This window comes from Streptomyces sp. NC-S4 (assembly GCF_054353315.1).
Map to the genome: position 1 here is coordinate 1 of NZ_JBTHJD010000002.1, position 46,557 is coordinate 46,557.

A 46,557-nucleotide genomic window follows, 5' to 3' on the forward strand; every position below is an offset into this window, starting at 1 on the left:
GGGCGGGTGGTGGGCTCCTGACTGGCTGTCAGGGGCTTGAATTCCGCTGGTGGGAGAGTTTCTGACAGTGTGTCCGGTACGGGATCCGGGTGGCTGGTCCCTGCGGGACCTCCGGACTGCCGGTCGCGCTGCGCGCTCCCTCTCGCAACAGTATGCACACATCCCGAGGACGTGTCCACCCTCACCACACCCCCCGAGAGACCACTACACAACGTGGTGAAGGCCACCGCACCGCTGCCCCTAGTGGTCTAAACCAAAAACGCCAGCAGGAGGAGGGGGTACCCATGCCGGAATGCAGCAGAAAACCCGGCAGGCCAAATACCAAAAACGAAAAACACCCAACCGGTACCAAAACACAAACACCCCCACACAGTCCTTAGCGCCGGGCACCAGAACCAGAACCAGAGGAACCCCGGCGATGCCTCACGCGCTTGCGCCCCCGGGTCCAATTCAGGGCCGGGGGCGCTCTGTGGCAGGAAAGGGTTTAGGCCCCGATACCGATCCCGGAAACGTATGCGTAGGCCGCATAGTCGGAGTCGAGATCGTTGATGACGTCTTCCCAGATTTCGTCTACGAGGGCTTCGTCGCGGTCGGCCCAGGCCTTGACCAGATCGCCCCAGATATAGCGGACGTTGATGGAGCGGTCGCTCAGGGGGCGGGCGTATTTCTCATCGACCCGGCTCTGGTCGACGGGATAGATCTCCATGCGGCGGCCCTGGCCGTGGTTGTCGAGGTGCCGGGCGAGCCATCCGGAGCGGATGAGGTTCTCCCGCCGGCGCCACCAGTACGCCGCGTCGATCCGCTCCCGGTTCGCCGCGGAGGGGCTGGCCTTCCCCCGGATCCAGGAGCGCAGCGTCCGAAGCGTGACGCCCTGTTCGGCCAGGGCCTGGCGCCCGGCTGCGCTGTCGAGGTAGCGCAGCCGGGCGGCGAGGCCGCGGCGGGAGGTGACGGGCGAGGTGATCCCGGAGGAGTGGACGATCCGGTTGAGCTCCTGGATCAGGGCCTGGCCGCCCTTCATGCCGCGGGCGTCGTGCTTCTGCCAGACGCCCCACCGGCCCCACAGGTCTTCTGATCCGGACATCAGCGGCTACCCCCCAGCGTGTAGGTCTTCTTTTCCTTCACCTGATTCAGGTCCCGGCCCTCGGCAAACACCTGCCGCCAGTCGCCGATCACGTGCAATTCGTCCGTGCCGGAAATTTCCACGATTTGCAGTCCGGCCTTGTGGACCTTGTTGGCTTTCATCCACAGATTCGCGAATGCTTTCGCGCGCATGATGTGCATCCAGTCCGGCCGTGTCATATCACGGTTCGCCGTGGATTCACCCAGCGTGGATACGAACTTAGAATACATGGACTTCACGTAGTTCACGGTCAGTTCGTCGCCCTCGGCAATAGCGGCTTTCCGGATTTCTGCCAGGGCGCGGCGCAGTTTTTCGAGCAGGACTTCTGTTCCGCCGGAAACGAGCGAGCGGTGGATTACCGGTGCGTCGGCGAGGCCGTCGCGGGCGCAGTCGAGGAGAAGGCGGAGCGTGGATTAAGAAATCCAGAGCTGCCCCGGCTCCATCCGGTTGCCCAGCGGGTTGGGCAGGTCGGCGTGTTCCCACTCGGCCGGAGTGACCAGATGGACCCCGGATTTCTTCCGGTCGTGGACGCCGCTGGTGTCCTCGCGGAGCCGTCCAATCGGAAGCCACGCCTTAAACGCCGACAAGTAGGCGGCGTTCATGTCCAGGGCGGTCACGTCGAACTGCTCGTCGCCCTTCTTTGCCGCCCGGAAGATGCCGGGGTTGCGCCACTTCGGGCGGCCTTCCCAGATGTCGTCCGCCCCCCTCTGCTGCCGCTTCTTGAGGATGGCGTCGGTCGGCGGGAACTCGGAGTGTTCGTACCGGCCGCCGACCCGCGAGGCCTTGAAGTAGGCCATCACGTCCGGGATCGCGGACTTCAGGAGCACGGCCTGGGCGGCCTCCAGGTCACCGGCGCACTCCTGCAGCACCTCGTCCACCCGGCCCGTGATCTGGTCGACCAGCGACCCGGACGCGTACGCCCGCGCCGCCCGCACCACGGCCGGCCCCGCCTGCGGCGCAGGCACGGACTCCGCCTCCGCCTCGGGCTCGGGCGCGGGTTCGGGTTCAGGTGCCGGGGGCCCGGCGGGGAGCTGCTGCGGGACGGGCGCAGGTGCGGGTGGCGGCGGGGCCGGCGCGGGGGCCGGGGCTGCGGCGGCGACGGCGGCCGCGCACTCCTCGGCGGTCAGGTGCTGCGGAAACCCGTCGACCTCCTCGCCGCACGGCTGTCCGCACAGCACACACGGCAGCGCGGGCGCGGCCAGCGGAACAGGCACTGGTGGGGGCTGGGCGGGGAGCTGGACGGGGAGCTGCGCGGCCGGTGCGGGGCTGGCGAGGTCGGCGGGGCGCAGGGCGGAGATCGAGCCGTGCAGCACGCCGACCGCGTGCGTGGGACCGGCCAGGAGGTCCAGGACGTGCAGGCCGAAATGCGCGGCGAGGCCGTCGACGTCTTCGAGCGACCAGTGCTGACGGCCCCCCTGCTTCCGGGAAATCTGGGCCTGCGAGAGACCGAGACCGTCGGCCAGAACGTGCTGACGCTCACCGGAGCGCGTCATCAGCGCCGCGACCGTGAGTCTGAGGAGTTCTTCCGTACCCATCGTCATGATGCAATTCTAGCAATTCTGATACTGAAAGCGCATTGAGAATGCCGAAAATGACCCTAGGTGTGAATCGTTCTTCTGTTCGGGTCGTGCGGGCGCGCTGGGTGCGGACGTACGTCACCGCGTCCGGGTCCGCCGCGGGCCGGGCGGCGGCCGGCAGGCCGACCGGTCGGTGGTCGGCGGGGATGGGGCGGCCCGGGGGTACTGCTGCCCCCAGAGCGCTCTGGGCCCCGGGCCTCACCCGCACACGCCCTATCGGCACGGGCTGGACAGGACCCTAGCCTGACCGGCAGCCCCGCCGACGAGGGGCTGCTGGTCTCTTCGCCCTGACCGCCTGCCGCCGCCACGCGCGCGGCCGCGTCCGGCCCCGGGTCAGCCCGGCGAGGGGACCGGGACGTGTGGAGCAGTGTGCGTCCCGTCCCGTCCAATGCCCTCTGGCAGATGATCTTGACCGTTTGTCGGGTGATCTTGACCGGTGTGGCTGAACGTCTGTCGGTATCGCCCCAGCAGCCCGGCTTGGAGTGGTCCGGCACGGCCGCGACCAGTGAGACCGGTAGCCTGCCCGGCGGAGACTGCCAGGGGGTGTAGCTGCAGTCCCATGTCGGGCACCGGCAGGCGTCGTGGAGCCGGTGCCTCCAGCACCCAGGAACAGGACGACGGTGGACGACTACCCGCTTGCGGTAACCGAGGAGCACGGCGCCCGAAGCGGCCTTGCTGACCATCTCCCCGTGATCCACGCTGCGCTGGCCTCAGCTGCCGCAGACGTATGGGAGGCTCCTCCCTTCGAGCTGACGATCGTGCTCTCCGGTGATCTTGCCGCCTCGATCGCGGACCGCGAGGTCGGCTTCACCCCAGAGCGGCTCGGCGGTGGAACGGTCGGTGGCAAGACGATTCCCGTGCAGCGTGACTACAGCGTTGTCGAGATGTTCGTCGGCGCCCCGACCGGTGACGACTTCGACCAGCTGGAGTGGATCCACACCGTCCTCCACGAGTACGGCCACGTCATCCTGGGCCGCCTGCGCGCCGCAGCCGGCACCCGGCCGTCCTACCCCACCCGAGACCAGACGCTGCCGGAGATGGCCGCTATCTGGGCCTTCGAGGCCGCCGACGAGTACCGATGCGAACTGCTCTCCGACCACCTGATGAAGGGGCTGCAGCAGGCGGGCGTCCTCAGCAGCCCCGATCCCTCGGCCACCATCAGCCTCGAACTCCTGGTGCAGGACCGGTACTGCAGCACACTCACGCACCTGCTGGACTCAGTCGTTCATCCTGGCTGGCCGGACCTGGCCGACTCCTGCCTCGACGGCAACATCGACATCGTCACGATGTTCAACCAACTGGTCGCCGAGACCGGCCACCTCTTGAAAATGCTGGGCTACGCTGACGCGCTGGAGTGCACGGCCGGCCGAGGCCGGATCCTCGACCACTTCCTTGAGCATCTGGGCGCCTCGCTCTACCTGGCTCCCGCCTGGGACCCCATCGTCGAGTTGTTGGAGAGCACACCCTTCATCCCCACGCTGTCCGAGTTTGCGGATGTGGACACTCGGCTCCAGTCCCTGGGGCAGGGGATCGTCCGCATGTGGGAGACGCTCGGAATCACTGGCTACCTCACGGCCGGGAACCGCTTGGCGGTGGAGGTCGAGCCACCGCTTCGTTAGGAGTTTGGCCGCGAGCGGAGCTTCTACGCAGAGGCCCGCCGGTTCCCGCCCGCTGATCGCAGAGTAGCGACGGACGTTCAGTCACGCCGGTCAAGGTCAGCTGGCAATCGATCAAGATCACCTGTCAGAGGACATCCAACGGGTGAGGGGGCGGCGTGGGCACTCGCCGATATATTCGAACACGTGCTCTATTGGGTGTGTGAGTGAGCAGACCCCCGCCCGGCCCCGACCGCAGGTCGTGACCTGGGCTCCCAGCCAGACCGGCCCCTGTGCCCGGTGCGGCTCCCCTTGCGCGCGGTACGGCGCTCCGGCGTCACCGCTGTGTGTGCCCTGTCGGCAGGCCCGGCATGAGCAGTTCGCCCGCCCCTGACCGTGTCCGATGCTTCTCCGTCGGCCCCGATCACCCTGGTTCTCCCCGACGGGCAGGCCATCGAGCGGGTACGGCTCTACGAGCGCCAGCAGCTGGATTCCGGCCTGTGGATGTTCCGCATAGGCATTCCCCTGTGGCAGACGGCCGCCGGGGGCGGCGTGGAGCCCGCCGAGTACAGCACCTGGGTCACCGCCGCACAGCTGCGCCCGCTGCCCGGCGTCGACCTGGACGGCATCCCGGCCCACCCGCGCACCCGTACCCCGGCGCCGGCCCGGTGGGCGTGGCTCCTCGACGGCCGCACCCACGGCCGGCCCGCCACCGTCCACGCCGAGGGCTGCTCCAGCGCCACCGACCGCTCACACCCACTTGGCACCACGCAGGCACTCGACGCGCTCACACGCCCCGGCACCACCGCCTGCACCGCCTGCGACGCCGCCGAGACGCTCCTGCCGATCCTCGCCCACGGCCGGAACAGCGACAGCTGAGACAGCAGGACACAGCGGCACCGGACACGCGGGCCGCGTGACCGGAGCAGCCGGGCCCGCCCGGGGGCTACTCGGGCATGCGGATGCCCTGGTATCCGTGTCCCAGTCCCCGACGCCGCGGCGCCCGACGGGCCGGTGGAGGCACCGGCGGGGCCGGGATGTCCGGCTGCTCCTCCGGTTCGCCGCCGAGGTGGCGCAGCGCCGCGGCGGTGGCGGCGGGCACTCCCGCGAGCGCCCGGGCGACGTCCGGATCGATCTGGGAGAGGGCGGCCACCAGGGTGTCGATCGCCTCGACGGCGTCCTCGACCGCGGACAGGTTCCAATGGCCGGCCGCGTCCGCGAGCCGGCACGCGCTGTCCGCCACAGCCTCGGCCAGGTCCTGGACGCCCGGCGCGCTCCGATCGGGCAGCACGGGCATGCCCGGTATAACGGCCGCGGCGGCGGGAGGTACGCGGGGACGTGTCACCTCACTATGATCCGGGGCCGGGCCACCTCCCGCAGGCACCTCCCGAAGCCGCGAACGCATGGCTCCTCGACGGCCGTGCCCGTGGCCGGCCCGCCGCGATGCACGCCGGGGTCTGCCCAGAACGCCCGGGCCTTCGACGCCCTCACCCGGCCCGGCACGGTCTAGCGGTGGATCACTGCGCAGGGCTCTCCCGCCACGATGTTGAACTCAACGCACAGTTTCGTGCCGTGCTCGAACGCGCGGCCCTTGCCTCCCCACTTCCAGCTGACCATGGACATCTTGGTGAGGGCAGCGCTCACAGGGGTGGCGTCCTTCCAGCCGGTCAGCTCCGACCGGTATCCCTTCGGTGTGTACGTGATGAGGCGTGCGCGGACGCCCGTGCCGTGGCCGTCCATATGTGCGCCGACGCTGGTCACGCGCAGGCCCTTGCCCCGGACCGACAGGCCCACGCGGCCGTCGCTGGCCTTCGCATCGGCATGGGCGGGCGCTGCGGCGAACAAGAGAGCCGCCGCGGTAAGTACATAGATCGTCTTTCGCATACTGCTTCAACCGGTGGCTGTCGAAAGCGTCACTGCCCGTTCGGTCCCTGCCCCGTCCGATAAGTGCGGCAGGGGTCAGCAGCCGCTGCCTGGACGCGGGCACCCGCATGGATGGGTGGACATGATGTCCGCCGCTCTCGCTACAGTTGGACTGGGTTATGGCGTACGCCTCAACCCAGCGGACCGCTCCCCGCGCACGCGGGGATGGCCTGCAGAGCACCATCAGCACCTGCTCGGTGGTTCGTTTCCCCGCGTGCACGGGGAGCGGTCCGAGAACCAGTGCAGGGCTACGAGAGGGACGGTGCGTACGCCACAGCGGAGGCGGCCTCTCCTGGGAACAGGTGGGTCGTCGCCACAACAGAGAGCGGCCTCTGCCCGGCGTGGGTAACGACAGGGCAGAGACCGCTGGGTGACACGCGCACCACCACCCGACAGTGCGGGAACACTGCCGGGACCGCGCCTCCTGATGCTGTCGCATCAGGGGGCGCGCCGCGTTTCTACAGGCGGCTGACGAGGAACTCGTACAGCCACACCACGAACTGGATGAACCAGTGCGCGGCCTCGTCCGCGAGGCCGGCCAGGAAGGCCGAGACCACGCCGACGAGCAGCAGACGCGTGGTGGTGCTGCTCTCACCCCCGGGCTTCGGTTCCACGTCCTCCGACTCGTCGGACGGCGTTTCGTCTTTACCGGGCATGGGAGCCCCCTCCATTCGGATCGGTGTGCAACAGGTGAAACGCCGGCCAACGGACCGCCGTGGCCCGGCGTTTCAGAAGCTGCACACACACCCGAACGAGTGGAAACAGAGTACTGACCCGGTGCGGGCCAACCCCAAATCGAGAGAACCGGCGGGGTGTTCCTTCGTTGGCGATCCGCGGGCACGTCACGAGGAAACTGCATGTCAGGCTGCCTTTGTGCTCTGGCTGCAAGGGCGATTGGTGTACTGCGTTTGGGGGATGTCCGCCGTAGCTCGTTCATCGGGCCCGGACCCACTGCGGGGCGATTCCGAAGGTTGCCGCCAGGCCGACCCTCTCGAAGCCGACCGCGTCCGCAGTGCTGTCGCACAACCGGGCCGACAGGCCATGTAGCCGGCGAAACAGGCCCCGGCGATGCGGTCCAGCGCCGCCCCGGACCATCGCTCCTCCGGGCCTGTCCCGGTCGGGTGACCGCCCAGGGTGGTTCTTGCCCCGGTGAAGGCTCCTGCGGCCATGGCCCTTTACCCTCATGCATGGGCGCCCGCAGCCAACTCCAATGGCTGCGGGCGCCCGTCATTTCTCTTGCTACTCGTGGCTCAGGGCAGGGTCAGGACAGAACAAGGGCCATAACCAGGGCCAGGAACAGGGCGCCGAGGGCGCCCGCCGTGATGTCGATCGCGTGGCGGAGCAGCTTGTACTTGCGGCGGACCATCCGGGACAGCAGAGCGATGTGGGCGGCGCTGCGGTCGTCGGTCAGGCCGGTGGTGATTTCGTGGGCGGTGGTGCAGGTCGCCCAGTGCAGATAGAAGCCGTGTGTCGCTCCGCCGAGGCGCGGGCGGATGACGGCCAGGGCGAGGCTCATCGCGACGGCGAGGCCTGCTGTCCCCGCCGCGACCATGCCGAGCACGGCAGCGGGCAGGCTCCGGCCGGGCACTGCGGCGATCAGGATCGCCAGGGGAAGGCCGAGGACGGTCAGCAGGGCGCCGGCCTTGGCGTCGGCGCGCGCCATCTCCGCGAGGACCTCGGTCCGGGCCTGGCCCAACCGGTGGTCGCCTGCGGGTGCAGGGGTGCGCACCTCGTGCGGCGTGGGGGTCCCGGTCACCGTCGGTCCCCCGGGTGGCCGTTGTAGTCGACCAGGGCGCCGGGGCCGGTGGAGTCGGCGAGCAGGCGGGCGCGGGCGGTCTGCTGTGTCTGGACGGTCGGTAACACGGGGGTCTCCTTCGGGTGCAGGGTGGTGGGCGGGGTCAGCGGCTGACGGACTGGGCGCAGCGGAGGGTCTCGGAGGCCAGCTCCAGGCGGTGTACGTGGGCCTGATCGAGGTCGGCGTGCAGCCGGGCGGCGGTCTGGTCGGGCACCTGGTCGAGGTGGCCGATCGCCTGCTCCAGCGCCGGGTATCCGGCCTCCTGGATCTGCCGGTACGCGGCCTCCTCGCCCGGGGTGGAGCAGAAGAACGGCCGCTGCAGGGCCGCCGCGGCCCGCTCGTGCCACATGTCGATGGCGGTGCGCGCCTCATCGACCGCCACCACGTAGGCGTGGTGGGCCGCCAGCCACGCAGCCGCCGTACCCAGCGCTTCCCAGCGCAGTTCCACCTGGTGCAGCAGTCGGTCCCGCTCGGCACGGGCGACCTGCTCATGAGCCAGCCGATCACGGACATCGGAGTAGCGGTTGGTGGTGTCCATCAGGCCGACCAGCCTCATTCCCTCGGTCTGGGCCTCCTCGCGGACCGCGTCGGGATGTTCGTTCTTCCAGCGCAGCAGTGCGGCGTCGAACTCCGCGTCAAGCCGGTCGGCTACACCGGTGAAGCCCTCGATGTCGAGCGGTGCCAGGTTCGTGATCACGCTCTTGCCTTTCGGTCGGTGGTCGGGGTCGATGCCCCGGGAACACAGAGCCCCTGGCTGCGGCCAGGGGCTTTCGGTCTGCTGCGGGTTCAGGTGGCACGGCGGGGCTGGAGGCCCGCGTGGAGGTCAGCGAGGTGTTCCAGGCCGCGTTCTGCGCGGGCCAGCAGGGCTGGAGTGGGGACTCCGTGGGGTTGTTGGAGGCCGCGTTCGCCGTTGCGTGCCGGTGGGGGCCAGGCGGTGTGGAGGCGGACGGTTCCGCGGGTGGTGAGGTGGGCGGGGCCGGTCAGGGTCATGGTGCCGTCGGTGGCGACGTCGACCAGGAGGCGGCCGCCGGGTGCGTCGACCGTGTACTTGACCGGGCCGGCGGGCTGGGGCGTCCGATGGAGTGCGGCCGCGACCGCGGCGCAGGCGCCCGTGCCGCAGGAGGGTGTTTCGCCGACGCCGCGTTCGTGCACGCGCAGGACCAGGTGGCGGGAGCCGAGGTCGCGGACGAACTCCACCGTCACACCGTGCGGGTACGCGGAGGCCGGGGTGACGTCGGGGGCGGTGGCGAGGGTGCCTGCGTGGTCCAGGTCGTCCACGAAGACCACGGCGTGGGGGTTGCCGACGTCGACGTGGAGGGCGTGCCAGTGCCGTACCCCGACGGCGACGGTGATGCGCTCCGGGCCGGGCAGGAGCGGGACTCCCATCGTGACGCTGACGTCGCCCTGGCCGGGGGCGGCGTCGGGGTCGTTGGGGATGTGGAGCTCGCGCACACCGGCACGGGTGGCGAGGGTGAGTGCGCCGCCCCGGTGCCGTCCGGTGGCGGTGAGGTAGCGGGCCAGGACGCGGGCGCCGTTGCCGCACATCGCGCCGAGCGAGCCGTCCGCGTTGCGGTAGTCCATGAACCACTCCGCCCGGTCGGCCATCGCGAAGGCCTCCGGGGAGGCGGTGCAGCGGACCAGGCGCAGCAGGCCGTCGGCTCCTATGCCCTTGCGGCGGTCGCACAGGCGGGTGGTGTGGGCGGAGGTGAGGTCGAGGAGTCCGTCGGGGTCTTCGAGGATCAGGAAGTCGTTGCCGGTGCCGTGGCCTTTGGCGAAGGGGATGCCGATCGGGGTGTTCATGGGCGGGGTGTCTCTCCCAGCTCGATGCGGAGCCAGACCGTGCGGGTGCCGGCTGCGGTGGTGGTCATGCCGTAGGAGGTGCCGGTTTCCAGGACTGCGACGAGGCGCGGCCACTGCTGGGCGGGGATGGTCGCGGTGTCGGCCCGGATGGTCAGGGCGCTGGCGGTTGCCTCGGTGACGGGCGGGGTGCCGGTGAGATCAGCGAGGGCGGCTATGGCCGCTGCTGCGGCGGGGGTTAAGAGTTCGTTGTCCATGGCCCGTCTCTCGTCGGCCAGTTGATGGACTACACAAAGTACAGCTAGTCACTAGCTCTGAGCTAGTGAACTAGGTTGTCAAAATGTGAGCGCTTCCCGGGCTTCGGGTTCGGTGGCGCCCGCCGGGATGCGCTGACGCTCGGTCAGTACCGCGACAGGCAAGGGAGACGCATGGCCGCCGACAGGACCGGACCCCCCTACCTGCGCGTCGCCGCCGTGTTCCGCCGGCTCATCGCCGACGGCGAATGGCCGGCCGACTTCCGGCTCCCCTCCCGCAACGTCCTGGGCGCGAAGTACGGCGTCGGCGAGAACGTCGTCCGCCGCGCCCAGGAGCTGCTCATCACCGAGGGGCTGCTGGAGGGCCGTGCCGGCTCCGGCACCTACGTCCGCGCCCGGGAGGAGCAGGTGCCCATGAACCGCTGCCCCGCCCCCGGCTACCCCAGCGCCCCGCTCGCCCCGGAAGGTGTCGCCTCCTGGGAGGCGCAAAGCACTGCCAAATTCCCCGCCCCCGCGCCCGTCGCCGAGCGCCTGGACATCGCGGCGGGCGAGCACTGCGTGCGCACCGCGTACGAGTTCCTCGATGCCGCCCGCCGCCCCGTCATGCTCTCCACCAGCTGGGAGCCCATGGCCATCACCGGCAAGAGCGCCGTCGTCCTGCCCGACGGCGGCCCCTTCGCCGGGCGCAGCGTCGTGGACCGCATGGCACACCTCGGCATCCGCGTGGTGCGCGCGGTGGAGCGGCCCCGGCCCGTCCAGGTCGACCGCGAGCAGGCACAGCAGCTCGGCGTCCCGGCCGGCACGCTCGCCACGCTGATCGAGCGGACCTACTACGACAGCACCGGCCGCCCGGTGGAAACCGCGGACCTCCTGATCCCCGCCCACCGGTGGGCCGTCGCCTACGACATCGCCCTGCAGCCGGCGGACGAGCAGGCCTGACCTCCCGGCCGGGAGCCCCGATCCAGCCACCCGGGAACGTGTGTCCCGGCCAACGGGCCCGGGAGTTGCCGGTTTTCTTGAGGCGGGCCACCTGGTCGGGAATCATGAAACCCTCCGGCCCCCACCAGGCCGGATCCGGGGGAGGAACCGATGTCAGACGTACGCCGCGATCCGCTCAGCCGTGCCACTGCGGCGCTGGGCTCCCCCGCGCTCGGAACCGCCATCGGCATCGTCGGCCTGGTCGTGCCCGTCGTCGGCTGGGCCGTCGACCGCGTCAACCTCAAGGCCCTGCTGCTCGTCCAGGCCGCGCTCATCCTGGTCCTGGCCGCCGGCCACCTGTGGGTGCGCAAGAACTACATCCCGCTGCGCCGGGCCAATAACCTCAAGGCCATGGATGACGCCGCGTACTACGACCGTGTCCGCGCCCGCCTCGAGGCGGAGCTGATCTCCGACTACGGCGAGATCGCCGATGGCCACCTGCGGGTCTACGCCGCCGAGGTTCCCCGCCTGTCGACCCTCCTGGTCAACACCGTCACCGAGGCCCAGGCGCAGCCGCAGCGGATCCTCGCCGCCGACCTGACCACCGACCCCACTCTGCTGACCGGACGGCGCGAGTACATCGCCGCCAACCGCCGGTTCACCGAGGCCGGCGGCCGCATCGACCGCCTGTTCATCGTCCACGCCGCCGACCTGGCCAAGGAAGAGTTCGCCTCCTCCCTGCTCGCGCTCGTCGGCCAGCACCGCGACCTCGGCGTCACCTGCGGCCTCGCTGTCCGCGACCGGCTCCGCGCCGACCAGGCCGTGGACGTCGTGATCTTCGCCAACGCCGCCGCCCTGGTGGAGGAGGAGCAGGGCGACGCCGACTACAACCGCGGCCGCTCCTCCGTCTACTTCAAGGGCATCGGCCGCTGGGCCGGCCGCTTCGAATCCGTCTGGGGCCACGGCGCCGACTCCGCCCCCCGCGTCCTGCAGACCTACGAAGCGACCGCCCGCCCCATGCTCGACGCCGGTGCCTGGGACGCGTCCCGTATCAACGCCACCGTCGCCGGCTTGTAGAACCGGCGACTCGCACCTGCACGCTGACGGCGTTGCGAACCGAGGACGTGCAGGAGGCCCCCACCCTCGTCGGGGTGGGGGCCTTCCGCATACCCGTGGCGGGTCAGGTTCCTGTCGTCAGGCCAGGCGGATGGCGATGGCCAGGGCGCCCAGTGCTTCCTTCTCCGGACCGTAGATCGCGCGGATGTTCTCCAGCTGCTGGTCCCTGCTGGAGCTGGGGTTGACGTTCGCCGGTCCCTCTCCGTCCAGGAGGTCCTCGAAGGAGGCGTACTCCGTGACCCGAAGGACATCGACCACGCAGCGCTCCTCGGATCCCTTGACGGAGAACACGATCTGGTCCCCGGCCGCCATGCCCTCCAGGCGGGGGTACTTCACCCGCACCTCGATGGACTTCGTCCCGGCGGCCACCAGGTCGAAGTACCGGCGGTACAGGTTGAGCTGGTGCGTCTTGCGGGTGGTGGTGCTCATTGCGGTGCGAGGCTCCCTGTCGTCATCATGCGGGTGATCTCCGGGGCCGAGTAGGACCGGAAGAAGTGCCGGGGGTCGGAGAACAGAACGTCGGCCAGGTTCAGGAGGCTGGCCGCGTACTCCTCCGGCGTCCCGTCCCACAGGCGGGTATCCAGCACCCAGGGTGCCGCACCCTCGGGGATGTCCGCCCGGCCTTCGCGGATAAGCGACTTCGACAGCTTGGCCCCGGTGTCGGTGACGACCTGCGGGCAGAACAGCCTGACCGGGAGCCGCGGGGGCCGGCCAATAGCGTCCAGGGCTCCGTCCACCAGGTGGGAGCCGAACACCCAGTCACCGCCCTTGACCATCACGTGGAGGGTCTCCCGGCCGTCGGCCAGTGCCAGCTCCTTGACCAGGTTCCGGTAGAGGGTGGCCAGGTCCAGGTAGCCGCCGGGGCCGGTATCGAGGACCACCTGGTAAGGGCCGTGGTGCAGGCACACGGCGTTGACGGTCGCGGAACCCCCGTTCCACTGGACGGCGGTCCGCTCCGCGTACTTCTCCGCCCACCCGCACTCCGGGGCAGGGCAGGGGACGCGAACGTGGGGCACCCCGGTGGACGGGGCAAGCCACCAGCGGGCGGCCGCCACACGCGGCAGGACGCGGAGCCAGGCCCGCCGGAACACCTCCGTCCGCTGCTGACCCGAGTAGGTGTGGACCTGGTGGGGGACACCGGTGCGCTCCGACAAGGCCGCGAACAGCGGCCCGTACGCGTCTTCGACCTGGGCCCGTACAGCGTCTTCGCCCAGGGCCTGGGCATGCGCGCGCTGGTAGTGGTGACCGGTGTCCGCGTCGGTGGCCAGTTCGGCAGGGGCGTTGTCCAGGGCGCCGAAGGAGACGTCGGCTGCGACGTCGAACCGGTCGCGGATCCGGGCCGCGGTGGCGAACGCCAGAGAGTGGACCAGGCTGGTGCCGATGTGCGGTACGCCGTTGATCTGAGTCCCCACGGTGAACACGATCCGGTCCGGCTTCTGGGCCTTGATCCGGGGCAACAGGACGTCTTCGGCGTGCGTCAGAGCGTTGGCGAGCACGGTGTTCGGGGATACGGGGTGGACGTTCACCGGCTGGTCTCCATCTGCTGGTCGGTTCTGGGCCGTTGTCCTGGGGCGGCACTCGGGCCGGGGCGGACGCAGGAGGGCCCGCCCCGTGCGCAGTGCCGGCCTCCAGCCACCAGTTCAGCGGCCCGGAACCGTTCGAGGTATGTCCGGACACAGCCCTGCACAGGGTGTGCGGGAATCGGCACAATCTGTGCATGGACACGGACTGGGGCGAGGTCCTGCGCCGGGCGCGGGTGCTCAAGGGGTGGAGCCAGGAGCGGGTGGGGACCGAGGTCGGGTACTCCGCCTCCTGGGTGTCGCGAGCCGAATCCGGGAAGATCCCTTTGGACCAGGTCACGCTGGTCCGCTGGTGTGGTGTTCTGGGGGTACCTGTTCAGGACCTGGCCGAAGGGGCGGAAGTGCACCGACGCGAAGCGCTGACACTGGGATTGGGGCTGGGAGCCGCACTGGCCTTCCCCGCAACGGCCGCCGCCAACGAGCCGCAAGCAGCCGTGGAGCAGGCTCTGTTCGCCCTCCCCGACGCCCCGCCAACCAGCCGTCCGAAGCTGGCCGCCGCGCTGACACAGGCCCGCGCCCTGTTCCACGAAGCGAAGTACACCCAGCTGAGCGGGCATCTGCCCGGGCTGATCTCCAGCTCCCTGGCCTCCCGCGCCCATGACGTGGCCGCCCGCTCCTACGTGCTGCTGGCCCAGCTGGCCATCAAGGGCTACGAGGGGTACGCATGGGTGGCCGCCGACCGCGCCCGCGCCGAGGCCGAACACACCAGCAACCCGGTGGTGATGGCCGAGGCCGCCCACTCCATGGCCATCACGATGCGCCGGGACGGCAGGTACCGGGCCGCGCTGGAACACCTCCAGGCGGCCGCCGCCCGCCTCGGGAACCAGCCGGACCAGCTGGCCATGAAGGGATCCCTTCTGCTCACCGCGTCGTACACCGCGGCGCAGGCCGGATGGAAAAGCCAGGCGCTGGAACTGATCGGAGAGGCGGAGGAACTGGCCGGGCGCCGGCACACGGAGGAACAGCGGCTCTACATCCCCGGCGTCTTCGGTGTCGACCAGGCCCGCGGCTTCCGGATCTCCGTCCACCACGCGCTGGGTGAGGACGACCAGGCTCTGCTCCACGCCGGGAAAATCGACCTGGGCGCCCTCCCGAACGCGGAGCGGCGGGGCCGCGTCTGCATGGACGTCGCACGGATCTGGCGGGACCTCGGGGAGCCCTCGAAGGCGTTCCACGCCCTTCGGGCCCTGGAACGCCACGCCCCCCAGGAGGCCCGCCGGCCGAAGGTACGGGCGATCGCGGCAGAGCTGGCCACCGCGCACGGAGAAGTACCTGGACTGAGGCCCTTCGCCCAGCGCATCGGCGCCACCGTCTGATCCGCCACCCGTCAGCGCGACGGTTCGGTCCGCACCCGAGAACCGGAGATGTGGCGAAGCTTCCGCCCGCCGGGGAACTGGCAGAAGACAGCAGAAGCACTCACTGGCCCGGCCCACGCACGCGGGCCGGGCCCTTGCGCACTCCCCCACACAACAGAGCTAGTCACTAGATGTACGGTGGGTAGCGGATGGCGGGAGTGTGCCCGCCCTATGCCCACGGGATGGCTGCATGCTGCTCGCCTTATGCCTGATCGCCGCCGGAATCCTGGTGCGCCAGGCCGACCGGGTCCGCTTCGCGTCCAGGCGGCCGCACGCCGCTGACGCCGCCACGCTCATAGCCCTGCAGCGCGACCACGCCAACGACTGGACCCCCGCTCTGCTGATGGCCGGGCAGTGGACTCAGATCGTCGGCTGCTGGCTGCTCGCCGAACATGGCGCCCTGGGCGCAGCGGGTTCTGCGGCCTGTATCGCCGTGCAGTTCCGCCACCTCCAGGAGATCAGCCACCACGCCGTCCACGGGGTCCTCGCCCGTACCCGCCGCGCCAACCTGTTCCTGGCCGAGACGGGCGCGCATCTGCCGCTGGGCCTGGTGCCGGTGGCCGTGCGGCGCCGCCGTCACGTACGCGATCACCACCCCAACGCCACCCTGGCCACCGATCCCAACCTTGCCGAACTCGCCGCAGCCGGCCTGCGTCCCGGCATCAGCCGCGGCCGCTTCACCCTCGCGCTGCTCCACCCGCTCACCGTCACGGGCCTGTGGGCGACGGCCGCCGGTCTGGCGGCAACCCTGCGCCCGCATCCCGCCCGAGCGGCCGCTCTCGCGCTGGTCCCGACCGCCGCGTACCTGACCGCCGGATGGACGGGGATGGTCGCCGGGTTCCTCGTCCCGCGGCTGGTGCTGTACCCGCTGCTCGCCTGGTGGAGCCTGCTGGTGGAGCACACCTGGTGGGATCCAGAGCACCGGACCGGGACACCGGCCGAGGTCGAGGCCGGACGCTGCATGCGCCTCTACCCGCGCAGCCGAGCACTGGCCGCGCTCGCCGCCGCGACCTGGCTCCCCTATGGCGACCTCCACCACTACGCCCACTCCGCGCACCCCGGCCTGCGCTGGAACTACCTCCCCGCCCTGGAACGGCATCTGCCTGCACCCCACTTCACACCGGGCGCGCTCTTCGCCGGGCAAGCCTCGGTCGTACGGCGCCACCGCACGGCACTGACCTGACACCCGCGTCACGACAGCGGCGGGCTGCTGACCGGGTTCCGGTCCGCAGCCCGCCGTTTCGTATGAGCCAGATTCAGAAGGCAGGACCGCGTCCGCCGCCATCGCTGATCACGGCCACTCCAGCCGTCTGTGGTTCTCCCGGCGCCGAGTTCGAACATCCGCCTTTCACCCGCCGGTGCGCCGTGTCTGTCCGGGCAGTGCCCGTCCAGGTCTCTACGGTGGCCAGCCTCATCCGTCATACACACGGGGAACAGTGATGGGGCGAGCCTCCCGCACCCGCGCCGCCGCACGGCACCGCCGGACGAACGCTGCGCAGACAGTGATCCGCAAGCCCCTCCCCGGCGACGAGCACGCTCTCGCCCGCCTGCTCGGCATGGTGGTCCCGGGCGATCCGAACACCGACAGCTTCGCTCTCCAACTGGCCACCGTTCCCATTCCCGTTGCGCGGGCCGAAGCCTTCGCCACCGGTACAGCCTGGGTGGCCGAACAGGCCGGCGCTGTCACGGGCCTGATGGTCGCCGCGCCGCCCCTGAAGTGGCTGGTGAGCGTGCCGGGTATCCCGCACGAACGCCGGATGCTGATGTCCCACCTCATCGTCCAGTGCGAGTACCTGGCCGTGGAACCCGGCGCACGGGGCCACCGTCTCGGCGCTCTGCTCACCGGCCACACCGCGGACCACTGCACGAGCCGCGGATTCCGCCTCATGACCGCCGCCGTCACCGCGGACAACTTCCACCTGGTCCCGTACTACCGCTCGATGGGGTGGAAGCCCCTGCCCCCTGGTGAAGGCTTCGGCGTCATGGACGCCGACCGTTTCATGGTGGCCTGGCGGCCCAGCGAACCGCACGTCGTGCAGATGTGGATGCCTCTGCACAACGCCGTCACCGCACGCCGCTGGCCCGCCCAGAACGGCACAGTCATCAGCGGCGTGCTCCCTGTCGCCTCGTGAAGCCCCTCCTCCGGAGCACCGGGCAGGAAGATGTGCGCGGCTCCCATCGCAGGGTGCGTCGCTGTCTCAGGTCTCACGCGGCTGCGGGACCCTCTTCCCCGTGACCATCTCCTTGTCGCCGGCGGAACAGTCCGCCGCCGTGCTGTCCATGCTCGCCCCCGTCTCCGTCCAGGCCGGTGTCCTGCATTGCGCCGCCATGCTGCTGGACGAGGCCTCCCGGCAGCTCCACGACGAGCAGTTGCGCAAGTCCATCGACGCGACCGTTGCCCTTCTCAACGCCGCCTTGGAGCCCGCGCCTGCCGCACTGTCCTGTCCGGCCGAACCGGCGGCCCCGGCCCACCTGCTCAGCGGCTGGTACGCACCGCCCCACCCACCCGTCCCGCCGACGACCGGCAACGGCTGGTTCGCTCCGCTCACCGAAGGCGCGTACACGGCCGGCTGCAACCGCATGTCCCAGCCGGATTAGGCCTGGTGCCTGCCGCCGGGGCCACTAGATTGAGCGGCTGCACTGGAACGGCAGGGGGGCTATGAACGGCGAGCGGCACCACGACACTTCTCAGGTCCCCGGCCCCGGCGGTCTGCCGCCGATGCCCCCGGTCCCCCCGGACATGGGGGCTGCGCTGCCCCCGCCCCGTGCTCCGCACGCGGGGCCAACGCTGGTGGAGTGGCTGCGGGTGGTCCGGCCGGCGGCCGAGGCGGGTGTGTGGCGGTACGGGTACGTGCCGCGCGCGGCCGAGGAGCCCGAGGTGACGCCCGCCCGGCAGCTGGTCACCGGCGCGCTGCTGTCGCTGGTGGCCGGGCTGATGCTGTGGTCGCTGCTGTGGAACGGCTACCTGGGGACGTTCTGGATCTGGCCGCTGCTGATGTTCACGCCGGATTCGTGGCGGGGGACGCAGTCGTTCGTGATCGCGGGATGGACCTGGTACGCGATCGTCGCGGGCGGGATGATCTTCGGGTTCGGCCGGATGGGGCGCTGGCCCGAACTCCTGCGGCGTATCGCGCGGCGTCCCGTCCCCGGAACACTGCCGCCGCCTCCCGTGTCCGACGGGCCGGCGGAGGACCTGGCCGCCTGGGAGCAGCTGCGCGGTGCGGGCCTGGCCGAGGCGGCTGAGCGGCTGGCGGCCGAGACGCAGGCGGGGCAGCTCAACGATGTCGACTACGTGCGGATCCGACGTGCGTGGGAGAGCGTGCGCACCGACCCGTCCCGGCTGCGGCCCTTCGACGCCTCCGTGCGCGAGCGGGGCGCTGCGGCCTGCCTGCACCCGTCGGGGACACGGGACCTGCCGGTGCGGGCGGCCCGGCACGATCTGCTGGCCCGGCAGGTGCTGCTGGGGACGGTCGACACGGGGACCCGGATCCCGTACGCGCGGCGCGGTACGGGGTTCGCCCTGGATCCGGATGTGCTCGGCACGTCCCTGCTCGCGGTCGGGCCGTCGGGGACGGGCAAGACGCGGCGGCTGGTGCGGCCGGTCGTGGAGTCGCTGTCGTTGCAGGCGCTGGCCGGGCAGGCCGCGGTCGTCGCCGTGGGCGCGGCCGGCTCGCCGCTCGGTCCGGACGCCGCCTACGACGTGGTGGTGCGGGTCGGCGATCCGGCCTCGGTCTACGACCTTGACCTGTACGGCGGTACGGCGGACGCGGACGAGGCCGCCGGGCTGCTCGCCGAAGGTCTCGTCGGCGACGTCGCCGGTATGGACGTGCGGCGGGCGGCGACCGCGCTGGCGCAGCTGCTGGGGCCGTTCCGGGCCGGGTACGGGCGGTTCCCTTCGGTTCCGGAGCTGCGGGAGCTCCTGGAGCAGGAGAAGGCTCCGCTGGCGGCGCTGCGGCAGGTGCTGGAGGAGGCGGGGCAGGCGTCGATGGTGCGGGAGCTGGACGCCCGGGTCCGCCAGCACGGCAGTCCGGCCGACGCGGGGCATGTGCTGGCCGACCGGGTGGCTTTGCTGGACCGGCCGGCGTTCGCCGGGTTCTTCGACACCAGCGGCCAGGGGCGGCCGTTCTCGCTGGCCGCCCTCGACCATCCGCTGCGGGTGCGGATCGATCTGCCGGAGCGCGGGCACGCGGACGCCTCCCGGATGCTGGCCCGGCTGCTGCTCGCCCAGTTCAGCGCCGCGGCCGTCACCCGTGCGGACCGGTCGCTGTTCGCGTTCCTGGCCCTGGACGACGCCTCTCACGCCGTCACGGCCGGGACGCTGCGCGGGGCCGCGCGGCTGCGGTCGGCGAACGCCGGGGTGCTGCTGGCGCTGCGGACGCTGGACGAGGTGCCGGAGGAGCTGCGGACGCCGCTGCTGGGGGCGGTGGGGTGCCGGATGGCGTTCGCGGGAGTCACCACCTGGGACGGCAAGCGGTTCGCGGAGGCCTGGGGCACCGAGTGGGTGGAGGCCCGCGACGTCACCCACCGCACCGTTTTCGCCGACCAGCCGCTGACGAGGGCGATCCATTCGTTCCGCAAGCTCGTCACCGGCAAGGCGGTCACCACGGACGCCGTGACCGTGCGGCAGGTGGAACGGGAGCGGTGGTCCGCCTCGGATCTGGCGCACGCCGTGCCGGCAGGGCACGCCGTGCTGTCGGTGTCCTCGGTCCGCGGTGAACGGGCCGCTCCCCTGCTGGTCAACCTGATGACCTGACGTCATCAGGCCAACTCTCCAACCCAGTTCGAGCCCATTTCTCCCTGTCTGCCGCGAATCAATGTCCGGTGAAGACCCGTTGACCTGCGCAAGCGCGGTGCCGACCTGCCGGAGGCGACGTAGATTTCGGCAGATGAGCCAGGGGTGAGGGGGGCGGATGAGAGACGGCCAGAGCGCGTGGGATCCCGGGGAAGGGTCCGCACCGTACCCGCAGGCGCCGAAGGTGCCGCCGCCGCGCCCCGAGACCGGACCGGCCGACCTGGCCGAACCGGGGGCGGCCTGGCCCGCCGATGCGGCGGCCCCGGTCGGGGACGGCGCGGCAACCGACTGGTGGCGCCACCCGGACGTCCGCCAGGAGTGGCAGGACCCCTGGGCCGCCGAGGGCCAGGAGGCGCGCGAGGCCGCCTGGGAGATCGGCGCGCAGATCGGCGAGGCCGTCGCCGCCCACCTCCCGGCCCCGCCCGGGCCTCCGCCCACCCCGGCCGAGCAGGGCTGGCGGGGCCTGGACCTGGCCTGGCTCGGGCTGAAGTACAACATCCCCGGAATCCTGCTGGCGCTGCTGGTGACCTGGCGCGGGCAGAGCGGCGTCGACGCCATGACCCGCTCGGTCACCGAAGACGGCATCTTCGCCCCCCTGGGCTGGGTGATGCTCGTCTTCCTCCTCGGCCTGGCCGTGATGGTCCTGCCGATCGGGCAGGTCTTCGCCGACATCGTCGCGAGCGTCTTCCGGGGCCTGGCCAACCTGCTCGTGCGCGCCTGGCGCGCCCCCTACATCGGCTACCTGCTGCGCCTGCTGGTCGCGGTGGCCTGCTGGAGTTTCGTGATCGCCCTGCTCCGCGTCGGCGGACGTGCGGCGGTCCGCTGGATGACTGGAGCGTGAGCACGATGAACACCACTGGGGCGGCGGCCGGCGGGATCGGCGCGATCGCGCTCGGCCTCGTCTGCCTGTTCTTTCAGATCGGCCGGTGGAAGGGCGGCGACCCCACCCCCAAGATCCACTTTTTCGCCGGGGTCGCGCTGGCCGCGCTGCTGTTCCTCGGCGGCGGCATCCTCGGCGTGATGGGCGGCACCGCGGCCGCCCTCGGCGACGGCGTGGGCCGCTTCGCCCTCGAGGGCGCGGCCGGAGCGGTCGCCGACGCAGGCTCCCGGCCCCCGATGACCGGGGGCGAGAAGGTCGGCGTCTCCGGCGCCATCGTGGGCCTGTGCCTCCTCGCCCTCTACGCCGGCCTGATCAAGTCCGGCCGCTACGACCTGAGGTCGCCGGTGCTGCGCGGCGCGCTGGTCGGTGTGTGGCTGGGGGCCTCGGCCGGGCTGATCGGCATGGCGCTCGGGCTGATCCGCACCAGCGGCAACACCCTCGGCGACATCCTCATCCGCACCATCTGACCGGGGGCGAACGGCTGTGGGAAGAGGAGCAGGCACGGGCGGGGGCCGTCTGGGAGCGGGTGCGGCGCACCTGCGGGCGGAGTGGGGGCGCTGGTGGCGCGCCGAGGACTGGAGCGACACCCACGTCGCGCACTACGTCCTCAATGACCAGTACCGGACCTGGATGCGGTTCCAGCAGCGTCACAAGGCCGAGGTGCAGCAGAACATCGGCCTGCTCAAGGAGCAGCAGAAGCACCAGCGGCAGGCGCAGATGATGCAGATGAACCTGCAACGCCAGCGTCAGCGCCAGGGCCGGTACGGGTACGGCGGATACGGCGGCGGGGGTGCCTCACCGGCGGTCTCGTACAAGATGATGCAGTGGGCCAGCCTCCAGATGCGCATCGGGCAGCAGGAGTTCCGGCACCAGGAGATCACCCCTTCCATGCTGCACATCGGCCGCGGCCAGGTCCGCGCCCGCCGCCACTGGGCTGCAGCCGGCTGGCTCCTCGCGCTGGCCACGGCCTGGGCGGGCCTGTGGTGGGCCTCGGTGACGGCCGGCCTGGCCGTCACCCTCCTGGCGGCCGCCGTATTCGCCGTCGCCGCATGGTCGGCGGGCGGCAGCCTCACACCGCGCCGCCCGCCCGTGCCGAAGCTGCTGTTCATCCCGCCGACCGCGCCCGCGCACACGGAGCTGGCCGCCGAGCCGGAGCCGCAGCCGTTCCCGATCCGGGACGCCGGCCGCGATCCGCGGCAGGCCCGCGAGGCGGTCCGCCTCGCGCTGCGCAAGGAAGGCGCGAAGGTCGCCGAGGTCCTCGTGCCGCAGGAGACGGCCTACGGGTGGAAGGTTCCACTGGTGCTGGAGTCCGGCACCAGCGGTCAGCTCATGAGCGTGCTGAAGCCTCTGGCGACCACGCTCCGGGTGGGCGAGTCACAGGTCCTGGCGCGCGCCGCCGACCCGCACGACGCGGCCCTGATGAACCTCCAGGTCCTCACCCGGGACCCGTTCGCCGAACCGCCCGCCTACCCGGTCCGCACCCCGAAGTCCTGCTCGATCACCGACCCGTTCTCCATCGGTGTCTCCCTCGACGGCGAGCACACCCCCATCGTGCTCGCCGGCCAGAGCGCCCTGATCGTCGCCCGGACCGGCGGCGGCAAGTCCTCGATGGTCCGGGCCATGGCCGAGTACACCACCGCCTGCTACGACGCCGTCGCCGTCGACATCGACCCCAAGGGCCGGGGGCTGGGTCCCCTCGCCGGCTGCGCCGTGCGCAGTGCCCGCAACCCCCACGATGCCGAGCAGGAACTGCAGTACCTCCTGGACCTCGCGAACGCCCGCATCGCAGCCCTGGGCCCCACCGAGGACAACATGCCCGTCACGGCCGACTCCCCGGCCGTCATCGGGTTCGTGGACGAGTACCCCGCGCTGACCAAACGCGGTAAGCAGCTGGCGGTCAAGCTGCTGCAGGTCGGCCGCAAATCCCGCGTGACACTGGTGATCTGCACGACGGACTCCACCGAGGACGCGATGGGAGACGCGATCGGGGACGCGCTCGGCATCCGCATCCTGATGTCGTGCCGCAAGGCGGATGTGCCCCTGGCCGTCGGCCGGGACGACGCCATCTCCCGGGGCTGGCTCCCCCACCTGCTGGTGCCCTCCCCCGGCGAGTGGGAACCCGCCGATGCCGGCCGCTACTACTGCGTCACCCCACGCCACAGGGAACCGGTCCTGCGGTACGTCAGCCACCTCGACGCGGGCACCGCGCTGTCCATCGCCCAGGAGCGCACCCGGGCCGGACTGCCCGTCTTGTCCTGGCCCTCCACCGGCAACACCGCACCTGCCGCGGCGAACCCTCCCCCGCCGATCGTCGCGCTCCTGCTGGCCGCGTTTGCTACGCACAGTGATCCGGAAATGCTGACCATCTCGCAGCTCGGGGACTACCTGGTCACCGTGGACCCCGCAACCTGGGCGAAGTGGGAGGGCAAGAAGAACCGGCCGCTGATGATCGGCAGGACCATCCAGGCCCACCTGAAGGCAGCCGGGCTGACCGTGAAGTCCGTGCGGGTCACGACCCTGCCCAACCAGCCCACGGGATACCGGCTCGCGGACATCCAAGGCGCCCTGTCGTGATGCGCCGGCGATGTGCCAGCGTTGCGTCAGGATGCGTCGGCGACGTGGCCGGATGCGTCGCGGGCAGTTTTCGCGATGCGTCGATGCGTCAGCTCCCAACGCATCAGACTTACGTAGTGACCTGCGATGACGCATCAGACGCATCAATCCGACCCCCCGGCCTGGAGGGCTGATGACCCACAATCCGGCTAACTACGTCCGCGTCGCCGCCGACTCGATGGCCCGCCTCACCCACGACGTCCGCGGCGGCCGCGCCGAGTGGAGCCACCCGCACCAGGTCCGCCAGGCCGCCGAGGATCTGCTGCGCCTGGCCGACGCGATGGCCGCCGCCCTCCAGCAGATGTCCGCCGCCCTCGACCCCCGGGCGCCGACGTCCCGGCAGAGCGCGGCCGCCCTCCACCTGGCCGGGCAGGCCGCCGTCACCGCCACCACCCACCTGCGCACCGCCCGCCGCACCCTGCACTGACCGTGACCATCCGACGAGGGGGAACCCGATGACCAACACCCACCCCGCGGGGGCCTGCTGATGCTGTTCGAGCCCAGCGACCCGTGCGACAACATCACGGGACCCGTGGCAGGGGTCTGCAAGCCCGGCACCGGTGGCGGCGGCACGGGCGCCGGCGGCGTCGTCACCCCCGCCGACCCGATGGGCGAACTCGACCCGCTGACCGCCCTCGCCCACTCCACCGCCAAGGCGGCCCACTGGACGGCGCAGCAGCTCGGCAAGGTGGTCGGAAACCGCGACGCCGTCGACCTGACCAACACCGGCTTCCTCCAGCAGTACGCGGTCGTGTTCGCCGCCTCCACCATCCTCGTCCTGGTGCTCTGGCTGCTCGCCGTCGCCAAACGCGCGATCCGGGGTGTACCGATGACGACCGCGTTCTCGGAGGCGATCGGACTGCTGTGGATCGCGGTGGCCGCCTCCGCGTTCACCCCGCTCATCCTCTACACCGTGATCGGCGCCGCCTCCGCGGTGACCGACGTCCTCGTCAGCGCCCTCGGCAGCAACCCGAACGGACTGTTCGACAGCCTCGGCGCAGACCTGGAGGCCGGGAAGGTCGGCGGCGGTCCGCTGATCCTGCTCCTCGTCTCCGTCGCCACCATCGCCCTGTGCGGGGCCCTGTGGCTGCTCCTGATCATCCGTGCCCTCGCCCTGTACGTCGGAGCCCTGTTCTCCGTGGTCGTCTACGCGGGCCTGGTCGACCGGGACTGGTGGGGCCACACCCGCCGCTGGGCCGGGGTCATGTTCGCGCTCATCGCGGTCGAACCGATCATCGTGATCGTCATCGGTCTCGCCGCAGCCCTCCAGACCAGCCCCGACACGAACAAGGTCGTCACCGGGCTGGCCATCACGCTCCTCGCGCTCGGTGTCTCCGTCTACCTGGTGTGGAAGGTGCCGGCCCTCGGCGACGCCGTGAAGGTGGCCCGCACCGCGGCAAAGGCGACCGGCGGCGCGGCCCGCGCGATCACCGGCCCGGCATCCGCATCCGCAGGCGTCATGCGCGGCATCAGCGCTCACGGAGACCGCGGGCACGCCCGGGGCGGGTCCAGCAGCGTCGGCACCCAGAAAACCCCGAACAACGTCTCCGGAGGCATCGCCGCCCACTCCCAGCGCAAGCCCAAGGAGTCAGACAAGTAGCAGCCGCATGCCCAGGGCAGGAGCCGTCTCCCCGGCGGGGAGACGGCTCTTCACTGTGCTGCCTCTGCTGCCTCTCCGCTTCCCTGCTTCCGGGAAGTGGCTGTGAACATGAGAACGGGGTTCTGGCCCAGATCTTGAGGAGCGGTCGCGGAGCGTCACCTAAATGTTCGATTGGGGGCTTCAGAACCGCCCGAATACGCGCTTGAGAAGGGCGGTAAACACTGCCAGGAAGAGCCAAGTCCAGATCAATGCAACGCCCACCTGCAGGAGTGGCGAATCCTTCTCTGAAGCACCAGGTACAAAACTTGCAACCACTGGGCCGATCAGCAGGTTGTATACGAGGGCAGCGCCGCCTGCCCATCTAGTGGCTTTACGCCAGGGGCCAATGGGAGGCACCTCCCCGGTGAAGCTCTTTGGGTCGACATTGGCCAGGTGGGCAGACGTGGACGTCAGATGAGGATGGGCTCCGTCAACAAGCAGCGAAACCGAAATCCGTTCACGGCTTTTGATCAGGCACGGCTGAACACTGATCGTGCTGCCAGAGTGGCTGACGCGGGGGATTTGAGCGCTCGTGGGCACGACACGAGGTTCCCCGATCATGTCGATGACGACCGCCCCGATATCGAATGTGAGTGCCCCATGGAAGTCACCCGGGGCGATGTCGCGTGGCCCCCGCGAGATCAGTTCCACCTCGACGTGATGCGGATGATCGAGCGGGACCTCACCCACAGGCAGGACAAGACGCTCCCGGACAGCTGGCGAGACATTCAGCAACGGTGTTGCAAGCGACATGCTGTAGTAAAGGTGAGTCCTTGCCCGCCAGAACCACCACCCCATGACGATAGTGAAAAGCACGCCAACGACGAGGCCCACAGGCCCCCAAAGAGCAGATGTGAGAAAGGCGCCCTGGGTCATGAAGTAGATCAAATCACCCTGTGCTCTTTACCTCTCGCAGACGGCAGCAGTTGCTGCCCTGGTCGCCTCGTTCAGCGGTGCTTCATGGTCCCGTGTCAGACATGGAGGGCGGGACAGCTCCGTGATTACTCGCGTACACAGCCAGGGAATCGAAGGGGCAGTCCTGTCAGGGACGGGCGGCAGCCGTGCGGATGTCAGCCGCGGACCCACTCCGCTTTGTCCGGATGCCAGGTACCGGCGAAGACGCTTCCCAGGAGCGGGGTGACGAAGGTGTGGGCGGCCGCGGCCGCCTCCTCCCACGTCCTGCAACCGGTCAGGCCGGCCACGTCCACGGCCGCCTTGGCGTAGCCAGCACGCCATGTCGGGGCGGGCATCTGAAATTCGGACGGCAGGCGCAGCTCGGTGTAGCTGGCGTGGGCGGTGCGGTGCGCTGCCTCGCTGTGCAGGGCGTGGTGGGCCTCCGCCGCGGCGATGGTCTCGTTCTGGCTGATGAGGAGGATGTCGGCGAGATCTCGGAAGCGGCTGGAGGGCGTGGTGCCGCGCCACTCGTACATGGCGCAGATCTTGTCCGCGAGGTGGTCGACGACGGGGTAGAGACGCACCTGCGGCCAGTCGGTGGGCCAGGGCAGGTCGGGGCGGGGCATGAGCTGGAAGTCCGCGGGGTTGGCCGTAACGTTCTTGCCGGTGACCAGGTCCACATGGACCGAGTCCACTTTGCGGGGTCCGATGTAGACGTCGAAGGCCTGGTTGATGCCGTCGCCGTTGGTGCCCTGCAGCTCCATCCGCCGTGGCACGAACCGCAGGTGGTCATGAAGGTCGACGGCGGCGCCGGCCAGGAGGGCGTCCAGGGCTTCCTCGGTCGTTCCGTGCAGGCGCTGGAGGTCGATGTCCTTGCTGAGGCGGGCGAAGGACGGGTAGCGGACAAGGAGGGCCTGACCGCCTTTCAGTAGCCAGCCGGTGGGCTCCGCGGTGAAGACCCGGGCGGTCAGACGCTGGAAGAAGAAGCCGCGCATCAGCGCCGCGACGGTTCCGCCGTCCTGCTTCACGACCTGTTTGGCGTGCTCCTTCAGAGCCTTCTCGAAGCTGGCAGGCGTGGTGTAGGTCTTGCCGTTGGTACTGATCTCGACTCCCCCGGTCCCGGTTCAGGCATCCCAGGGTATCGGCGAGGTCTACGGCTCACTCGGGCCCGTCGGACGGCGTGGGCTCCTGGGCGTCCCCGTCGCCCGGTTCGAGGACGGGGAAGTCGATGTCGGGCAGGGGGAAGGCCAGTTCCTTCAGCTGTTCGGCAAGGGCGGTGCTGTGCAACATTTCCGCGATCCTTTCGCCGACGATCTGCGCGGGGCGCTCGGAGACCACTTGCGCAACCCGTGCCGTGGTCTCCGAGAGGGCCGCGATATGGGCGGCGGGGGCGATGTTGTTCATCAGTTCCGTGATCCTGGCGGCGGCGATCCGCGCGGGATCTTCGGCGATCCACTGGGCCAGCACGGTCGTCTCCAGCCGCGAAAGCGCCCCGACCGACCTGAGTGCCTCCTGATACGCCTGTCCAGGACTCTGGCGCGCGATGTTCTCCAGCGCCCTTCGCACCCGTTCGCCCGGGGCATTGGCCAGTACATGAGCTACTGATTGATCGCCAACCTCATAGCGGCGGCTCCCAGCTGCACGCGCGGCTTCGTACATGGCCGCCCGGCCGGGGGACGCCGTCCCATGAGCAATGACTGCTTCCTGAATCGCGGAATTGATGGCGGCGCGCGCTCCCGCAGTGGTGAGCTGCTCGTCCCTCAGTGTGAAGCCGGCTTGTTCGGCGAGGAAGTTGAGCAGGTCGGATCCGGATGCGTTCTTGGGGAGGCCGTAGGCGCGCGCATGGGGCTGGACCCGGTCCGCGAGTACGCGGGTGTCTGTCAGGCCTCGCTGGTCGGCGTCGGCGAGGACTCGGCCGATGTGGCCGCCGTCGGCGCGGGCGCGCAGGAGGTCGCAGATGGTTCGGTCCACGGTGGTCGTGGGCAGGCCGTCGACGAGGGTGACGTCGGCGGCTTCGATCTCGGCTTTGTGGAGGGTGACGCCGGGCTCGCGTGTGGTCCTCCGTCTGGGGACGGAGATCTCGACGTGGTCGGCGGGAATGTCGCCGATGTCGTAGAGCTGGCAGGCGGACGCGTGCGAGACGACAGCGGCCCGGTCTCCGGTGAGTGTGCGCTCCCAGGCCGGGACGCCCGGGTCGAGGCGGAGCCAGGCTGCCTTGATGTCGAGGTGGGTGGCCGGTGCCCCGCCGGCCACCTGGTAGACCCCGTGGACTGCACGCAGAAGCAGTTCCGCGTCAATCAGGCGGGCGAGGTCCACGCGGGAGATCCCAGCTGCCTGGGCCTGCCGCGCTGTGACCAGACCCCACTGGTCAGCGGCAATCGCGCCGAGCCGCCGGATCGCCTCACTCCGATTCATGCAGCAATAGTAACAGTCTGCCAATGGAGAGCAGCGTTTGCTGCATCTAAGGTGTAACAAACGCTGTATCGCTCTCTGATCCACTGGTACTTTCGCTGCCGCTGGTGCTGCCATCCTCATAGGTCAGCCGTCATCGACCTCTTCTCTACGCGTCAGGACGCCCTGAAGCGTGAGCCGCCAGTGATACCAGCGCATGCGGTAACCGATCCGGGTCTCGCGGTATTGGTAGGCGGTGCGCGCTCCGTGCGGCTGAGGCGGTACGCCGGGAGGCAGGTTCGACGCCATGTTCGGCCACGAGCTCTTGTTGTAGCGGGCGCCCTCTTCCCGGATCGCTGCGCCTTCGGCCGCCCATGCCTCTCGCCGCGTGTCGTACCAGGTGAGGTGCTTGTGGGTGACCTCAGGCCACCACAGCATTTGCTTGCAGTGGTCCTTCCAGCGGGACGCTGGATTGCAGGTCAGGCCGATGTACAGAAGTGCCTCGTCCGCGTCGTACAGCCGATAGACCGCAGCGGGCTGGTCATAGTCCACTCCGGGATGCTCCCGGACGGCACTGACAGCGACATCACAGCACCGAGTCCCCGCACGGGGGGAGTTGGGGTCCTGGCGAACCGGCCGGGAGAGCCTTCCGCGATGGCTCCGCTCCACTTCCCCGATTCAAGGAAGTGGAGCTGTCGCTTCGGCAAGTGACGCTGGAGGGCTGCACACGCGAGGGCGGGCAGTATCGTGCGGTCATGTTCATTGCTGCTGTCTCGCCCCGATCCACTGGAAAGACCACCGTCATCTGGTGGCTGCTCCATGCCCTCCACGCGCGCGGGTACAACGTCAAGGGGTTCGACGCAGACGAGTCGAAGCAGCTCTACCGGTGGTGGCAGGCGTCGGACCAGGACTTCGACGTGACGCGTCTCGCGGACACCCGGTTCCACGAAGAGGCACCGGGCGAACTCCCGGACGGCCACGTCGGCGCGGTCGACTGCGGTCACCTGGAGAACCACGCCGGTATCGGGTACTCGGTGCTGCGGGTCGCGGACCTGACGATCGTGGTGTGCGCCGCGACCAACGGGGACGTCGAGCGCATGGAAGAACTGCCGATGGACGGCTTCCTGGAACTGTCGTGGCGCAAGCGTGCCGACAACGTCCCTCCGCCTCCGGTGTGGGTGCTCCTGGTCCGCGTGCAGCCAGGCACCCGGACGTCGCCGGAGGGTATCCGCAAGGGCCTGGTGGATGAGGGCTGGAACGTGTTCACGACGATGATCCCGTCCGTCCAGAGGTACGCGAACACCGGCGAGGGCCTGCCCATCCACGCGGCTGGCTCCCACTTCGACGAGCTGGTCACGGAGATGGAGCAGCGGGGGCTGATCAGCAAGTGAGCAAGAGCCCCACCCCCGAGGAACTGCGGGCACTCCGGAAGCTCCGCAGGCAGCAGGAACAGGAAGCATCAGGGAGCGCCGTGGCGACCCTGACCGAGGACGACGTTGCCCAGGGCCGGCCGCAGCCGATGATCCGGTTCGAGCAGCTGCCGGCCGCGGTGGACGCGCCCGACGCTCACGGGCCGCTCACCGCCGAGGAAGAGCAGACCTGGGAGCTGTGCCAGCGCTCTTTCGCCCAGTACAAGGACGCGTGGTTCGTCGCGGCAGGCGCGCTGGACATCTCTCTGCGGGGCCGGCTGTGGCGGCGGGACTACGACACCGCCGAGGCGTTCATCCGGGATGTGGCGGACATGTCGACGTCGAACGCCTACCGGCAGATCGCCGGGGCTCGCATCGCTGCGCTTCTCGCCGAGCCCCCGCGCCTCGAACTCGAATCGAACAATCTGTCCCGCATGCGGGACTCGGACAACGTGCGGGCCTACGTGATCAGCCAGCGCGCGGCAGAGAGCCTGACACCCATCCGCGAGGACTACGGAGAGGACGCTGCCGCCGAGGCGTACCGGACGGTGGCCGAGGCGACCGGCCGCGACAAGGTCAGCCAGAAGACCATCACCGGCATCGTCAAGCAGTTTCCCCGCAGGGCCGTGGAAGACCTGAACGCCGAGGAGCGTCGGGAGCGCATCCACGCACTCGCGGTGCAGCAGGCCACCGCCGAGGCGGCCGCCAGGGCGCAGCCGACGCCGGTTGCGGCGTTCGCGGCGTATGTGGCCACCGCCGAGGCTTTCGCGGGCAAAACGGACGGGTTGGCGGCCGCGTACGCCGCAGCCGCCGAGGCGGACCCTGCGGAAGCGAAGCGCCTCGCGGTCCGGCTGCGGGACCACCTGACGGTGGTGGTCGACAACCTGCCGGACGTCTAGGACCCACCACCCTGTTCGGTTTTCCTGGAACGGCGAGTCCCGCATGCGGGACTCGCCGTTCTATTTCATTCGAACGATCTGTCCCGCATGCGGGACTCGTGCCGGACCTCGCACCTCGATATCCCGGCGGTGCCGTCAGCGCACCATCGCACGGAACCGGGGTGTTCCCGGAAAGCGGGTCCCCGGTCTCGCCGATGCTGCACCGTAGGGGTCATGACGAAGAAGAACCCCTTCATGCTGACCACCTCCGACCAGTGGATCGAGCTCGAGTCAGATCCGCTCGCCCGGTTCGAGCACCTCAACGACCCTGATGAAGCGGGCAAAAAGGCCGGATACTCGGAGTGGGGCACGCTGTCCGAGAGGGACCTCACCCCGCTGTGGCTGGAGATCTACCGCCGCAACGGGGGTCTGGACGCCGACCCGGAATTCATGGTGGTGATCTGCAACCACGGCGTCTACGAGACGGTCTATGCGGAGAGCGCGCCAGCAATGATGAACCTGCAGGCCCGTTGGGCGCCTGCAATCCAGGCTGCTGCGGTGACCGGGCTGCTGGGCGAACTCGAAAACGACAGAACCTACTCCAGCTTCGCAGGCCTGGTCCGTCAGGCCCTCGCCCAGGGCTGACGCATAGGCCCCAGCCAGAGTGTCGGGGCAGTCACGCAGGCTCAAAGTGCCTGTTCGCAGCGCCTCATGTTGGGTCGTACGGTAGAACCACGGGGCGGGGCCCGCGGCGATTCCAGCGCCGCGGGCCCCGCTCTATGTCGTGCCTGCCCCTCTCCCTACTGGGAGATGTCCGGGTCGAACCCGGCCTCGGGGTTGTAGCCGCGGCCGATCAGCTCCTCGGCCGACTTCCTGTAGGTGCTGGCTGTGGACGGGGACGCCCCACCAAGGGCCGCGGCGATCTCGGCACCGTCAATCTGCGGGTTGACGAGCAGGAGCCGGGCGACGACGCGGGTTTTGAGCTGCACCATGGACATGTCGGCGAGTGCCTCGTTCTGCGCGGCCCGGGCCCGTGCTGCGGCGGCCAGTTCCGTGTTTTCGGCGGCCAGGCGTCGCTCTTCGGCGGCGACCCGTGTCTGTTCGGCGGCCAGGCGGTCGGCTTCGGCAGCGGCGAGTCGGTCCTGCGCCGCACGAAGGTTCAGCGCCTCCGCGCGCTGCGCCTCGGCCGCCTCGGCCGCCGCCTTCCTCACTTCTTCGTCACGCAGTTCGGCGGCCGTGGCGGCCTCTGCGGCGGCCAGCCGGTCGGCTTCGGCGGCCCGGAGCCTCGCTGCGGCGGCGCGCTCGGACTCTTCGGCGGCCGCCTCGTCGGCGGCGCGGCGCTCCTCCGCGGTCGCCGCCCGCTGCACCGCCGCGAGGGTGCGCTGGGCCTTCAGTTCGGCGGCCGCGGTGGCGCCCTGGGCCTCGGCCTCGGCCACCTTCTCCGCGCCGGCGACCCGCGCCTTCAGCTGGGCCAGCTCGCCCTCGGCGTCCAGGGCCTCGGCCTCGGCCCTGGTCGCGGACATCCGCTCGGCGTGCTTCAGCTCCCGGTCGTGGCGGTCGGCCTCGGCCTTCAGCTCGCGCTCCTCGCGCTCCGCCTGCTGGCGGCGCTGCTGCTCGGCCCGCAGCATCCGGGCCGGGAGGGCGCGGGCCTGCTCGACGGTCACGCCGTGCGGGGCCAGGAGCACCGGAAGGCGGTCGAGTACGCCCACGTCGTCCTTCTTCAGGCCCTTCACGATCTCCTCGCGGTGGGCGAGCCACACCTCGTAGATGGCCAGCTCGCGGCGCTGACGCCGCACCTGGCTGTAGGCCATCCCCCACCGCTTCACCGTGCGGAAGGCGCGGTAGGTGTCGACCGGGTTCAGCACCCACCGGTGCCAGGGGATCGGGTCGCGTCCGACGCCGAGTTTCAGGGCGGCCTCGGTCACGAGGTAGTGGCGGCCGGCGCCCACCAGGACCACGAAGATGACCGGCATGAAGGCGTGGCTGAGCGCCTTGTCCCAGTGCTGGACGACCGAGCCGTGCGCGATGGCGTTCAGGACGATGGTCAGCGCGGTGAACAGGTGCGCGATGGGGAGCAGGACCCAGTAGGAGCGGCCGCGGGTGGCGAACAGCAGGTCGCCGACGAGGCAGATCAGGATGGTGACGTCCACCCCGATCGCGAACAGCGTGCTGTCCGCGCCGTCGTCGAATCCGAACCGCTGGTGCGCGGCACTGGAGAGGTTGCCGAAGGAGAGGTAGAAGCCGACGGCACCGAGGGCGATGCCGCCGACCAGGAACACGGCGCCGAGCCACCAGCGGAGTCGGCTGCTGCCCTGCGGAGCTCCCTCGTCCGCTTCGGCCGCCGTACCGGTGGCGGTGCCGTCCCGCTCGTCGAGCCAGCCCGCCAGGCCGTCCGCCGAACGGGGGCCGAGGGTCGCCGCAACCCGGTGCGCGGTCGCCGCAATGGGGTCTGCGGCCGCTGCAACGGCGCGGCCCGGTACCGGAACCGGTGCTGCGGGTGCCGGGGCGGTCCCCTGTGCGGGGACCGTTCCCGACTCGATCGTTGTGGTCATCTCTCTCCTCTGTCGAAACCGCTGGTGGTGACCGGGCGGGCGCCGAAACGGTACCCGCCCGGGCCGCAATGGCCCCGGTGGCGCTGCCCCATCGTGCCGGGGTGCCTTCCGTGGCGGGAGTGGTGGGTCGGTCAGGAGTGCGAATTGAGGCCGGACATGGCCTGTCCGTGGCGGCGGAGTTCGGCCTCGGCCTGCTGCCGCATGGCCTCGGCGCGGGCGGCTGCCGCAGCCGCTTCCGCGGCGGCCTGGGCCTGTGCCTGCTGCTGGGCGTTCATCGGGCACCCCCGAGGACAGCGGTCAGCAGGCGGACGGTCCAGCTGCCGCACGTACGGCACACGTACTGCCTGGTCTTGGAGTCGTAGCGCATCTTCCGGCCGTGGCAGACCGGCGCCGTGTGGCGCGCCATCACTTCCACCACTTCCGGGCGCCCGAGGAGTCCTGGTCGGTGGTGCCGGTGCCGGCCGTGGGCCGGTCCGTGGTCTTCTCGGTCCAGCCGCCGGTCTCGGCCGAGTAGGAGCGGCCGTGCTGCTGCCGGTTCGCGTCGCTCTGGCCCGCGCCCAACTCGGCCTGGCTGATCGTCTTGCGGAATGCCATGATGGCGTCTCCATCTTCTGGTGGATTCGCCCGTCCCGGGGTTACTTGGTAGGTGGCCCGGGGCGGGCTTTTGCGTGTCCCGAACCCCTCTCGGGGACGGGCGTTCTGGGGTGTCAGGAGGCCGATAGACCTCCCGTAAGGGGCCGTTAGGGCGACCGATAGAACCGCAGGTCAGCGCGGTGATAGGGCCGTCTATCGGCCTTCCTGGACCCCCTCCTGGAAGGGGGCCGGGGAAGGGGTCTGGGAAGGGGCCGGAGCGGGGGCCGACAGACCCCCGGGGATGAGGGTGAGGAAGGCCGCTGCGGGGGTCTCCCGGCGGGCCGGGACAGGGGCCGCGGCGGGGGTGCTGGCGGGGGCCTCCCCCGGGGCCGGGACGCGGGCCCCGGCGGGGGTGCCGAGAGGGGCCTCCCCCCGGGCCGGGACGGGGTCCCCCGCGGGGGTCCGGGTGCCGGCGGCCGGGGTGTTCTGGAGCAGGGCCGTGGGGCTGTACCCGTGGGCCGCGACGAACGCGTCCACCCTGGCCCCCGCGCGGGTCACCGGCTTGCCCTCGATCCGCATCCCGAGCTTCTCCACCGTGGGGATCCCCGCGGCCTCCAGCCACTGCCGGAACTTGGTCTGCTCGGTGTCCTGGGGAAGGAGCCCCGAGGCGACCGCGCTGTCCAGCAGAACGTCCAGGTGGACCCCCGCCCTTTTGCTGAACTCCGCGTCAGACAGATCCCTGATCACGTGCCACAGCAACGCGGCGCCCGGATGGGCCGCCGGGGGAGCGGCCTCCTGGCCCTCCTCGACGTCGTCCTCCTCCTCGGACTCCCCGAACCCGTCCTCGGACTCCCCGAACCCGTCCTCGGGGTCCTCGGCTCCGGCCGCCTCCGGGGGAGGGGAGACCATCCACGCGGCGACCGCCCACACCAGCGCTCCCCCGCAAACGATCATCGAGCCGTTCCCGCCGACCAGATCAGCGATCATCGGACCTGCGGTCTGCGCCCCGGCGTACACCCCGGCCGCGCCGAGGAGGCCGCCCAGCCCGAGGACCGCGAGCGCGTCGCCCTTGTCCCTGCGGACCATGACGACCGGCGGCGCGGTGATGGCGGCCAGCTGCTCCGCCGTCAGCTCCCCGTCGTCGTCATCGTCTTCGTCCTCCCCGTCGTCGGCACGCTTGCGGCGCCGGGCGGCCGCCGCCTTCGCCTTCGCCGCCGCCCGCTTCCGCGCCGCCTCGTTCGCCGCCTCCTGGCGCTCCGCCGTGGCGGCCGGGTCGGTGCAGGCGGTCTCCCACATCCGGCTGCCGGCCGTCGCGACGCACGTACAGATCCGCCCGCCGAGGACGAGCGACCCGGACACGAGCGCTGCCAGCACGGAGCCGATTCCCTGGACCCCGCTCACAGCGCGCCCACTGCCTGAGCACCGAGCAGCAGGGCGTTGTGCACGATGCCCCAGATGCCGCCCGCCTCGGAGTAGATGACCCCGGCCCCGATGCCGAGGAAGGCGGGGATCCACAGCCGCTTCCACTCGAACAGGAAGATGATCGCGGTCAGGCCGAGGGCCGTCCCGCCGAGGCCGATGTCCCCGAACGTCCCGCCCTGGATCAGGCTCTTCGGCAGCTCTGCCGCCGCGTTGGTCAGCTGGGACAGCGCCGTGTTGGCGGTGGCGGAAAGGATGCCCAGGGCGATGCCGAGGCCGCCCGAGCGGTCCCTGTCCAACTTCACGCGCTTCGAGCCGCGCAGGCCGGCCAGGAGCACCACGCCGTTGGTGAAGGCGAGGCCACTGGTGCCGACCCCTCCGAGGACGGGACCGGCCGCCATAACGACGTCGGTGGCGAGGGCGATGGAGTTCACAGCATGGCTCCAGGGGCGTAGAGGAGGGAGGAGACGACGAGCGTGGCGAGGGGGACCCGAGCCAGCCACCGGACCGGCGCGGGGCGGGGCTTGCGGGTGATGCGGCGCTCCAGGAGGAACAGGCCGTACCCAGCACCACCCGCGATCAGCAGGGGGGCGAGGATGACGGGCCAGGGGGCGAGTTCGGCGAGGCCGGTACGGATCAGCTCTCCGGTCCCCTGGCCCCAGAAGGCGGCGCCGATCATCCCCGCCGGGCGGGCGAGGAGTCCGAACAAGCCGGGGAGCCGGTGGAGACAGACGAGCTTGACGGCATGCCAGCCGACGTACGCGGCGCCGATCGTCACGCCGAACACCGTCACGTTCACCAGGGACGTCATCGCCTCGGCGAGGAGGGCCGCTCCGGCCCACGGGTCGCCGGTGGTGAAGCTGAGGATGCCGTGGCCGACCGCTGCGGCCGAGGCGTTGTACGCGGCCCACCGCAGGCGACGGTTCGGAACCGCCTCCCCAGCTGCGCTGCGGACCTCACCGGCCAGTTGGGTCCAGGTGGTCTGACCGCGCAGCGCGGCCCACGTCGCCTTCCGCAGACTCGCCCCCTTCGCGGCCTTCCCCGGGGCCGTCCCCGACCCGGCGGCCGGAACGGCCGTGACCCGGCGCGCGCGGCGGAGCCGAGCACGAGCCGTGGTCGTGGCACTCACCTCGGGCCCTGGCAGGTCAGCCTCAGACGGCGACGGCGTGCCCGGCTCCTTCGCGGCCGGAGTAGTGGCAGAACGCGCCCTCACCGCTGCACCCCGTTCCGCAGCCGCTTGCCGAACAACTTCACGTGCAGCGCCCGCCGGTCCGCCTGCCGCATTCCCCCGCGCACCCCGATCACTTTCGACGGGGTGGAGGACGTGGTCAGGTCCTCGCTCAGGCACCGGGCCAGGACCGGGCAGCCATCGCAGTGGGCCAGTGCCGTCCGCTCCGCCTCCGAAGGCACAGCCGCGCCCGCCGTCAGCTCCCACGGCTCCGGGTAGAACACATTCGGGTCCACGCCCACACAGGCGGCACTGCCCGACCGCTCCCGGCGCACCGCCGGAGCGGGGGCCAGGTCCTCGTACGCCCACAACCGGTCCAGCCAGTCGGCCGGACGTGCTGCGGCCCAACCCGTCGGCAGCGGGGGCACCCCGCGCACGGCGCTCACAGCTCTACTCCCAGTGCCCGCAGGCTCGCACGCACCCGCAGCTCGTCCCCACCCAGGCCCGGCGCCTCCGGCACCGTGGGGGTGGGAACGGTCATCGCCGTGGTGCAGCACCGGTACGGCAGAACCGTCCGGGTACGCACCACAACACCGCGCACACACCTCTGCACCCGCCACCTGCGGAATGCGTCTGACACCATCGCCATGTCGGCGTCCTCTCACAGCGGACCACCCGACAGCGGGCACGAGGCTGCAACCTCGTGCCCGCCGCCCGGCCGGTGTGTCCTCACCGGCCGGGCACCTGCGTTTGCAGGCGGGCACCACGCCTAGACTGAAACAACCTTCGTTATTGCCTAGGCATTAATGAGGATGCCCGCCCGTTTGGCTGTTGTCAATAACGCCTAGGCGATAAGGTGTGGCGTGAACACAGGAGGTGCAGGCACATGACCAGTTCTGGAGACCTCTCCGCAGAGCTGCGCCGGCGTATCGCGGTGGGGGAGTACCCAGTGGGCGTCAGGTTGCCCACAAACGCGCAGCTCATGGCCGAGCATGGCGTTTCGAAGGCGACGGTGACCAAGGCAATCGCGTCTCTGGCCGACGATGGGCTGGTCTTCTCGTCAAAGCGAGCTGGCACCATCGTCCGCTCCACCAGCTCAATCGCCCTGCCGTTGAGCAGGTATGGGCAGGTGCTCAGGCCGGGCGGACCCGCAGGTCCGTGGGAATCCGCCACGGCAGCTGCAGGCCTTGAGGGTCACATGCAGTTCGTCTCCGTGGAACGTGTCCACGCAGACGCCAGCCTGGCCGGACTTCTAGGGCTCGCCGAAGGCGATGAGCTGGTCTATCGCGTACGCCAGGCTGTCCTACTCCCCAATGACGTCGTCCAACTCCAGCAGGCTTGGTACCCCTCAGTCATCGCCGAAGCAGCAGGCCTCGACCAGGACGGAAAGATCGACGGCGGGATCTACGGCGCACTGACAGAGGCAGGCCACCAACCCGCCAGCGCCAGCGAGACCGTCGGCGCCCGGGTGCCTACCGAAGATGAAGCCACCCAGCTCCGGATCGGTGGACGCGTCTGGGTAATCACCGTGGAACGACTCACCCGCGACGCACAGGGCCGCCCCCTGGAAGTCATGCGAGCCGTCGCCCCTGCCGACCGGCTGCAACTCAGCTACGACAACCTGCCCCTCACGTCGGGGTGATCGGCCCTCAGACGTCTCCGGGCAAGGCGACACGCCAGTTGCGTTGTGGGTTGCCGAACGGCAACTACGCGATATCTTTCACTTCTCTTGATGTTGGAGGTGCGAATGACGACCGCTCATGACCCTGTGTCCGCCGTGAATGCCCTGCTCGACGAGCATGCACCACTGCTGCCTCCTGCCCTTCGGGCTCCGCTTCGACGTGCGGCCGGTCTGTCTCAGCGGCAGGTGGCAAGCGCGATCGGTGTCCGGCCGCTGCAGATCCTGCGTTGGGAAGCGGGCAGTGTCGAACCCCGCAACGGCGAAAAGCGGCTCGCGTACAGCCGTCTGCTCCACGGCCTCGCCCAGCAGCACCCCGACGTCGTCGCTTCGACCGCAACGCCCTAAAAACTGAAGAGGCCGTCCCTGCGCCAACAGGAACGGCCTCACTTCAGTTCGACTCGCTACCTACCACAGCCCGAGTCGTGTCCGGAGAGGTGACCTCGCCGGGGGTGATGCCCGTGGGCCCATGGCCCGCGTGGTCACCGATACCCAGAATAGGCGGCCTGACATCCAGAGGCCACCATCCTGGGCCCTTGTCTGGTCACACTGCCGTCCGCGGCTCCCCTAAAAGGGGAGATCATTCCCGTGCTTGACCTGCACGTTTACGCATCAATCGAGCTCCGGCCCGCTGGCTGGACCCGCGCCCTCATGATCTTTGCGGGGGGTGCTCGGTGAGCCTCTACCCCGAGGTACGGCGCGGGGGCAACCTGCCGTTCGGCCAGTCGTGCAACCGGTGGGTGTGCGATCCCCGGTACTCCACGAACTGTCGGACCCTCTACGCGATCCTCGTGTCGTACGTCGACACGCACACCCGCGACACCCAGCGCGGCAAGCCCTACCGGCAGGAGCTCGCCCGCCAGCTCGGCTGCTCCCCGTCGACTCTGGACCGCACCCTCTTCGAGGGCGAGGTGGCCGGCCTGTGGACCGTCCACGCGCGGACCGACCCTGACAATCCCGACCTGAACGACGCCAACGTGTACGAGCTCCACGATGCGGCGCTGATGTACGCCGGTCACGGGGAGTGGGTCGACCCTCTGCCGCCCGGGGTCCTGGCAGCCGATGTGGCGAAGGAGCTCATCGAGGAGCGGCGCGCGGCGAAGCGGGCAGCCGGTCAGGTGCGCAAGGGCGGCGTGGCCAAGGGCGTCAGCACGAAGAAGCTGCGCGCCGAGCGGACCGCGCAAGAAGCGTCTGCCGCCTCCGAGACAGCCCGCACTCCCGATGCGGATGGCACAGCAGCCGCATCCGAAACTGCCGGGCCGGAAGCTCCTCAGCCGCAGGGGGGTGGCAGCACCGGTGCTGCCAGGGGTGGCAGCACCGGTGCTGCCAGGGTGGCAGCACCGGTGCTGCCCAATGTCTATAGCCCTGTCCATAGCCCTGTTCTAGAGCCGGAAAAACCCTGTGGTTCGGCCGGAGGCCAAGGTGCGGGTGGTTTCGCGCGTGCGGGTGCGCGTGCGGGCGCGGACGAGGAAACTCCGGCCGCTGCGGGCGGCTCCGCCGCGAACCAGGAGAAGGGTGGCAAGGGGGATCAGCGGCACGGGCGGAAGGCGCCGCAGAAGATCAGCGAGCTGCGGCCCGTGGCGGGTGAGGAGGAGGTCTACGTACTGCTGGACGGACTCGGAGTCCTGGACGCGCCCGCAGCCCGGATCAGCATTCTGCGCAGGGCCGTCCGCGAGTTCCTCGGGCACAACCCCAGTGCCACGCCCACCCCGTTCGACATGTACCCGCGCACGCCCGAGCACGCCGCGACACGCCTCCTGGGGAAGTGGCACCGGGCCCAGGGACCGCTGCGCGCGTCCAAGGGCTATCAGGGTTCGGACAGGATCCTGCGGCCCGCCGGCTACCTGGCGGAGATTCTCTTCGAGCAGGCATGCGAGCTGCCCAACTGCGAGACGGGCGTTCTCCTCGACACCGGGGCATGGTGCCGGCAGTGCCGGTACCGGGCCCACGAGCGCATTCAGAGCGCTGAGGTCGCCCGGCTCGATACACAGCACCGGGAGCAGCTGGAGCAGCAGCGGGCCGAGGCTGCCCTGAAGCGTGAGGTTGAGATCGAGGCCGTCTACGACGAGGCCGTGGCCGCGAACGAGGCGTTCGACCGGCTGCGGGCAGCCCGTGCTGCCGAGGCCGAGGAGACCGCCCGGCTGCGGGAAGAGCTGGCCGCTGAACACCCGGAGCTGATCGTTGCTGCCCCCGCGGCGGAGATTCCGGGCCCTCGGGACCGTGCCGGAGCCTCCCGGCGCGGCCGCTACACCGTGGAGGAGGAAACCGTGCGTGCTGCCCTGCTGCGGGAAGGCCTGCGCGGTACCGCCCTGGACGACGCTGTCCGCAGCCACATGACCGCCTGGAGGCTCAAGCGCCGGGAGGAGGCCCAGGCTGCCGACCTGGCTGCTCGCGCTGTTCCCGTCGGCGCATGGCCGACGGGAAGTCACCAGCAGCCCGAGAAGGCGCCGTTCTAGCCCCTGGGCGGCCCGCTGGAGGCCTGCGGGCCCCGGCTGGCCCCCTTTGGCCGACGAGGGGCGGACAGTGGCTGAGTGGGCTGCTGAGGCCTGCGTGACGTGCGGAGGAGGCATCGTCGGCAAGCCAGGCCTGCGGTGGGCAAGCCAGGCTTGCCCACCCTCCCGGCACCTGGATGCGTCCCTGTAACTCTCCCTTGTCTTCCCCCTGTGGTGAACCTCCGGCCTGAGGACCGAGTTTCAGCAGCTCACACCGTGTTCTGAAGGAAATAGCCAGCCTCGACGCCTCTCTTATCCATGATCCTGTGCAGAGTCGTTGAGGTTGGTATGCGGGCAGGGGGAGGGCTGATGGCGGGGACGGCGGCACGCCGGTACGGGTCGACGGCGAAGACCCGTACCCAGGTGCTGGAGGCGCTGGGCGTGGTGAAGATTGCCACGGCGTCCCAGATCCGGGCGTTGATGTGTCCGGGCACCGCGGACGCCGGAACGGTGCGTGGCGGGGCGAAGGACCTCGAGGCCGAGGGCCTGGTCCTCAGCGCCGGCCGGACATCGCGGGTGGAGGAGGACGGGCGGCGGATCACGGAGAAGCTGTGGTCGCTCACGCCGTCCGGGCTGGAGGCGGCTGCGGTGGTCCTGGACCGCCCGGTGCGGGAGATGGGCGGCACCGCGAAGGCAGCGGCGGCCTCGGGGGCGAAGCATGCCGGCCGGGTGACCGACACCCTGGCCGCGTTGCTGCAGACCCCGCCGGAGCCCACCGCGCCCGTGCTCCGCAAAGGCGCCGTCCCCGCTCCGGCCGCTGCGCCGGACGAACGGCCGCCGGGGCTGGGCCCCATCGGCGCCTGGTCGACCGAGGTCAGCCTCCCGGTCACCGGCTCCTTCGCCGCCCCCGGCCGGGGCAGCGTCCGCGCGGACCTGGTGCTCGCGCTGCCGGGCGGCCGGCTGCCGCTGCTGTTCGTGGAAGTCGACAACGGCACCGAAGGACCTGCGGTCCTGGCAGAGAAGATCCACCGCTACCAGAGGTTCTTCGCCCGCACCGTGAGCCAGGCCGGCCGCGAGACGGTGCTGTGGCGCACGGTGTGGACCGCCCCGGCGAGCCGGGAGCTCCCGCACCCGCCGCTGGCGATCGTGTTCACGAAGAAGATGGGCGCGACCGCGATGAAGACCCGCATGAGGGAGGTCGCGCGCCTGTCGGAACCGGCGTGGCAGGGCCGCTGGACCACCGGCTACACCGCCCTGAACGGCACACCGGGGGACGGCTACCGGGACTACCAGGGCACCGTCCCGGTCGTGGTGACCGTCCTGGACCGCCTCGAGCAGCACGGCCCGCACGGGCCCATCTGGTGGCGCTACGGCCACCAGGAGCTCCAGACCCTCACCGACGCCCTGGACGACCCCGACGACCACCGCGCCTACACCGTCCGGGAGACGCAGCGCAGAGCGGCCGCGGACGCCGCGCGCGAGCGCCGGCAGCAGGAGCAGGCGGAAGAGCGCCGACGTCGTGAGGCTGCGGCCTGGCCGTGTCCGGAGTGCGGCCGCCGGGTCTACCCACCGGGCGACGAGTGGAGTGACGGAGCCGAGCCCGGCAGCCTGTGCGGGATCTGCCAGTCCCGCGCCGACCACCAGACCCGCCAGACACAGGAAGAAACAGAGCAACAGGGGACTCTGGAGCGGCAGACCAGGTCGGACGGCTGGCGGGGCTGGCTCGGCCGCTGAACTCCCGCCACCTGAAGCCGTGGGCAGGCGGAGCCGCTCACTCTTCGGTGGACGCTGCTCCCGGCCCCAGCCGACGACGCCCACCCACAGCCGGCGGCCGTGCGGGGGAGACAGACGACCTCACAGTTCCGGGGGCCTGGACCTCAGCGGCGCGGGCGAGTTCGGCAGCGAGACGGCCACGCGGCGCGGCCGGAGCCTGGGATATGGGGCGGGGGCCGGAGCCCAAGGGACGACGCTCGGTCATCCGGCCAGTGTGGACCCGCACTCCCAGCAGAACGAATCCAGGCCCGGTGCGCAGGTCCCGGCCGCCCCTCCGCCGGCCGGGACCCCTTCCTGTGCGCGGCGCTACCGACGGCGCCGCAGATGAGGCACCAGCACCGCCACCGCGGCGACGTACACGCCGAGCGTGCCCAGCGCGACCTGCGCCGGGTCGGCCCAGGACGGCGCCAGCCGCACGACGATGCCCGCACCGCCCGCGAGCACGGCGCCAATCCCCAGGAGCAGCAACAGGAAGAGAACATCCCGCTGGCGCCGCAGCCGCGCGAGCTCCTGCGCACCGGTCTGCTCCTGGGCGGCCGCCTGCGGGCGGGCGGCCACGGGGTCGTGCTGGGTGATGGTCATGGGGTGATCTCCTCGGCTCAGGTACTCGGGCGGGCGGAGCCTCTGGGATCCGCACCGCTTGTGTCGCGGGGTGGGTGTCGGACAGCAGGTAGCCGTCCGACACCACGGACCCTGAGCCCTGAGAGGGTTAGCCACGCAACACCCCGTCCCGACGGGGATATGCGACTCCCGGCAACCGCTCTGAGCTGCGCTTTTGTTAGCGGTGAGCGTTTCCGTAGAGCCTGGAACACAGGCAGGGTTAGACACGCAAGCCAGTCCGATATGACCTGAATCCCGCATTCATCCTGTGATGTAGATCACGAGTGAGCGTGCCGCCGCGCCCCACCCCAGCCTGCCGACAGCAGGGACCCTTCGAGGGAGTTGCCACCAGGTCCGCCAGGCGTCCCGCCTCCCGCGTTCACATCCACGGGGGAGGGTTTGCCTATTCCTGTGAACTACCGCTGGATCTGCACCCTGGTGAGCTGCGAGTTGACCACCAAGCCCATCGTTGAAGAGGGACTTCCCAAATTTGGGAAGTCCCGCTTGTTTTCGCGGATTCTGGCCCGTGGCCCTGGCCGACTACGTCTCGTCGGGCGGTGGGCTGCCGCCGAATTGGATTCGGGGCGGGTCTTCCACGGCGTCGGGGTCGGTCCTGGGGTCGTAGGCGGTCAGGCCGGTGGAGCGGACGTGTTCGGCGATCCTGAGCCATTCGCGGTGGTCGATCTCGGCGGCGAGGGCGGACCAGTCGTGTTCGGGGTCGTCCAGGGCGAGGCCCTGGACGTGGTGGACCTGTTCCAGCGCCTCGCCGGTGGCGTGGTCGATCTGCTGCGGTGTCATCCCGTTGGCGTTCCGGCAGATCAGGGCGCGGTGGAACCGTTCGGAGTCCGGGTGGACCTCCAGCTGCTCGCCGGGCGGGCGGAGCCAGCGTGCGGGGATGGTGTGCTCGGTGGTGGCGGGGAAGGTGATCATGCGGCCGGTGTGGTCGGTGACGATGCCGGTGATCTCGTACTCCTGGCCATCGGCGAGCCCGAGACCTGCGGCCTGTTCGCCGGTGAGGCGCAGGGTGACGCGGCCGGCGGGGAGTTCCCGGGTGGCGGTCACGGTGCCGGGGGCGTCGCCGTACCCGGTCACGGTGACCGTGATGCGCCGGCCGCGGGCCATGTAGAGCTGCATGTCCGCCTGCCACCGCGCCACCGATTCCCCTGGCCCGGTCCGGTACTCCGGCGGTAGCCGCTGGGGGATGCGCGCGATGTAGGCCGCGCCGACTTCCACGTCCTCGATGCGCACTTGTCGTCCCTTCCGCATCTGTCGGCCCCCAACTCCATCGTGCCCGGTGGGGGCCGCCCCTACGAGGCGCGGCCGGGGCCTTTCAGCAGGGCGTTCGATGCCCGGTGCGGCGGCCGCGGGGTTGCCGTCATGCCGCTGTCACGGCAGAACGGCGAACCGTCGGAAGCGTCCCCCGAACGGGTGAATCCGGGCCTCGTGTACGCGTACGCGACTTGTGCGGGGTGCCTCCAACTTGCCCTGAAATTATGGCCATTGACAGCAAACAGGATCTTTCGGCATGTTTCGGGCACGACCCGGTAGTCGGGCTGTTTGGGTGTGGATGGGAGTGGTTTTCGTGGTGCGTGAGGTGTTCGACGAGGGGCAGGCGGCGAGCCGGCTGCGGGTGCCGGTGGCGGCGTGGCGGTGGGCGACCGGCACGGGGCTGGTCCCAGCGGCGGACGCCGGGGCGGGACGGTGGTCGCGGGCGGTGGTGGAGGCCGCCGACCCCGAGGCGGTGCGGGCGGCGCTGCGGGCGATCGAAGCGGGGGTGGCGGCGGACCGGCTGACGGAGGCCCTGGGGGTGCCGCTCCCGATCCTGCGGCCGAGGGTGACCGCCTCGGCCGTCGGCCACCTCGTCCGTGCTGGCCTGCTGGTCTACCTCGGCGGGGACCCGCAGTTCCCCGTCGTCCATCCGGACCAGGTGGCCGCGCTCGCCCGTCGGCGGGACCTGCCCGCCGTTCTCGACCGGCACGTGCCCCTCGGCCCGGACCAGGCCGCGGTGCGCCTGGGCGTGCGCCGTTGCGACTTTGATCAGGTGGTGCGGCTCGGGTGGCTGGCCCCGGCCGGCACGGTGGAGGTCGACTACAAGCGGCAGGGTGGGGTGACGACGGTCCCTCTGTACGACGCCCAGGCCGTCGCGCTCCTGGAGGTGGTCCACCCGTCCGTCGACTGGCGGGCAGTGCGTACCACCGCGGCGGGCCGCCGCTCCCCGCTCGCCGCCCTTACCCCGCTCGTGCCGGGCGAGGACCGGGTGTTGTTGGCGGGAGTGGCCCGGATCGCCGGGGTCGGGCGGGCCGCGGTGGCGTCCTGGCGCCGCCGCCACCCCGACTTCCCCGACCCGGTGGCTGGCACGGACGTGCATCCGCAGTTCGACTTCCGCGCGGTCGTGGCGTGGCTCCTGGCCCACGACAAGATCGAGATCCCCACCGGGCCGACGATCGCCACGCTCGTGCTGGCCGGGGTCGGGAGCGGGGGTGTCTCGCACCGGTTCCGCCTTGATGACCCGTGGCTCACCCTGGCCGACGACGCCGACGGCGAGGACACGTTGTCCGGCTGGTCCACCGACGACGACGCCGACGCGATCACCGCCCTGGCGGCGGGGGAGTTCGGGGCGTCGCTGCACCGGCTGACCGCGCCCGGTACCGGCCCGCTGGCGGTGCCGGGCGTGGTGCGGGTGATCGACCGCTTCCGCTCGGGGTCGGGGGGCCTGCGCCTGACGCTGGCCTGGCCCGCCGGCCTGCGCGGCACCACCTCGCGGACCGGCGGAGGCGGCGTGGTCCGCCATGGGATCGCGTACGCGGGTCCGGGCGAGGCCTGCGTGTGTGCGTGGCACGACTGCGGCGGCGTGGTCCCGGTCTCCTGGTGCGCCGAGCACGGCGACCGGGTGGAGCCGGTGCTGGAGTGGCACCCCGGAGGAGGGATCCGCTGCACCGGCCTGTCCCGGGCACGTGGCCTCACGGTCGCCCGGGGTCGGGCAGACTGACCGCCCTGACGGATGACGAGAAGGCCAACGTCCTGCGCCAGGGTATCGAGGACTACCTGAGCGAGGTCGATGCCGAGGACCTGGACTCGGAGGACCTGGCGTGGTCCCTGGTGGGTGCCCTGCGCCGAGCAAAAGCAGAGCGGGCCGCCCGCCAGTAAGCCAGCCAACATTCCCATCAATGAGCCTCCGGCATTCCTGCCGGAGGCTCATTTACTGAATCCGCATTTTGCGTTTTCGGTATTTCGCGGAGGCTTTTATTTGATAGCCCTCCGGGGGTGGTGGGGTGGTTTTCGGGTTTCTGTACTGGGCCGTGTGGAGGTGTTTCGTTTTTGGTTTCGGGTTGGTGCTGTTTTGGTTTCGGGTTGGTGCTGTTTCGTTTTTGGTATTCGGGTCGCGGAGTTTAAGGATTGCATCCCGGCGTGGGTACCCCCTTCTCCTGCTGGCGTTTTTGGTTTAGACCACTAGGGGCAGCGGTGCGGTGGCCTTCACCACGTTGTGTAGTGGTCTCTCGGGGGGTGTGGTGAGGGTGGACACGTCCTCGGGATGTGTGCATACTGTTGCGAGAGGGAGCGCGCAGCGCGACCGGCAGTCCGGGGGTCCCGCAGGGACCAGCCACCCGGATCCCGTACCGCACACACTGTCAGAAACCCTCTCACCAGCGGAAATCAAGCCCCTGACAGACCGCCAGGAGCCCACCACCCGCCCGCCGGCCTCACCGCCGGCCCCAGGGCCCCGAAGCAACCCGGGCCCTCCCGCAGTCACCGCAGGTGACTGCCAACCGGGCACACTCCGCCCGGCGCTGCGCAGCAGCGCAGCCCCCTCAGGAGTGACGCAGTCACTCCGCGTC

General features: G+C 70.6%; 48 protein-coding genes. 22 read left to right on the top strand and 26 right to left on the bottom strand.

Translation table 11 applies throughout. The features are described 5' to 3' along the window. Positions 1 to 484: 484 nt before the first annotated feature. From ACXNSR_RS38850 to ACXNSR_RS38860, 3 genes are all read right to left on the bottom strand, one after another. Positions 485 to 1,081 carry a hypothetical protein gene (locus ACXNSR_RS38850; RefSeq protein ID WP_458643611.1) on the bottom strand — a complete coding sequence of 199 codons (597 nt, stop codon included), beginning with the start codon at positions 1,079 to 1,081 and terminating at the stop codon, positions 485 to 487. Then, entirely contained in the window at positions 1,081 to 1,368 is a 288-nt protein-coding gene (locus tag ACXNSR_RS38855) for an acyltransferase (protein WP_458643612.1), read from the bottom strand. Before ACXNSR_RS38855 ends, ACXNSR_RS38850 begins: the two co-directional genes overlap by 1 nt. A gap of 165 nt (positions 1,369 to 1,533) precedes the next feature. Beyond that, on the bottom strand, positions 1,534 to 2,661 hold the full coding sequence (locus ACXNSR_RS38860; RefSeq protein ID WP_458643613.1) for a helix-turn-helix domain-containing protein: 1,128 nt from the start codon (positions 2,659 to 2,661) through the stop codon (positions 1,534 to 1,536). A 656-nt stretch (positions 2,662 to 3,317) separates the two neighbouring features. Here ACXNSR_RS38860 and ACXNSR_RS38865 point away from each other — a divergent pair. Then, on the top strand, positions 3,318 to 4,316 hold the full coding sequence (locus ACXNSR_RS38865; RefSeq protein ID WP_458643614.1) for a hypothetical protein: 999 nt from the start codon (positions 3,318 to 3,320) through the stop codon (positions 4,314 to 4,316). Positions 4,317 to 4,688: 372 nt separating this feature from the next. Next, positions 4,689 to 5,171, top strand: coding sequence for a DUF6233 domain-containing protein (locus ACXNSR_RS38870; RefSeq protein WP_458643615.1), 483 nt, complete (start codon positions 4,689 to 4,691; stop codon positions 5,169 to 5,171). A gap of 67 nt (positions 5,172 to 5,238) precedes the next feature. On the opposite strand, the gene ACXNSR_RS38875 is transcribed toward ACXNSR_RS38870, so the two are convergent. The 7 genes from ACXNSR_RS38875 to ACXNSR_RS38905 form a co-directional block, all read right to left on the bottom strand. Next, positions 5,239 to 5,589, bottom strand: a complete 351-nt coding sequence (locus ACXNSR_RS38875) for a hypothetical protein (RefSeq protein WP_458643616.1) — start codon at positions 5,587 to 5,589, stop codon at positions 5,239 to 5,241. A 209-nt stretch (positions 5,590 to 5,798) separates the two neighbouring features. Further along, on the bottom strand, positions 5,799 to 6,176 hold the full coding sequence (locus ACXNSR_RS38880; protein ID WP_458643617.1) for a hypothetical protein: 378 nt from the start codon (positions 6,174 to 6,176) through the stop codon (positions 5,799 to 5,801). 497 nt (positions 6,177 to 6,673) lie between these two features. Beyond that, entirely contained in the window at positions 6,674 to 6,871 is a 198-nt protein-coding gene (locus tag ACXNSR_RS38885; RefSeq protein WP_458643618.1) for a hypothetical protein, read from the bottom strand. 605 nt (positions 6,872 to 7,476) lie between these two features. Next, positions 7,477 to 7,971, bottom strand: a complete 495-nt coding sequence (locus ACXNSR_RS38890) for a Pycsar system effector family protein (RefSeq protein WP_458643619.1) — start codon at positions 7,969 to 7,971, stop codon at positions 7,477 to 7,479. Between the two features lie 142 nt (positions 7,972 to 8,113). Beyond that, positions 8,114 to 8,707 carry a hypothetical protein gene (locus ACXNSR_RS38895; protein ID WP_458643620.1) on the bottom strand — a complete coding sequence of 198 codons (594 nt, stop codon included), beginning with the start codon at positions 8,705 to 8,707 and terminating at the stop codon, positions 8,114 to 8,116. A gap of 89 nt (positions 8,708 to 8,796) precedes the next feature. Further along, a complete protein-coding gene (gene dapF / locus ACXNSR_RS38900) occupies positions 8,797 to 9,810 on the bottom strand; it encodes a diaminopimelate epimerase (RefSeq protein WP_458643621.1) in 1,014 nt (337 codons plus the stop codon). After that, complete coding sequence (locus ACXNSR_RS38905) at positions 9,807 to 10,064, bottom strand: hypothetical protein (protein ID WP_458643622.1); 258 nt, start codon at positions 10,062 to 10,064, stop codon at positions 9,807 to 9,809. Before ACXNSR_RS38905 ends, dapF begins: the two co-directional genes overlap by 4 nt. 171 nt (positions 10,065 to 10,235) lie before the next feature. Here ACXNSR_RS38905 and ACXNSR_RS38910 point away from each other — a divergent pair, with 171 nt between their 5' ends. Both ACXNSR_RS38910 and ACXNSR_RS38915 read left to right on the top strand, forming a co-directional pair. Further along, complete coding sequence (locus ACXNSR_RS38910) at positions 10,236 to 11,000, top strand: GntR family transcriptional regulator (protein ID WP_458643623.1); 765 nt, start codon at positions 10,236 to 10,238, stop codon at positions 10,998 to 11,000. A 150-nt stretch (positions 11,001 to 11,150) separates the two neighbouring features. Beyond that, entirely contained in the window at positions 11,151 to 12,056 is a 906-nt protein-coding gene (locus ACXNSR_RS38915; protein ID WP_458643624.1) for a hypothetical protein, read from the top strand. Between the two features lie 117 nt (positions 12,057 to 12,173). Here the strand turns inward: ACXNSR_RS38915 and ACXNSR_RS38920 are convergent, their stop codons facing one another. After that, the gene (locus tag ACXNSR_RS38920; protein WP_458643625.1) at positions 12,174 to 12,524 is read right to left on the bottom strand and encodes an ASCH domain-containing protein; all 351 of its coding nucleotides are present in this window, start codon (positions 12,522 to 12,524) and stop codon (positions 12,174 to 12,176) included. Next, on the bottom strand, positions 12,521 to 13,621 hold the full coding sequence (locus tag ACXNSR_RS38925; RefSeq protein WP_458643626.1) for a hypothetical protein: 1,101 nt from the start codon (positions 13,619 to 13,621) through the stop codon (positions 12,521 to 12,523). The genes ACXNSR_RS38920 and ACXNSR_RS38925 overlap by 4 nt, the downstream gene beginning before the upstream one ends. Before the next feature lie 191 nt (positions 13,622 to 13,812). Here ACXNSR_RS38925 and ACXNSR_RS38930 point away from each other — a divergent pair, with 191 nt between their 5' ends. The 10 genes from ACXNSR_RS38930 (at position 13,813) to ACXNSR_RS38975 (ending at position 24,915) form a co-directional block, all read left to right on the top strand. Continuing rightward, positions 13,813 to 14,991: a helix-turn-helix domain-containing protein gene (locus ACXNSR_RS38930; protein ID WP_458643627.1), complete on the top strand. Its 1,179-nt coding sequence runs from the start codon at positions 13,813 to 13,815 to the stop codon at positions 14,989 to 14,991. Positions 14,992 to 15,220: 229 nt separating this feature from the next. After that, the gene (locus tag ACXNSR_RS38935; RefSeq protein WP_458643628.1) at positions 15,221 to 16,213 is read left to right on the top strand and encodes a fatty acid desaturase; all 993 of its coding nucleotides are present in this window, start codon (positions 15,221 to 15,223) and stop codon (positions 16,211 to 16,213) included. 256 nt (positions 16,214 to 16,469) lie between these two features. Then, positions 16,470 to 17,162, top strand: a complete 693-nt coding sequence (locus tag ACXNSR_RS38940) for an N-acetyltransferase family protein (protein WP_458643629.1) — start codon at positions 16,470 to 16,472, stop codon at positions 17,160 to 17,162. A 100-nt stretch (positions 17,163 to 17,262) separates the two neighbouring features. After that, positions 17,263 to 17,628, top strand: coding sequence for a hypothetical protein (locus ACXNSR_RS38945; protein WP_458643630.1), 366 nt, complete (start codon positions 17,263 to 17,265; stop codon positions 17,626 to 17,628). A 61-nt stretch (positions 17,629 to 17,689) separates the two neighbouring features. Then, entirely contained in the window at positions 17,690 to 19,783 is a 2,094-nt protein-coding gene (locus ACXNSR_RS38950) for a type IV secretory system conjugative DNA transfer family protein (protein WP_458643631.1), read from the top strand. Positions 19,784 to 19,940: 157 nt separating this feature from the next. Then, on the top strand, positions 19,941 to 20,663 hold the full coding sequence (locus ACXNSR_RS38955; RefSeq protein WP_458643632.1) for a hypothetical protein: 723 nt from the start codon (positions 19,941 to 19,943) through the stop codon (positions 20,661 to 20,663). Positions 20,664 to 20,668: 5 nt separating this feature from the next. Next, positions 20,669 to 21,169 carry a hypothetical protein gene (locus ACXNSR_RS38960; protein WP_359127366.1) on the top strand — a complete coding sequence of 167 codons (501 nt, stop codon included), beginning with the start codon at positions 20,669 to 20,671 and terminating at the stop codon, positions 21,167 to 21,169. Positions 21,170 to 21,185: 16 nt separating this feature from the next. Then, positions 21,186 to 23,276 (top strand): ATP-binding protein, encoded by a 2,091-nt coding sequence (locus ACXNSR_RS38965; protein ID WP_458643633.1) that lies wholly within the window; start codon positions 21,186 to 21,188, stop codon positions 23,274 to 23,276. A 172-nt stretch (positions 23,277 to 23,448) separates the two neighbouring features. Further along, complete coding sequence (locus tag ACXNSR_RS38970) at positions 23,449 to 23,742, top strand: hypothetical protein (protein ID WP_458643587.1); 294 nt, start codon at positions 23,449 to 23,451, stop codon at positions 23,740 to 23,742. A gap of 60 nt (positions 23,743 to 23,802) precedes the next feature. Beyond that, the gene (locus ACXNSR_RS38975; protein WP_458643588.1) at positions 23,803 to 24,915 is read left to right on the top strand and encodes a hypothetical protein; all 1,113 of its coding nucleotides are present in this window, start codon (positions 23,803 to 23,805) and stop codon (positions 24,913 to 24,915) included. A 180-nt stretch (positions 24,916 to 25,095) separates the two neighbouring features. Here ACXNSR_RS38975 and ACXNSR_RS38980 read toward each other — a convergent pair whose 3' ends face one another. From ACXNSR_RS38980 to ACXNSR_RS38995, 4 genes are all read right to left on the bottom strand, one after another. After that, on the bottom strand, positions 25,096 to 25,830 hold the full coding sequence (locus tag ACXNSR_RS38980; RefSeq protein WP_458643589.1) for a hypothetical protein: 735 nt from the start codon (positions 25,828 to 25,830) through the stop codon (positions 25,096 to 25,098). Positions 25,831 to 26,024: 194 nt separating this feature from the next. Continuing rightward, entirely contained in the window at positions 26,025 to 26,876 is an 852-nt protein-coding gene (locus ACXNSR_RS38985; RefSeq protein WP_458643590.1) for a nucleotidyl transferase AbiEii/AbiGii toxin family protein, read from the bottom strand. Between the two features lie 130 nt (positions 26,877 to 27,006). After that, a complete protein-coding gene (locus ACXNSR_RS38990) occupies positions 27,007 to 28,263 on the bottom strand; it encodes a type IV toxin-antitoxin system AbiEi family antitoxin domain-containing protein (protein ID WP_458643591.1) in 1,257 nt (418 codons plus the stop codon). Positions 28,264 to 28,386: 123 nt separating this feature from the next. Continuing rightward, positions 28,387 to 28,791 (bottom strand): GIY-YIG nuclease family protein, encoded by a 405-nt coding sequence (locus ACXNSR_RS38995; protein ID WP_458643592.1) that lies wholly within the window; start codon positions 28,789 to 28,791, stop codon positions 28,387 to 28,389. A gap of 203 nt (positions 28,792 to 28,994) precedes the next feature. Between ACXNSR_RS38995 and ACXNSR_RS39000 the strand changes: the two genes are divergently transcribed. The 3 genes from ACXNSR_RS39000 to ACXNSR_RS39010 all read left to right on the top strand — a co-directional run bounded on the left by ACXNSR_RS39000 (position 28,995) and on the right by ACXNSR_RS39010 (position 31,171). Beyond that, a complete protein-coding gene (locus tag ACXNSR_RS39000) occupies positions 28,995 to 29,630 on the top strand; it encodes a ParA family protein (RefSeq protein WP_458643593.1) in 636 nt (211 codons plus the stop codon). An 80-nt stretch (positions 29,631 to 29,710) separates the two neighbouring features. Next, the gene (locus ACXNSR_RS39005) at positions 29,711 to 30,547 is read left to right on the top strand and encodes a hypothetical protein (RefSeq protein ID WP_458643594.1); all 837 of its coding nucleotides are present in this window, start codon (positions 29,711 to 29,713) and stop codon (positions 30,545 to 30,547) included. A gap of 213 nt (positions 30,548 to 30,760) precedes the next feature. Continuing rightward, a complete protein-coding gene (locus tag ACXNSR_RS39010; RefSeq protein WP_458643595.1) occupies positions 30,761 to 31,171 on the top strand; it encodes a hypothetical protein in 411 nt (136 codons plus the stop codon). A gap of 155 nt (positions 31,172 to 31,326) precedes the next feature. On the opposite strand, the gene ACXNSR_RS39015 is transcribed toward ACXNSR_RS39010, so the two are convergent. From ACXNSR_RS39015 to ACXNSR_RS39050, 8 genes are all read right to left on the bottom strand, one after another. Continuing rightward, positions 31,327 to 33,078, bottom strand: coding sequence for a DUF2637 domain-containing protein (locus ACXNSR_RS39015; RefSeq protein WP_458643596.1), 1,752 nt, complete (start codon positions 33,076 to 33,078; stop codon positions 31,327 to 31,329). Positions 33,079 to 33,209: 131 nt separating this feature from the next. Then, positions 33,210 to 33,353 carry a hypothetical protein gene (locus ACXNSR_RS39020; protein WP_458643597.1) on the bottom strand — a complete coding sequence of 48 codons (144 nt, stop codon included), beginning with the start codon at positions 33,351 to 33,353 and terminating at the stop codon, positions 33,210 to 33,212. Next, entirely contained in the window at positions 33,350 to 33,484 is a 135-nt protein-coding gene (locus ACXNSR_RS39025; RefSeq protein WP_458643598.1) for a hypothetical protein, read from the bottom strand. The genes ACXNSR_RS39020 and ACXNSR_RS39025 overlap by 4 nt, the downstream gene beginning before the upstream one ends. Further along, positions 33,484 to 33,672, bottom strand: coding sequence for a hypothetical protein (locus ACXNSR_RS39030; RefSeq protein ID WP_458643599.1), 189 nt, complete (start codon positions 33,670 to 33,672; stop codon positions 33,484 to 33,486). Before ACXNSR_RS39030 ends, ACXNSR_RS39025 begins: the two co-directional genes overlap by 1 nt. Positions 33,673 to 33,864: 192 nt before the next feature. Next, positions 33,865 to 35,025: a hypothetical protein gene (locus tag ACXNSR_RS39035; protein WP_458643600.1), complete on the bottom strand. Its 1,161-nt coding sequence runs from the start codon at positions 35,023 to 35,025 to the stop codon at positions 33,865 to 33,867. A 23-nt stretch (positions 35,026 to 35,048) separates the two neighbouring features. Then, positions 35,049 to 35,504: a hypothetical protein gene (locus ACXNSR_RS39040; RefSeq protein ID WP_458643601.1), complete on the bottom strand. Its 456-nt coding sequence runs from the start codon at positions 35,502 to 35,504 to the stop codon at positions 35,049 to 35,051. Next, positions 35,501 to 36,199: a hypothetical protein gene (locus ACXNSR_RS39045; RefSeq protein ID WP_458643602.1), complete on the bottom strand. Its 699-nt coding sequence runs from the start codon at positions 36,197 to 36,199 to the stop codon at positions 35,501 to 35,503. Before ACXNSR_RS39045 ends, ACXNSR_RS39040 begins: the two co-directional genes overlap by 4 nt. 80 nt (positions 36,200 to 36,279) lie before the next feature. Next, a complete protein-coding gene (locus ACXNSR_RS39050) occupies positions 36,280 to 36,684 on the bottom strand; it encodes a WhiB family transcriptional regulator (RefSeq protein ID WP_458643603.1) in 405 nt (134 codons plus the stop codon). Positions 36,685 to 37,124: 440 nt separating this feature from the next. Between ACXNSR_RS39050 and ACXNSR_RS39055 the strand changes: the two genes are divergently transcribed. The 4 genes from ACXNSR_RS39055 (at position 37,125) to ACXNSR_RS39070 (ending at position 42,082) form a co-directional block, all read left to right on the top strand. After that, positions 37,125 to 37,880: a GntR family transcriptional regulator gene (locus ACXNSR_RS39055; RefSeq protein WP_458643604.1), complete on the top strand. Its 756-nt coding sequence runs from the start codon at positions 37,125 to 37,127 to the stop codon at positions 37,878 to 37,880. A 105-nt stretch (positions 37,881 to 37,985) separates the two neighbouring features. Next, positions 37,986 to 38,264 (top strand): helix-turn-helix domain-containing protein, encoded by a 279-nt coding sequence (locus tag ACXNSR_RS39060; RefSeq protein ID WP_458643605.1) that lies wholly within the window; start codon positions 37,986 to 37,988, stop codon positions 38,262 to 38,264. Positions 38,265 to 38,707: 443 nt separating this feature from the next. Continuing rightward, the gene (locus ACXNSR_RS39065; RefSeq protein ID WP_458643606.1) at positions 38,708 to 40,372 is read left to right on the top strand and encodes a hypothetical protein; all 1,665 of its coding nucleotides are present in this window, start codon (positions 38,708 to 38,710) and stop codon (positions 40,370 to 40,372) included. A 345-nt stretch (positions 40,373 to 40,717) separates the two neighbouring features. Continuing rightward, positions 40,718 to 42,082, top strand: a complete 1,365-nt coding sequence (locus tag ACXNSR_RS39070) for a replication-relaxation family protein (RefSeq protein WP_458643607.1) — start codon at positions 40,718 to 40,720, stop codon at positions 42,080 to 42,082. A gap of 345 nt (positions 42,083 to 42,427) precedes the next feature. Here the strand turns inward: ACXNSR_RS39070 and ACXNSR_RS39075 are convergent, their stop codons facing one another. Both ACXNSR_RS39075 and ACXNSR_RS39080 read right to left on the bottom strand, forming a co-directional pair. Continuing rightward, positions 42,428 to 42,703 (bottom strand): hypothetical protein, encoded by a 276-nt coding sequence (locus ACXNSR_RS39075; protein WP_458643608.1) that lies wholly within the window; start codon positions 42,701 to 42,703, stop codon positions 42,428 to 42,430. 558 nt (positions 42,704 to 43,261) lie between these two features. Further along, complete coding sequence (locus ACXNSR_RS39080; RefSeq protein ID WP_458643609.1) at positions 43,262 to 43,969, bottom strand: hypothetical protein; 708 nt, start codon at positions 43,967 to 43,969, stop codon at positions 43,262 to 43,264. 334 nt (positions 43,970 to 44,303) lie between these two features. On the opposite strand from ACXNSR_RS39080, the gene ACXNSR_RS39085 reads away from it, so the two are divergent. Beyond that, positions 44,304 to 45,710, top strand: coding sequence for a hypothetical protein (locus tag ACXNSR_RS39085; protein WP_458643610.1), 1,407 nt, complete (start codon positions 44,304 to 44,306; stop codon positions 45,708 to 45,710). Positions 45,711 to 46,557 lie beyond the last annotated feature (847 nt).

Coding starts and splice junctions, on each gene's coding strand:
- dapF (WP_458643621.1), bottom strand. CDS start 9,810: ATGAACACCCCGATCGGCATCCCCTTCGCCAAAGGCCACGGCACCGGC.
- ACXNSR_RS38970 (WP_458643587.1), top strand. CDS start 23,449: ATGACCCACAATCCGGCTAACTACGTCCGCGTCGCCGCCGACTCGATG.
- ACXNSR_RS39025 (WP_458643598.1), bottom strand. CDS start 33,484: ATGGCGCGCCACACGGCGCCGGTCTGCCACGGCCGGAAGATGCGCTAC.
- ACXNSR_RS38930 (WP_458643627.1), top strand. CDS start 13,813: ATGGACACGGACTGGGGCGAGGTCCTGCGCCGGGCGCGGGTGCTCAAG.
- ACXNSR_RS38920 (WP_458643625.1), bottom strand. CDS start 12,524: ATGAGCACCACCACCCGCAAGACGCACCAGCTCAACCTGTACCGCCGG.
- ACXNSR_RS38875 (WP_458643616.1), bottom strand. CDS start 5,589: ATGCCCGTGCTGCCCGATCGGAGCGCGCCGGGCGTCCAGGACCTGGCC.
- ACXNSR_RS38940 (WP_458643629.1), top strand. CDS start 16,470: ATGGGGCGAGCCTCCCGCACCCGCGCCGCCGCACGGCACCGCCGGACG.
- ACXNSR_RS39060 (WP_458643605.1), top strand. CDS start 37,986: ATGACGACCGCTCATGACCCTGTGTCCGCCGTGAATGCCCTGCTCGAC.
- ACXNSR_RS39075 (WP_458643608.1), bottom strand. CDS start 42,703: ATGACCATCACCCAGCACGACCCCGTGGCCGCCCGCCCGCAGGCGGCC.
- ACXNSR_RS38860 (WP_458643613.1), bottom strand. CDS start 2,661: ATGACGATGGGTACGGAAGAACTCCTCAGACTCACGGTCGCGGCGCTG.
- ACXNSR_RS38905 (WP_458643622.1), bottom strand. CDS start 10,064: ATGGACAACGAACTCTTAACCCCCGCCGCAGCAGCGGCCATAGCCGCC.
- ACXNSR_RS38950 (WP_458643631.1), top strand. CDS start 17,690: ATGAACGGCGAGCGGCACCACGACACTTCTCAGGTCCCCGGCCCCGGC.
- ACXNSR_RS39020 (WP_458643597.1), bottom strand. CDS start 33,353: ATGAACGCCCAGCAGCAGGCACAGGCCCAGGCCGCCGCGGAAGCGGCT.
- ACXNSR_RS38885 (WP_458643618.1), bottom strand. CDS start 6,871: ATGCCCGGTAAAGACGAAACGCCGTCCGACGAGTCGGAGGACGTGGAA.
- ACXNSR_RS39070 (WP_458643607.1), top strand. CDS start 40,718: ATGGCGGGGACGGCGGCACGCCGGTACGGGTCGACGGCGAAGACCCGT.
- ACXNSR_RS39030 (WP_458643599.1), bottom strand. CDS start 33,672: ATGGCATTCCGCAAGACGATCAGCCAGGCCGAGTTGGGCGCGGGCCAG.
- ACXNSR_RS38935 (WP_458643628.1), top strand. CDS start 15,221: ATGCTGCTCGCCTTATGCCTGATCGCCGCCGGAATCCTGGTGCGCCAG.
- ACXNSR_RS39000 (WP_458643593.1), top strand. CDS start 28,995: ATGTTCATTGCTGCTGTCTCGCCCCGATCCACTGGAAAGACCACCGTC.
- ACXNSR_RS38990 (WP_458643591.1), bottom strand. CDS start 28,263: ATGAATCGGAGTGAGGCGATCCGGCGGCTCGGCGCGATTGCCGCTGAC.
- ACXNSR_RS38955 (WP_458643632.1), top strand. CDS start 19,941: ATGAGAGACGGCCAGAGCGCGTGGGATCCCGGGGAAGGGTCCGCACCG.
- ACXNSR_RS38850 (WP_458643611.1), bottom strand. CDS start 1,081: ATGTCCGGATCAGAAGACCTGTGGGGCCGGTGGGGCGTCTGGCAGAAG.
- ACXNSR_RS38960 (WP_359127366.1), top strand. CDS start 20,669: ATGAACACCACTGGGGCGGCGGCCGGCGGGATCGGCGCGATCGCGCTC.
- ACXNSR_RS38915 (WP_458643624.1), top strand. CDS start 11,151: ATGTCAGACGTACGCCGCGATCCGCTCAGCCGTGCCACTGCGGCGCTG.
- ACXNSR_RS38980 (WP_458643589.1), bottom strand. CDS start 25,830: ATGACCCAGGGCGCCTTTCTCACATCTGCTCTTTGGGGGCCTGTGGGC.
- ACXNSR_RS39010 (WP_458643595.1), top strand. CDS start 30,761: ATGACGAAGAAGAACCCCTTCATGCTGACCACCTCCGACCAGTGGATC.
- ACXNSR_RS38910 (WP_458643623.1), top strand. CDS start 10,236: ATGGCCGCCGACAGGACCGGACCCCCCTACCTGCGCGTCGCCGCCGTG.
- ACXNSR_RS38880 (WP_458643617.1), bottom strand. CDS start 6,176: ATGCGAAAGACGATCTATGTACTTACCGCGGCGGCTCTCTTGTTCGCC.
- ACXNSR_RS38975 (WP_458643588.1), top strand. CDS start 23,803: ATGCTGTTCGAGCCCAGCGACCCGTGCGACAACATCACGGGACCCGTG.
- ACXNSR_RS39055 (WP_458643604.1), top strand. CDS start 37,125: ATGACCAGTTCTGGAGACCTCTCCGCAGAGCTGCGCCGGCGTATCGCG.
- ACXNSR_RS39015 (WP_458643596.1), bottom strand. CDS start 33,078: ATGACCACAACGATCGAGTCGGGAACGGTCCCCGCACAGGGGACCGCC.